The organism is Streptomyces hygroscopicus, from assembly GCF_026168105.1.
Lineage (GTDB): Bacteria > Actinomycetota > Actinomycetes > Streptomycetales > Streptomycetaceae > Streptomyces > Streptomyces hygroscopicus_D.
The window spans coordinates 1-45,405 of sequence record NZ_LBMW01000057.1 but is presented as its reverse complement, the minus strand read 5'-3'; the positions used below and the strand labels follow the sequence as shown (position 1 = coordinate 45,405).

Sequence of the window (45,405 nt, the reverse complement as noted above, 5' to 3'; positions counted from 1 at the left end):
AGGGCACTGGGCCGGGGGGAGGGCACTGGGCGGAGGCGCAGGCGTCGGGCCGGGGGGGGAGGGCACTGGGCCGGGGGGAGGGCACTGGGCGGAGGCGCAGGCGCTGGGCGCAGGCGCTGGGCGGAGGCGCTGGGCGGAGGCGCAAAGACCGAGCGAGGCAGCGCGCACCGGAAGGAGGCGCAGGCACCGAGCGAGGCCGTAAGCGCGGGGCGCAGGCGCCGGACGCCGAGACCAAGCGAGGGCGAGGCTGCCGACGGCGAGCGAGGCCGCTCGCCGGGGTGGAGGGAGCCGCCGGGCTGGAGGGGAGCCAGCGGAGCGGAGGGAACCCGTCAGGCGGAAGGAGCCCCCGGGCCGAAAGGAGACGCCGGAGCCGAGGGAGCCCGTCAGGCCGGAAGGAGCCCCCGGGCCGGAAGGAATCGTCAGGGCGGTCTGGGACGCTCCGGTGCCGCTGCGCGGAGCGGCACGGGGCCGTCCGGGACCGGCGCTCATCCTTCCGCCAGCAGTTCCCTCAGCTCCCCGGCCACCGGACTGTCCGTTCCGTCCAGCGAGGCGAGGGCGGACGTCCACTGCCGCCTGGCCTCCCCCGTGTCGCCCTCCGCCCGGTGGAGCAGACCCCGCTGGTGACGGGCCAGACCCTCGGTGTAGCGATCGCCGCGGCGGGCGGCGAGGGTCAGCAGTTCATCGCACTCGTCCGCGGCCCGCCGGGCGTCCCCCCGCCCGCGCAGGGCCCGCACCAGCCCCAGCCGGGTCTGCGACTCGCCCTGCCAGTGGCCGTGGCCGCCGAGGATGCGCAGGCTCTCCTCGAAGTGCGGTACGGCGGCTTCCGGTTCGCCGAGCGTGAGGTGGGCGAAGCCGATGTTGCAGTGCGCCGAGTGGCGGACGATGACATGGCCGATCCTCTCGCCGATCTCCAGGCTCCTGCGATGGTGGCCGATGGCGGCCCGCGGGTCGGTGTGCTCGTACAGGTTGCCCAGGTTGCTGTAGGTGATGGCTTCCTGCATCGGGTCGTTCAGCACGCGCGTGTACTCCAGGCATTGCCGCAGCGCCTCACCCGTCTCCTCGTACCGGCCGAGCACCTCCAGGAGCAACGCGCGGTTGTTGAGGCCACGGCACAGGCAGGAGACGTACCCGAGCCGCCGCCAGATCTCCAGCGCCTCGTCGAGCAGGGCGAGCGCGTCGTTGCCGCGGCCCTTCATGAAGTGCAGTCCGGCCAGATCCAGCAGCGCGTACCCCTCCGCGGGCGCGTCCGCCAGCCGGCGCGCCCCGCGCAGGGCGGCGCCGCCCAGCACCTCCAACTCGGCACCTCGGCCGCGGCGTTGCAGATGTGTGGCAATCAGGCGGACCAGCAGGGGCACATGGGCGGAGGTGTCCGCGTGGCGCTCCACGAGCGCGACCATGTTCTCCAGTTCGAGGGCGATCCAGTCGGCGGCGGCCTGCGCGGAGCCGAAGGCGGGCTCGGCAGCCACGTCCTCGATGTGCGTACGGGGTTGTGACGGGGTCTTTCGCAGCCGGTCCTCGCGCTCGGCTCCCGGCTCGACGATGGCCTCGTACGCCCGCGCGGCCACGGCGGTGTACCAGCGCAGGGCGAGGTCCGCGGCGCCGTGCCCCGCCCCCGCGGGCTCCTCGCCCGCCGCGGTCTCGCGGGCGAAGTCCCGGACGAGGTCATGCGGTGCGTACCGCCCGTACGCGGTCTCCTCCAGGAGCGCGACGTCGACGAGACGGTCCAGGGCGGCCTCCGCACGGCGTTCGTCCGTGCCGAGGAGGCGGGCGAGCAGTGGCGCCCCATAGCCGGGGAGGTCGAGCGCCCCGATACGGCCGAGGGCACGCGCCGCGTCCCGGTCCGCCTCCCGGTCCGAGGCGCGCAGCGCGTCGTGCGCGACGGCGAGCGAGCTGCGGACGCTCAGGTCGTCGTACTCCAGGTGGTGCAGCCGTCCCTCGGTGGCGGCGAGTTGACCGGCCAGCATGTCAGGGGTGAGAGCGCGGCGGGCGGCGAGCCGCGCGGCGACGACACGCAGGGCGAGCGGCAGCCGGCCGGCCAGTTCCACGAGCGGATGCCCGGCGTCGAGCCCGTCCCGGCCCGAGACCGCGCGGAGCAGGGCCGCGCTGTCCTCACCGGAGAGGGGCCCGAGCGGAACCCGGTGGGCGCCGTCGAGCGCGGCGAGCGGCGAGCGGCTGGTCACGATCACCGCGCAACCGGGACCGCCGGGCAGCAGCGGACGCACCTGGGCGGCGTGCGCGGCGTCGTCCAGCACCATCAGGGTTCGGGTGGGGGCGAGCAGCGACCGGAGCAACGCGGCCGCCGCGTCCCGCTGTTCGGGGATACGACGTGGCTCGGCGCCGAGGTCGCACAGCAGCGCGGCGAGCGCCTGCTCGGCGGTGAGCGGGGTCATGCCGGGTGTGGCGCCGTGCAGATTGACATAGAGCTGACCGTCGGGGAAGCGTTCCCGCAGCCCATGTGCCACATGCAGGGCGAGCGCGCTCTTGCCGACCCCGGCCATGCCGCTGAGCACGGCCACGGCGGGTGCGTCGTGTTCGGCGCCCAGGAATCGGAGGAGTTCCGCGCGCACCGTGTCACGGCCGGTGAAGTGGGCGGGCGGCGACGGGAGCTGGGCCGGGCGGGGTACGGCGGGCGCCACCTGGGGGGTTGGGTGCGGGGTCCCGGATTCCTGTTCGGCACCGGCCGAAGCGGGGACTGCGCCGTCGGGGTCCGTGGCAGCGGCGCCTGGCGAAGCGGGGTCCGTACCGGTGGGGTCCGTACCGGTGGGGTCCGTACCGGTGGGGTCCGTACCGGTGGGGTCCGTATCGGTGGGGTCCGTGTGGGCCGGGTTCGCGCCGACGGAGTCCGCGCCGCTCCTGCCGTCCGTACGGGCCGTGTCGCTCTCGCTGCGCTTACCGCCCCGGGGCGCGTCCTTCCGGATCCCGCCGTGCGGGCCTGCGCCGTGCCGGTCCGCGCCGTGCGGGTACGCAGCATGCGGTTCCGCGGCGCCGGTGCGGGCACCGTCGGCGTATGTGCGGTCGGCGCTCCCCTGCCGGTTGCTGTGCCCCTGCCTGTTGCTGTGCCCCTGCCGGTTGCTGTGCCCCTGCCTGTTGCCCTGCCCCTGCCCCTGCCGGTTGTCGTGCGTGGCCGGATCGTCCCTCAGGATCTCGAGATGGGCCTCACGCACTGCGGCTCCGGGCTCGACGCCGAGTTCGTCGATGAGCCGTTCGCGCAGATCGCGGTGGACCGCCAGCGCCTCGGCCGGGCGGCCGGTGCGGTGCAGGACGAGCATCAGCAGCCGGTGGAACCCCTCCCGCAGCGGGTGCTCGGCGACCAGCGCGGCCAGCTCCGGGGCGAGACCGCCGAGCCGGGTTCCGCCGAGGTGCAGCTCGGCGTCGTACCACCACTCCAGAACCAGCAGCCGCGCCTCCTCGAAGCGCTGCACCAACGCATGTCCCCCGGTCTCCGGCGGCAGACCGCTGAGCGGGGTCCCGCGCCACAGCGCGAGCGCGGCGGACGCCTCGCGGACGGTGCCCTCCCAGTCGCGGCCCGCGTACGCGGCACGGGCGGCGACGACGTGCTCCTCGAAGACCCGGACGTCCAACTCGCCCTCGTCCACACGCAGGAGATAACCAGGCGGTACGGCACGCAGCCGCTCCGGGCCGTCGTCGCCGAGGAGGCGGCGCAGCCGGGTGACGTGGTTCTGCAGGGACGCCTGCGCGGAGGCCGGAGGCGCCCCGCCCCACAGCGCGTCCTTGAGCGCGTCGACCGAGACGACACGGCCCGGCTCCAGCAGCAGCGCGGCCAGCAGGACACGCACCTTGCCGCTGCCGATCGCCCGGACCTCGCCGTCCGCGTCGTACACGACAGGCGGACCCAGCAGTCCGAAGCGCAGCCCGTACCGCATAGCCGCCCGCTGCCCTTCCGCACGGCCCGACCGCCGCGCCTCCCGTCACCGCGCGGCACGACCGCCGCGTTCCGCCGTCGACTTCGCGTCACGGGCGGCGAGTTTCCTACTGTCCGGTTCCCCACCTGTTGCGGAACCGGCCAGCTCACGGCTCAGAAGATAACCGTTGGCCACATGTTAGCGATCTGTTGGCGTGGCCTGATGTGATCCCTTCATCGGATCTGGCCCGACGGTGCGCGCGTGATTGCGTAGCTCGGGGGAGTGTCGCCGCCGTGGCCGGGTCCGGGAAGCGCAGGGCCCGGTCGGCGGAGGTGAACGACCGGGTCCTTCGTCGTTTCGGCGGGGCTTGTCGGCTGGGGGGACGGCCGTGGACATCCCTCACCGGCCCCTTGCCCACGGCCTAGATGACCGGTGGCCGGCCGAGCTTCGTGAGTCGCCACACAGTGCGCCACCGCATGGGCCGCCGCTCGCCGCCCGAGGCGCGCAGCCCCTCCACGAAGCCGCCGAACCAGGCCTTCAGCCCGCCGACCGACCGCGCCCGAAGGAGGGTGACGGCGATCCACACGCCAAGGTGGACGGGGATGAGCGCAAGCGGCAGCCGACGCCGCACGAGCCAGACACGGTTGCGCGCGGTGACCCGGTAGTAGACGGCATGCCGGGCGGGCGAGGTCTTCGGGTGCTGGAGCAGCAACTCGGGCGCATACAGGATGGTCCAGCCGGCGTCGGCCGCCCGCCATGCGAGATCCGTCTCCTCGTGCGCGAAGAAGAACTCCGCGGGCCAGTCGCCGGTCTCGGCGAGCATCGCCATCGAGAGTGCGTGCCCGCCGCCGAGGAAGCCGGTCACGGGCCCGCCGCGCATCGGGTCGGCGGACCCGGCCCGCGGCACGTGCCGCCGCTGGGTCTCACCGTGCTCGTCGGCGATACGGAACCCGACGATGCCGAGCCGGGGGTCGGCGGCGTACAGATCCCGTACGCGCCGGAACACATCCGCGTCGACGAGCAGCCCGTCGTCGTCGAGTTCGATGACCACGTCGACGTCGCCGTACTCCCGCAGCCTGGCGAGGGCCACATTGCGGCCGCCCGGGCAGCCGAGGTTCTCGTCGACCTCGATGCAGGTGACCTCCCCGGGGAGGTCGAGCCGCTCGGCGAATTCGGGCAGGGGACAGCCGTTGCCCACGACGACGATGCGCGACGGGGCGAGGTCCTGCTTGGCCACGGACATGAGCAGGGCGTCGACCTCGGCGGGGCGGGTGCCCATCGTCACCACGGCGACGGCGATACGGGGCCCCGGCTCCTGCTGCGCCTGCGACACGAAACCAACCCCATCCGGCCGACGAACTGTCCACGCGATGCTAGCCGTTCACTAAGAGGACGCTTTGTATCCGCGGGTTCTCCGTGCCCCCGATAATTTTTCGTAGCGAGCGAACGGGCTGAGCGTCGCCCTCACCGGCCAAGCCACCACGCACCTACCAACTGCACGCAACCAACCACACGCTCCCAACCCAGCCCACAGGAGCGCGCCTCCGTGTGCCCGCCGGACTCGTTTTCCGTTCCCGGAACGCTCTCACCATTCGGCCACGCCTTCCGTGAACCCCTGCATTCCCTCCTCCTGCCACTCACCCCACTTATCCCGCTCTTCCCGCTCGTCCGAAATGGGCCTCGTTAATTCCACCTCGAATACGGCATCCACGCGGACTCTCTCACTTCAAGATCGCCCGCGGACGGACCGCGGCGGCGTCCGAAGAATTCACGCTCGGCCGCGCGTCCGGCCGTAGAACCGTGCGCAACGGCCAACCGGTCCGGGCAGGACCCCGGTTGACGGGCGCAGGGAGGCGGCCCGACCGGGGTCGGGTACTCTGACCACGACCGCGCGCAGTGCACAAGAGAAAGGGGGCGGAGGATCGGAGCCGGAAGGCACCGTGATTCCCACCGCCGATGCCGTCCATCCCACGGGTTGGTTCGCCCAAGGAAATCTCCAGCCCGAGCAACCCTCATGTAAAGGAACTCGCCGCCCTCCGCCGCCGGCGGAACCGGCAGAATTCCGGAGTGACCCTCGTGGAGGGTTATGAGGAACTGGATCTCGCCCTGCGGGCCGGTGTTCGTCCCCGCGAGCTGTATTTCTGCCCCGCGCTGACCGGCGACTCGGACCCGAGGAACGTCGTGGCCCGTGCCGCCGAACGCGGCGCCGCCCTCTTCAGTCTCAGTCGGCAGGCCTTCGACAAGGCCGCGTACCGAGAGGGCCCCGACGGCTGGCTCGCCGTCGTGCCGGACATCCAGACCGAACTCTCCCGCATCGAGATCGACGACCGGGCCCTCTTCCTCGTCTGCGAGAGCGTCGAGAAGCCCGGCAACCTGGGATCGATGCTCCGCACGGCGGACGCGGCCGGAGTGACCGCGGTCATCTCGGCCAACCCCGTGACCGACTGGGGCAATCCCAATGTGATCCGGGCCAGCAAGGGCACGGTGTTCGCCGTCCCGATCGCCTCGGCCGACTCCCGGGAGGTCATGCGCTGGCTGGCCGAGCATTCGGTGAACATCGTCGCCGCGACCCCCGACACGGACGTCCTGATGGCGGACGTCGACATGTCCGGTCCCACGGCGATCCTCGTCGGCAGCGAGAAGTACGGCCTCTCGGACCAGTGGCTCGCCGGCAGCCACACCAAGGCGAAGATCCCGATGTTCGGTCAGGTGGACTCGCTCAACGTCGCGGTATCGGCCGCCCTGTTCACCTACGAGGCCGTTCGGCAGCGCATGGCGTCAGCGCGCTGAGCAACCCTTCGTCGGCGCCGGCCACGCACCACGCACCCGGCGCCACCGTCGCTCCCAGAGCCCGCACAGCTCCAGCTCTCCCAGATCCCGAAGAGCAGAAATCCCCAGGCCATAAGCTGCGAGCCCGGGGATTCGGTGGAGCCGCCTTCGGGATTCGAACCCGAGACCTACGCATTACGAGTTGTCCGATCTTGGTCCAGAGGCGTCCACGGGCGTCCGCCGTGAGGCTCGCGCGCCTGGTCAGAGGGACTGCCGGACTTCCGTGGACGCCTGCGGATCGCCCTGGAACCGGCGGGCGTTGAGACCACAGTTGAGACCACGACCTCTTCGCCCCGAACGCGATCACGCACCCTTCTGGCGTGGCAACGATGGCTGTTGGTCTGCGCGTTCACGGCATTCACCGTCCCAGCGCGTCCATGGCGATCCGTCAACGGCTGCTCTGTTTGGCCCCCCGTTTGGCCCCCAACGTAGGCATCACTGAGCGCGGCAACGTCATTGAATCGGAAGCCCCCACTCCACCTCAGTGCGCGTCGAACGTCTTCCGCTCGGTTGCCATGTTGATCTAGCCTCGTCAAGTTGGCTGAGGGGTGGGGGCACTGCCTATGGTCGAGTTAGTCGATGCCGGAGGAGCGAGCGAGCCGCGCAGGAGCAACATCGAACCTGTCGACCCGCTGACGTTCACCGGCATGATGGAGCAGCTCCAAGAGGGGTACGTCGCGAGCGTGGCGGCGACGGCCGGCTGCACGATGGAGACGGTGGACAAGGACTACTGGGGCGCCGATGTCCAGTTGATTCGCCCTCCGCGTTCAGGGCTTGAAGAAGAGTCCATGGTGTTCGCCCAGCTCAAGAGCACCACGACCACGTGTCCGGATGGCAGCAAGGATTTCTTCAGCTACCAGTTCACGAAGCGCAAGTACTTCGATCACATGGTGAAGCCGAGGAAGAACAACAAGGCCATCCTGATCGTTATGACGATGTCGCCGCGGCAAGCCGACTGGACTACGGCAAATCACGATGGGCTGCTGACTAGGCGAAGCTGCTACTGGGCATACCTGGAGGGAGTGCAGGCTCCGTCGCATGTCCAGAAGCCCACGGTGCGTATCCCAACGAAGAACCTTTTAGATGCCAAATCGTTAAATTTGATTCTTGACAGGATTGATCGGGGTGAGTCGCTGCATGAATAACGTCACGATCCCCGCTCACGTCGATCCTGACCGTCTAGGAGTGCTGCTGACAGAAGCTGGCTGGCAACAGGTGGGCGGACGTCGGGGACTCTACAAACGTTTCCTTCCGCCAGGGGGAAGCTCATCGGGTCTCGGGAAGTCGAGCCTCGTCATTCCCCTAGATAACTCCGCCCCCGAGTTCTCGGAACTGTTGCACGCGGCCTTGTTGCAGATCTCGCAAGATCGCGAGCTGTGGGCGCGCTCAATCTACCCACGCCTCGCCGTCGAAGCTTCCGACGAATTTCGGTTTCGTAAGGAATCTTCGGCGCCGAGCGGGCTCATTGAATGGCGAAGCGGGGAGGCACTAATTGAGTCGGCGAGGAAAACGCTGATCGCGGGCGCCAAGTCCTATGTCAGTCCGGGGCGTCACTTCGTGAATCGTAATGGCCGATTTGCTGGAAGGTACCTGGACCAAGTACTGATGGGGCAGACGGCTCCGGGTAGCTATATCGTGACGGCTTACGCTCCGCCAAACGGCTACGTGTCGCTCCGATCCGGTAGCGAAGGCAGTGCAGCAATTATTCCAGAAGTCGGTGCAGCGTCCGTCCGTGCAGTAAATCAAGCAGTGGTTAAGGCCCTCGAAGCCACCGTTGAAGCGTTAGAGCACTACCACACCAGTAGCTCTCTATCTGGTTTTGAGGACGGCGTGAGTCGCGGAGTCTCCTATGAGATGACCAACGCGGTTCTGGGTATGGCCAGCCATGCAGACGCTGCTGATATCTCGATCGAGTGGGACTCCAGCGCTCCAGCTCCTTCTTCGTTGTCTTCACATTTCGAATTCACCAGTGATGACGTGGAGCCGTTAAGTAGGGCTGCCGTCAAACTCGCCGAGGATCAGGGCACCCAGGTCGTTACTATGGTCGGTAGGGTCCACTTGCTGACCAAGAAGAATGTAGGTAGCCCTGGCGTTTTCGGGATCGAATCTCTTCTTCCTGGCTCCCCGCATAAAGTGCGCGTCCGACTCAGGGATGAAGAGGACTATCATGAAGCCATTCGTGCTCACGAGGAAGAGCTTGCACTTCAGGTTAGCGGAACTCTCGAAAAAGAAGGCAATCTGAGCTGGCTTTACCACGCCACAGTGATTCAGACTATGGGGTCCATTGCGGACTATGGGGCCCGGCCGACGCCTAAAGGCATAGACCTGTCAGACGGGCAACTGGATCTATTTGAGCGTGGTGGCAATACCCCCAACTGAGCTGAGCAGCTTTAGTTGCGGAACGCCCCAGCGGCGAAGAAGAACTGATCTTCCCCCTCCAGCCCAGCTAGCGTGTCTATAAGCATAGGGAGTGCGCATTCCCTAGCGATGGCGTCAAACATATACGCTTGTTCTGGTGAAATCTGCAAGTCGAAGACTGACGGCTTGTACCTGACCAGTGAAGATGCGTAATAGGTAATCGCGTACCGGGCGAGAGATGCTGGCATGGACAGCATTTTGCTCTTGTAGAGGCTAGGGCAGATGAAAGCGTCCATGTGCTCCGAAGTGCGCATTCCGAGAATCTCGCGGATCTTGTACGTGAGCCCGAAAGTGCCGTCAATGTCAAGGTTCCCTGAAGCTGATTTCGGACATGTGGCGATTGATTCAAACAACGTCACTTTGTTGAGCCTTCGTCTACTCATGGCGAAGTGGTCGCGCCAGTTTGGGGGGACCTCAACCTCTCGAAAGTGCTTGAGCAGAAACTTCTCTGTTCGGCCGGTTCCGGTGACGGTACCGTCCATCAGTAGTACAGTCCAACTCTTGTCCGCGTCCATAGCGATCATGTGATGAACAGACGCGACTTGACATTCCCCCAGTTTGGCATCGGAGATCTGTGTGGCGATTTCTGGGATCTGGGCAAGAAGTCGCTTAACCGAAATTCTAGTTCCAATGGCGATCTTGTGCCCGGTGCGCGCTTCATAGAGCCAGGGAAACACTCCATCCTTCACCGTTAGGACGTCGCCTGCTACTGACTTCGCGCGACTTGGGCTAAAGCTAAGTCCATGTCCAACGAACTTGCCAGTGATGTTGCCCGGAATGGTACTCAGTAGCTCTGCCTTGGCGAAGTTCAGCATCGCGTAATAATAGAGAAGGCATGCCGATCTGTTTGGTACAGTGATCGCCGCCTCAAAGTTGCTCAGGGCTTGACGGAGGAAGTTCCGGTACTCCTTCCAGAGTGCGTTCTTTTTGTTTAGTGGCCCGGGAAACCTTGATCTCCCTACCGTCTTGATTTCAGCGTGGCGTCGCAAGTTTTCCAGCAGCAATGGAAAACTTGCAGACTCCGACCAGAAATGACATCCCTTGCTCGGGTCGTAGGGAGGAAGAAGCAGCCAGTTAGTGTATGGCCGAGCGCTGGGCAGGGGCATGCGGGGGCCTCCTTGCTCGTGGGAGACTTACAAGAGGTTCTGAGAATACTTCCGCACCGCGTGTTGAGTTGGTGCTTTCGTCAATTTGCACGGGCCCCAGGAGCGTGGGCGTGCTCCGATGCGTTCCCCCCGTAAGGCGCCGGTACCGTGGGCTACGTCTTGTTACTGCGGCAGGAATCCGGGCTTCTCCTGGCCAAGGGTGTGCAGGCGGGCGAGATAGTCCTGTGCCGCTGGTTCCGACGCGTACCGGCGCTTCATCTCGGCAGCCAATTCACGGCTGGTCATGATGAGCGACGGCACCGACTGACGGTCGCCTTCAAGGGCACGGGCCCCCATCGTGAGTGCCAGCTCCAAATCACCCTCACGTGCCGCCGTGACGCCGAGTGTGACGCGCGCCTCCGCGTTACGCATCGGCGAACGTTCGGTGCCGTCGAAGTCCGTTCCCGCCCTCAGTACCTCTTCGGCGAGCGTGCGCGCAAGCTTGTCTTCGCCGACCAGGCGGTAGCAGTCCATCGCGTAGAAGTCGAACTTGGCTGGGTCCACCACGAAGTGGTTGTCCAGGTTCTCGGGGTACGGCATCCCTTCGAGCAACCGCCGCCCCTTGTCCAAGGCCACCTCGACTTGCCGGCGGTCCCCGATCCGCGCCCACGCCTTGGCCTCCTGGGCTGCGAGCTGCACGGCCACGCCGTGGTGCTGCGCCGTCTCGGCTCCGGCCCGCGCCGCTGCGATGACACCTCGATAGTCGCCGGTCGTGAGAGCGAACCACGCCCGCATCTCGTGCGCCCACCCGGCGACCTCCGCATGGTCAGCCTCGGTCGCGAGCGAGAGCGCGGCCTGTCGCGTCGACTCGGCCGCGTGGCGGGCGCCCGTGTCGTACTCGACACAGCCAACCAGTAGCGCAAGCCAGCCGGAAAGGGCGAGAACCTCGCGGTGCTGCGCGAGCGTGAGGCTCTTCGTGTGAAGCTCGACGACACGGCGAAGCCACTGCCGCCCCTCGATGAGGAGCTGTTCGCTCGGCATGAACGGGTACTCCGAGGCGAGCCGATCCGCCGTGATCCGTAGGGCATCAAGCGTGGCGTTGTCGACGTCGGACCGGTTGAGACGGCTCACGATCTCCAGCGTCTCCATACCGGACGCTGCCAGGATCTCCCTGTCTCCGTCCCGCCGTGAGGGCGCCGGGAAGAGCGCGTGTGTCACGGTGCCGAAGAGGGCAGCGATGATCGGTTGGTAGAAGTCGTTCGGCATCTGGCCTGACTCCCAGCGCTTCCACTGGCGAATCATGCTGTCTTCCGCGGGCAACTCCGTGGGAGCGTGCGCCCGCAGCGCCCTTACCGCGTCACGCTGCGACCAGTCACGGGCCGCTCGTTCGGCAGCGATGCGCCGCGCCCATGCGGGCCTGTCGTCGGTCATGTGCCCTCCTCTGAGTGCCTACTCCGAGTCTCACCCGCATGCCAGGGGGACAGGGAAGGGGACAGGGGGGTGTCACTGGACATGTCCCTACCTCCGCTTCGCCGTCCCCTGGCTGTCACTTACCTCACAACTCCCGTTCCTTGCATGCTGGTTGCCGATCACGCACCACCCGGGGCGGAGCGTCCTTCGAGCGCTGCGACCCGTTCAACCAACGCCTGAATCTGGGAGCGGATTTCCTTGATGTCGTCGCGTACGTCGCCGGTGGGGGCCGACCCGTCTCCGACGAAGTTACCGAGGTTCCCGGCCGAGACGATGAGCCCTTCGGCTCGGAGTGCGGCCAATCCGTTTTGGATGGTCTGGCTCGCGAATCCGAAGCGGTCCATCAGCTCTCGCTGCGACGGGAGCTTGTCCCCCGGCTTCATTTTCTTGATGTCGTCGCGTAGCGCGTCCGCGACCTGCACCGCTTTCGGCTTCGGCCCTCCTGTGACAGTCATGCTCTGAGCTTACCCACCACAGCGAACTAGAGCGCATCACTGCACAAGGGTTGTGAACCACAGCAGACTAGTGCAAGCTAGTCAGCAAGCGGTCGCTCCGAACCTTGGGGTGACAGGCGCTTGAGCTGCACGAATGGCTCGGGATTGCCCGTATGGCTGCCGCTTGCGGCAGTCGGAAGGCGGCATCTGCCGCGCGCCGCGGGCCCCGCACCGATCGCACCTTGAGAACTCAATAGTGGACCGAGGATCTACCGCCTGTCCTCAGCGACAAGAAGGCGGCCCGCGCGGAGCACGACCCGCGCACCCTTCGACCTCTCCGCGGCGCTGCGGCGCTGCGGCCGGTTGCCTCCTCCGCTCGTCTCGTACGAGCGGGGCTAAGGGGAGCCGGAACCCCCTTCACTTCCCAGGAGAAGCCATGCGTCGGATCACCAACCGTCGTCACCCGAACGTCGACCAGGTCGGCACGGAGATCCAGTACAAGGGCGAGCCGCACCGGATCACGGATGTCGGCGGTAGTTACTTCGCACTTGTCCGCCTCCGTGACGGATACGCCGAGAACGTCAAGATCCGCGAAGTCAACGGCCGCTAGCACCACCGCCCCGGCATCCCGCCGCGAGGGCACCGGATCGAATCCGGCCCAGGGCACTTCCCCGCCGCAGTCCGCGGCAGGGGCTTCCGGAACAGTCGCCGTCTCACCACACGCCTGCGGCTGCTCCGGCTTCCAGTCCCTCCGACTCAGGAGCTCCCATGCGCACGTACATCGGCGGCCATCAGGCCGTCTCCGTCAACGACTTCATCGAACTGGCCCTTGGAACCCCGCCTGAGCTGTGGCTTGAGGAGGAGGGCGAGACCGAGGAAGAGCGCGCGGCCCGGTTGGACGCCGCGCGCGACATCCTCGCCGACAACCCGGAGCTCCCGGACGACGTGGCCCGCATCGCTGCCGAGGTGATCGAGGCGCACGCCCCAGAGCTGTTCAACGTGGTACCGCTGGCCCGCCCGGTTGGGCGCCGTCGGCCCTCCCGGAAGGGAGCGGCGGCATGACCACCGCCGAGACGACACAGACCGCCGTACGTCCGGCGGTGCCGCCGCTGACGAATCCGGAGATGGGCCTTGCCGGAATCGGCGCCGCTGCCGCGGCCGGAGTCGGCGCACTCGGCCTGATCTCCTCGTTCGACGCCGTGTCGACCGCCGCGGCCCGCTGGGGCTTCGGCGAGCCATGGATGCTGCCGGTCGGGATCGACGTGGCCATTCCCGTGTTCACCGTGGCCAACCTGCTGTTGATCCGCATGGATATGGCGCTCGCATGGGTGCGGTTCGTGCCCTGGGCGCTCACTCTGATCACGTGCGGGCTGAACATCGCGGCCGGACACTCCCTGTCGGCCAAGGTGGCGCACGGCACGATGCCGCTGCTCTGGGTGGTGTTCTCCGAGATCGGCGCGCACATCTACGCCGTGCGGATCGGCGCCGCCACCGGTCGCCGCATGGAGAAGATCCGGTTCTCTCGCTGGCTGCTCGCCTTCCCCTCCACCTTCGCGCTGTGGCGTCGCATGACGTTGTGGGAGGTCACCTCCTACTCCGAAGCGCTGACACGGGAGAAGGAACGGCAGTTGACCCGCGCCGACCTTCGCGAGCGCTACGGCCGCAAGTGGCGCTCGCAGACCCCGCGGCGCGAGCGCGTGATGCTGCGCATGGGCGAACTCGCCCCCGCCACCGAGGAGACGCCCGCGCTACCCCCGGTGGAGAATCCGCCGGCACCCCCGGCTGAGCCCAAGCCGCGTCCGCGTCGGCGCGCCACCGCCACGGCCAAGGGCAAAGCTCAGCGCACCTTCGAGGACGCGCTGACCGAGGCGCGCACGGCGACCGCGGAGTGGACTGAGGCTGAGCTGACCGCGGACCGCCTCCGCACCACGCTGCACGTGTCGCAGGCCAACGCCCGCAAGCTGCGCGACACCCTGAAGGGTGAGCGTGCCGACGGCCGCCCGTTGCACCCCGTGGACACCCCGGAGAGCGACGGCACGACGGCTGAGGCTGCCTGATGTACGCCAAGTGCTTCGACCCGACTGGTGCGAGGCACGGACTGCCCACCTACCCGTGGCGCTGCGCCCCCGACGGACTCGCCACCAAACGGCAGTTACGGGCCCGTGGCTTACGGCCCGGTGCGCAGTCCATCGCTGCGCAGATCATGCGCCCGCGCTACCGGCGCGGCCCGCTGGTCGCCTACCTCTACCGCGTCGACCGCGCCAAGCCCGTCCGGCCGATGACGCCGGGCAAGTGGGCCGCACTCGCCAAGGCGAACCGCGCCCGCCGCACCTGTCCCGCCTGCCGACAGGACGCCGGATACGTCATCCCCACCTCCCTCGGTATGTGCGTGCCCTGCGCCTACCCCGAGGAACAGCGCGCCGCCTAACACCTCGCACCACGATCCGGCGGGGCCCGTCCGCTCACCTCCTACAGCGACGGACCGGCCCCGCCTTTCCTCCCACTGGAAGGGACCCTCAGTGAAGCACCCCGACGACGACAACGAACTCTTCGACCGACTCGAAGCAGAGATGAACGCCGACTCCGGCGGCGAAGTAGTCGACCTCGACAAGGCTCGGTCAGCCCGTACCGAGTCGGCCGACCCGACTATCCGACCCGACACCGACCCGTCGGCCGACTCCGACACCGCACAGTCGGCTGCCGAGTCGGACGACCCGACCGCCCGCGTCATGGTCGACCGGCCGACCGCCAAGGCGACTGTTCCGGGCTACCTCGGTCGGCTCGCCGCCGCGCAGCGCCGCCCGGTCGTCCCGCCGTGGCTGAAGTCCGTGGCAGAACTGAAGACGGCCACGGCGTGGGTGGCCCGCCACTACGCCCACTCGCTCGGCTACCACGCGCTGCGTTCCCCCATCTACGCCGCCCGGCTCACCCTGCAAGCCCCGTCCGGGGCCGCGAAGTTCGTGGGCGGCACGATGCGGTGGATGGCCGACCGCGAGGGGGAACCGGTCCGGCTCGCCGCGGTCCGACGCGAGGATGCAGCCGAGTACCTGAAGCTGTCACGGCAGCGCGACGGTCGGGTCCGACTGCGCACCCTCGTGATGGTGCTCGCCATGTTCATCGGGCTGGGCGCGGCGCTCGCCATCTACGTGCTTGCCCCCGACTGGCTTCAGGCCCTGTCGGTCGGTGCAGTCGTCATGGCGCTCGGCTACGCCGGACGCAAGGCGGATGACCCGGTCATCCACCGCGCGGTGGAACTGCCCACCGCGGTCAAGCTCACCTCGGACATCGTGCTGCGGGCGCTCGGCTCGCTCGGCATCCCCGCCATCAACCAGGCGCAGGCCAAGGGGCGGGACGGGTTCGAGTTCACCGCCCCGATCACCCGCGACGGCCCCGGCTGGCGCGCGCAGGGCAACCTCCCCTACGGCGTCACGGTCACCGACATTATCGAGCGGCGTGACCGGCTCGCGTCCGGCCTGCGCCGCCCGCTCGGCTGCGTGTGGCCGGAGGCGGTCCCGAACGAGCACACCGGGCACCTCGTGCTGTGGGTCGGCGACCAGGACATGAACCGGGCCAAGCAGCCCGCATGGCCGCTGGCCAAGGGCGGGCTGGTCGACCTGTTCAAGTCGGTCGACTTCTCCACTGATCAGCGGGGGCGCTGGGTGGGCCTGACGTTCATGTACATCGCTGCGATCATCGGCGCGATCCCGCGCATGGGCAAGACGTTCCTGTTGCGCCTGTTCGCGCTGATCGCAGCGTTGGACCCGCGGGCTGAGCTGCACACCTACGACCTCAAGGGCACGGGCGACCTTGACCCGGTCGGCGAGCACGTCTCCTACCGGCATCGCGCTGGTGAGGAGGACGAGGACATCGAGTACGCCATCGCGGACATGCGCGAGGTGCGCGGCGAACTGCGGCGCCGGGCGAAGGTGATCCGCTCGCTGCCGCGGGACATCTGCCCCGAGTCCAAGGTGACCAGCGAACTCGCCTCCAAGCCGAGTCTGGGACTGCACCCCATCGTCATCTGCGTAGACGAGTGCCAGGTGTGGTTCGAGCACGACAAGTACGGCAAGGAGTTCGAGGAGATCTGCACCGACCTGGTCAAGCGCGGACCGGCCACCGGGATCGTGCTCATGCTGGCCACCCAGCGCCCCGACGCGAAGTCGCTGCCCACGGGCATCTCCGCGAACGCGGGCGTGCGGCTGTGCATGAAGGTCATGGACCACACCGCCAATGACATGGTGCTGGGCACCTCCGCCCACAAGCGGGGCGTGCGCGCCACCATGTTCGCCTGGGCCGACAAGGGCATCGCCTACTTCGTCGGCGACGGCTCGGACGCCCGGATCATCCGCAGCGTCTACGTGGACGCACCTGCCGCCGAGCGGATTGCGCTGCGGGCCCGCAAGGCACGTGAGGAAGCCGGGACCTTGTCCGGCCACGCGCTCGGGGAGGCTCCCGAGCCGGTCGCGAGCGGCTACGACCTGCTCGCCGACATCCTCGCCGTCATCCCCGCTGATGAGCCCAAGGTGTGGTCCGAAACCGTCGTCGCTCGGCTCGCCGAACTGCGGCCGGACGTCTACGACGGATGGGACCCCGAGGGACTGGCCGCCGCCCTGAAGCCGCACGGCGTTTCCACCATCCAGGTGGGCCGCCGCATCAAGGGCAAGGTCGTCAACCGGCGCGGCATCGACCGCTCTCACATCATCGCCGCGATTGCTGAGCGTGACGGAAAGCGGGACGCGGGCTGAGGCTCCGGGGCCGCTAGCGCTAGCGGCACACCCCGCTAACGTTAGCGGCCCCGCTAGCGCCCCAAACCCACTCCGACCAGGCTGCTAGCGGATAGCGGCCCACCTGCGGAAACCCCTGAAACCCGCCTGGAAGGGCCCGTCATGACCCCTGTCCTACTCGCTATCACCCTCATTCTCGGCGTAACTCTGTGTTACGTCGCCGTGTGCGCTGCCTCGCCGTTCGGCAACTGCCGCAAGTGCAACGGCTGGGGCTTCGCCATGAAGACGGACCGCAAGGGCCGCATGAAGCGCGGCAAGGACTGCCGCCGCTGCAAGGCCACCGGCAAGCGCATACGCGTCGGCCGCTGGCTCTACAACCGCTGGGCGCGCATCTACCGCGCCGGTACCGACACCCCCTGACCGGAAGGCTCCCGATGATCCTGAACCTCTCCGCCGTGCTGCTGTTCGGCGCCGCATCCGCCCTCGCCGTTCGCACCAGGTCCGCGGGGGGCGGCGCCGCCCTGGTGCTGTTCCTGTTCGGGTTCTTCACCGCCGGGACCGGCGCGTACGAGCCCATCCACAACCTCGTGCAGGCGTCCGCCGACGCCCTCTCCGCCCTCGGCCACTGACGGGAGACCCTGTGATGAACGAACACGCCCCCGCGCTGCGGGCGGACGGGCCGTCCGCCCCCGCGTACGACCCGGCATCGCTGGAGCTGTACGCGCCCGCCCCGGCGGCCGTCGAACTGGCCGCCGAACGCGGCCCCGTGGTGTGGGTGCCGGACGCCTACGGCCGCATGGTCCCCATGCCCAAGCACCTCGCCCCGCCGCCCATGCCGATGTCGGAGCCGCGCGACCTGACTCCCCTGCCCCTCCTGGACCCGATCGCTCAGCGCTTCATCGGCGCCGGGATCGGCGGGGGTGCTCTGTCGGCCGGAATCGGCTACGGCGTCGGCGAGCTCGTCAACGCGGTTGCTGGGTTCAGTTCTGGCGCCGCCATGTGGATCGCGCTCGCCGTTCTCGCCTGGCGGACCCCCGTCCGCGCCATCACCAACGGCCGGAGCGGGAGCACGGTCCACATCCGCAAGGCCGTCATCAAGCGCAACCACTTCCACGGCTGAGGGGGAGCGTTGCGCTTCTACCTGACCACCCACAAACGCCACTGGGTCCGGCTGACCAAGGTGCCGCTGTTCCTGAAGTCCGAGCACTTCGTGAACGCGGTCAAGCTGGACCCGGCGCGCGGTCCGTACGCGGTGGACTCCGGCGGCTTCTCGGAGCTCCAGCGCCACGGCCGATGGACGCGCACCCCGCGCCAGTACATCGATGACCTACGCCGCATCTGGGATTGCGTCGGCCCCTACGACTGGGCCGCGCCGCAGGACTGGATGTGCGAAGACCTCATCATCCACGGCGGCAAGGCAGGGCCGAACGTCTTCGTCGGCACTCACCTCAGCGTGCCGGAACACATACGCCGCACCGTCGCCAACTTCCTCGAACTGCGCTCCCTGGCCCCCGAGATGCGCATAGCCCCTGTCCTTCAGGGGCGGACGGTCGCGGACTACGAATGGTGCGCGGAACTGTACGAGCGAGCCGGGGTCGACCTGACCCGCGAACCCACGGTCGGGCTCGGCTCGGTCTGCCGCCTCCAGTCCACCCGCGAAGGCGCCGCGATCGTCACCGCGATGGCCGCACGGGGGCTGAAGCTGCATGGCTTCGGCTTCAAGATTCTCGGCCTGGAACGGGTCGGCCACCTGCTCGCATCGGCCGATTCCGCCGCATGGAGCTATCACGCCCGCCGCAGGCCACCGCTGCCCGGTCACACGCACAAGAACTGTGCCAACTGCATCGACTACGCGCTGAGCTGGCGGACCCGCGTCCTGGCCAGCCTGCCGCCTTGGCAACAGCCCTTCCTCGACGCAGCCTGACGAAAGGAAACCCGTGTTCGAGATCCGCGTAATCTGCGACCCGGCCGACACCGACCGCGTCACCACCGCCCTCAGCGGCGCGTTCGCCACCGGCACCGTACGCACCTACCCCTCCCGCGACAGCGGGCGTCGGCGCCTGTACGTCACGGCCGACCACCGCCCCGAGCCGGGACCGTGGCCAACGCCGGACGAGGCGTACGCCCTCGCCCCGAGCATCGTCCGAGAGATCGGATGGACCGCTCAGACAGCCGCCGACAAGCCGTTCGGCAACGTCTTGGGTCGGGAGTACTGGCTCCGCAAGGCGGCACTGTTGGACCGCATCGCGCTGCGCGACGAAGGGGACGGGGTCCTCAGCGACGCGCCCGAGGTGGCCCCGGAAGCGGCCTGTCGGCTCATCGCGTTCGACCTGGACGGCGAGGGCGACTACCACGGCGCGCCGTACTGGCCGGAGCATCCGGCGACGGCCGCCGACCCGCGCTGCTACGTCCGTCAGGAATACGCCTACTGGGCCAAGAACCACTAGCTACGCCCGAGGCGGGCGCCGTCTCACCACAAGCCTGCGCCCGCCCCGGTTCTCCAGTCCCTCCAAGAGAGCAGGAGACATCCAGCATGACCCAACGAGCGTCATTCGGCGAGGGCCGTCCGGCCAACGCCACCCCATCGAGCGTGACGGGGGTGACGGCATGAACCGTCACCTCCTGTACGCCGCCCTCGACGCCGCGGAGCGCGGATGGGCCGTCCTCCCGCTTCGCCCTGGCGACAAGCGTCCGGCCCTGCACGGCGAGGACGTCTGCCCCGGAATCGGCGACTGCGCGGGCGGTCACCGCAAGTGGGAAGAGCGCGCCACCATCGACCCTGGCCGCATCCGCCGCGCATGGGGCGACCTGCCATTCAACGTTGGCATCGCGACCGGTCCGTCCGGGCTGGTCGTCGTCGACCTCGACATGCCCAAGCGGAAGAGCAGTACGGACACGCCTAACGGCGTGACGACCTTCACGGCGCTCTGCGAGCGCGCCGGACAGACCGTGCCCACCACCCGCACGGTGCGGACCGCGAGCGGCGGCGTCCACCTGTACTTCACCGCCCCGCCCGGCGTCCGGCTCGGCAACACCGCCGGACGTCTCGGCAAGCGCATCGACACCCGCGCATGGGGCGGCTACGTCGTCGCCCCCGGCAGCATCACCCCCACGGGCGCCTACGCCGTCGTCAGCGACGTGCCGCCCGCGCCTCTGCCGGATTGGCTGTGCGCCCGTTTGACGGGCCGCCAGGCTTCGCGGGCACTAATTGCGCCGTCGTCCGTGCGGGCGTCCAGCTACGCCGCAGCGGGTCTGAACGCGGAAACGGCGTCTGTGCGGCAGGCGCCGGAGGGTGAGCGCAACGCCACGCTGCTCCGGGCAGCGCGAGCCCTGGGGCGGTTCATCGCGTGGGGCGACCTTCCCCGGGAGCAGGTTGAGGAGGCTCTTCAGTGGGCGGGGGAGCAGGCCGGTCTGTCGCCGCGGTCGTGTGAGGCGACCATTCGCAGCGGTCTGAACTGGTCGATTGCCCGCAATCAGCAGCGGAGGGCGGCATGAGCGCCCGGCACCGTCCCCCACTGAAGAGCCTCCCCGGCACCCCAACCGGCCCGCGCGCCGCCGCACAAGGCGCGCTCGGTCCGGCCGTGGGCGAGCCAACAGGCGCCGCCCGCAAGGGCGTCCCTTCTGCTCTTCGCCCTGACCTGCACCGCGACGCATGCCCGCTCCTCACCAACCAGGAAGGGAGGCAGGCGGCATGAGCGCCAATCCGCCGGCACCCGCCATGGACGGCTCCGCACTGCTCGATGAGGTGGAGTCCTACCACCGACGCTTCAACATCTTCCCCCTCGATGCCGCGTACGTCGCCGTGACCCTGTGGGACGCGCACGCGCATTTGCTCGACTGCTTCGACTCCACACCGCGGCTCGCCTTCCTGTCGCCGGAGCCGGGCTCAGGTAAGTCCCGCGCGCTGGAGATCGTGGAAACGCTCGTGCCGCAACCGATGGTCGCAGTCAACGCCTCCGCCTCCGCGCTCTTCCGCGCGGTGTCCGGGATGGAGGGACGGCCGACGATCCTCTTCGACGAGATTGACACCGTCTTCGGGCCCAAGGCCGGAGAGAACGAACAGCTCCGAGGGTTCCTGAACGCCGGTCACCGCCGCTCCGGGGTCATGTGGCGCTGCGTGGGCGACGGCTCCAACCAGCAGGTACAGGAGTTCCCCTCGTTCTGCGGCGTCGCGGTCGCCGGGCTCGGCTCGCTGCCGGACACGATCCTGACCCGCTCGGTCATCGTCCGCATGCGGCGCCGCGCTCCGAACGAGCATGTGGAGCCGTTCCGGCAGCGCATCCACGAGAAGGAGGGCCACGCGCTGCGCGACCGGCTCGCCACCTGGGCACAGTCCGTCCGGCATCTGGTCGACGGGGTGTTCCCGGAGCTCCCGGAGGGCATCAGCGACCGGCCCGCGGACGTGTGGGAGCCCCTGCTCGCCGTGGCCGATGCGGCGGGCGGCGCGTGGCCGGAGCGGGCGCGCGTCGCCTGCATCGAGCTGGTGAACGCGGCGAAGACCAGCGACAAGGGCAGCATCGGTATCCGACTGTTGACGGACCTGCGCGACTACGTCTTCAACGGCATCGACCGCCTGCCCACCGTTGCCATCCTCGATCGGCTGCACAGCCTCGAAGAGGCGCCGTGGGCGGACATGAGCGGCAAGCCGCTCGATGCCCGCGGGCTGTCGCGGATGCTGCGGGAGTACATGACCGCCGACAACACACCCATCGCGGCCCGCAACATCAAGGCAGGCGGAAGCGTCATGAAGGGCTACTACGCGAGCGATCTGCACGACGCGTGGCAGCGCTACTGCCCACCCCCCGCGGAAAGTGCGCTACTTCCGCTACCTCCGCTACCGGGCAGTTCAGACGCGGTTTCCGGGTAGCGGCAAGCCGCTCCGCATCCGCTACCGCAACACCCCACCGCTACCCCGCTACCACTGCCCCCATCCGCTACCTCGATCACGCCCCTGACCAGGACGGTAGCGGAGGTAGCGGAAGTAGCGGACCTGACAGGAAGGGGGGCCACCGCCCCCGGAACCCTGCCGAGGAGGCACCGCTGCATGACCACCGCGCTCCCGCCCACCGATCAACTGCTCTACACCCCCAAGGAAGCCGCGGAAGTCCTGCGCTTCGGACGTTCCACGGTCTACGAGCTCATGGCCGCTGGAGCTCTGAAGTACATAAAGCGCGGCCGCTCCCGCCGCATCAAGCGAAGCGACCTGGAGGCGTACGTAGACAGCCTCGAACCGATGCCCAACTGACCCACGCACACCCGAGGCGGCCCCGGACCCAACCATCCGGGGCCGCCTCCCGCATGGAGGAGCACATGAGCCCCCGCAATCCGAATATGGAGTCGTCCGTCTACGAGGGCAGTGACGGCTGGTGGCACGGCCGCGTGACCATGGGCATCAAAGATGACGGCAGCCCAGACCGGCGCCACCGCAGGGCAAAGACGGAGGCTGGAGTACGTCGCAAAGTCCGCGAGTTGGAAGACCTCCGCGATCGTGGCCGCGCCCCCAAGGCTGGTCGCAAGCCGACCGTAGAACAGTGGATGGCTACGTACCTCACCGACATCGCGAGCCTGAAGCTCAAGCCGCGTTCCCTGGATGACTACTGGTCGAAGACCCGGAACGACATCATCCCCGGCATCGGTAAGCACCGGATCGACAAGCTCGCGCCGGAGCACTTGGAGCGGATGTACCGCAAGATGCTCGACGAGGGACACGCACCGTCCCACGTACTCAAAGTCCACCGCATCCTGTCGCGTGCATTGAAAATCGCCCACCGCCGTCGACTCGTCGTCGAGAACGTGGCCACCCTCGTGGACCCGCCGACCGTCGACGAGACCGAGGCGAATCCGTTTACGACCGAAGAGGCCAAGGCGTTCTTGAAAGCCGCCGCCAAGCGCCCCACCTTCATGCGGTGGTGCGTGGGTGTCGGTATGGGCTTCCGGCAGGGTGAGACCCTGGGACTCCGCTGGCCCTACGTGGACCTCGACAACGAGCTGTTCCACCCCCAATGGCAGCTCCAGCGCCTCACATGGCGCCACGGCTGTCAGGACCCTCATGCCTGCGGCGAGCGCCTCCACCGTTTCGAACCGTGCGCGCCGGACTGCAAGACGCACAAGAGCTACAAACGCGGGTGCCCCAAGCCGTGCCCGAAGGGGTGCACGAAGCACGCGAGTGCCTGCCCGGAGCGCAAGGGCGGGGGCCTGGTCTTCACCCGCCCGAAGACCAAGAAGAGCCGGAACGCGGTGCCTATCCCGCCGCCGTTCATCCCCTACCTGCGGGAGCACAAGGCGCAGCAGGAGGCATTACGCGAGAGGGCAGGAGACTCCTGGCAGGAACACAAGCTGGTCTTTACGCGACCGGACGGCCGTCCCCTCGACCCCCGCCAAGACTGGGAGGAGTTCAAGGAGTTGCTGGCGGAAGCCGGGATCGATGATCGGCGCCTGTACGACGGGAGCCGTCACACGGCTGGCACGATCCTGAACGAACTCGGGGTGGACATGCCGACCATCATGGAGATCCTCCGGCACACCCAGATCAGCCAGACCCGGCGATACGTGAAGGGCAGATCTCACCTCTCGAAGGACGCGATGCGCCGCATGGGGGACGCGTTCATGCCCCGCCAGGAACCCGCAACTGAGACCAGAACTGAGACCGGGGACAGCCGCCCGGCACGTGCCCGCCGCCGTCGCCGCATCCGCTGAACGCAAAAACCCCAGCTCAGAGACTGGCTGGGCTGGGGTTCAGTGGAGCCGCCTTCGGGATTCGAACCCGAGACCTACGCATTACGAGTGCGTTGCTCTGGCCATCTGAGCTAAGGCGGCACGCTGTCCGCACTATGGTGCGATCAGCAACGTCGGTAAGTCTACACAGTTTCCGAGGGTGCTCAGACCACCCCCCGGAAGCATTGCCTCCGGGGGTGGTGCGACACCTATGAGCAGCGCTTCCCCTTCGTCGGTGGGGTCCCCGTGAGCAGATACGCGTCGATGGTGGCCTCGATGCACTTGCTGCCGCGACCGTACGCGGTGTGGCCGTCGCCGTCGAAGGTGAGGAGCCTTCCGGAGTCGAGCTGGGAGGCGAGGGACTGCGCCCAGGAGTACGGGGTCGCCGGGTCCCGGGTCGTGCCCACCACCACGATCGGCGCCGCTCCCCCGGCCTCGATGCGATGGGGCTGCCCCGTCGCCCTCACCGGCCAGTACGTGCAGCTCAGGGATGCCCAGGCCAGTCCCCTGCCGAACACCGGCGAGGCCTTCTCGAACGCCGGAAGCGCCTGCTCCACCTGTTCCGGACCCGAGAACGCCGGAGGCAGGTCCAGACAGTTCACCGCCGCGTTCGCGAACATGAGGTTCGAGTAATTCCCGTTGGCGCCGCGCTCGTAGTAGCTGTCCGACAGGGCGAGCAGCCCCGCGCCGTCGTTGTCCCGCATCGCCTGCGTCAGCGCCTCGCGCAACTGGGGCCAGGACGTCTGGCCGTACATCGCGGCGATCACGCCGGTCGTGGCCAGGGCCTCCCCGAGCTTGCGGCCGCTCGCGTCGCCCGTCGGGATCGGGGACGCGTCGAGCTTGCCGAAGAACGCCTTCAGGGCGTCGCCGACCTGAGCCGGCGGGGTGCCCGGGCCGCCCAGCGGGCAGTCCGGCTGTCGCACGCAGTCCTTCGCGAACGACTGGAACGCCGTCTCGAAGCCCGCCGTCTGGTCCTCGCTGAGCCTGCGGGCAGGCAGGGACGGGTCCATTGCGCCGTCCAGCACCATGCGGCCGACCCGCTCCGGGAACAGTCCCGCGTACGTCGCCCCGAGGAATGTCCCGTACGACGCCCCCACATAGGTCAGCTTCCGGTCCCCCAGCACAGCCCGCAGGACATCCATGTCACGGGCCGCCTCGGCCGTGGAGACGTGCCGCAGCAGGTCCGGCGAGCGCTGCTCGCAGCCCTCCGCGAACCGCTTGTACGCCTCGACGAGCCGACGCGTCTCGGCCTGGTCGTCGGGCGTCATGTCGGTCTGTGTGTACGCGTCCATCTGGGGGCCCGTCAGGCATTCGATCGGCTCGCTGCGGGCCACTCCGCGCGGATCGACGGCAACCAAGTCGTAGCGGGCGCGGATCTCCGCCGGGTAGCCGATGCCCGCGTACTGCTGCAGATAGCCCACCGCCGACCCGCCCGGACCGCCGGGGTTCACCAGCAGCGAGCCGAGGGGCTTGCCCCTGCCGGTGGCCTTCTTGCGGGTGACGGCCAGTTTCACGACGCCCGAGGCCGGCTTGGCGTAGTCGCGCGGCGCCTTCATCGTGGCGCACTCGAAGCCGGGGGCTCCGCAGGCTCTCCAGGTCAGGTGCTGCGCGTAGTACGGGGCCAGGGCCGACGGTGTGGACGGGGGCTGCGCGGCCAGTGCCGCGTCCGTCGTCGCCGTGGTCGAACCCCCGGAGGAGCAGGCCGAGACGAGCAGCGCGGCGGCGGCGACCAGCGTTCCGCCCGTCCGCATCAGCTGCAATGGGCGGAGGAACATCAGCTGCAGTGGGCGGGGGAGGGGGAGCGGACGGGACGGGTGAGGACGGCGGAGACGGCAGAGACGGCGGGGGCGACGAGACGGTACGGGAATGCGCCTGATGTGCATCTCGTGAGCGTAACCCTGCGCGATGGCTCGATCGCCCTCAGTGGCAATGGCACGTCGTAAGAGTGAGGGGCACAGTGCGCGGCCGACCCAGCGGCCTCAGGGCAGCCCGCCTGCCCTCTCAAGGCCACCACCTGCCGCCAAGGCCGCAGCCTGCCTCCTCAAGGCCGCCATCTACCCCTCAAGGCCCGCGGACCCAGGCCTCGGGCTCCTGTCGCCTCAAAGGGCGACACTCGTGTCGGGCGCCGTCAGCCGGCCCGCAGCGCCATGGTCATCGCCTCGACCGCCAGCAGGGGGGCCACATTGCGGTCCAGGGCGTCCCGGCAAGCGGCGATCGCCTCGATGCGGCGGAGTGTGGACTCGGGCGTGCCCGCGCGCGCCAGGCGCTCCAGGGCGTCCTCCGCGTCCGTGTTGGCGAGGGCGACGCGGGAGCCGAGCTGAAGGGCCAGGACGTCACGGTAGAAGGCCGTGAGGTCGGTGAGGGCCTGGTCCAGGCTGTCGCGCTGCGAACGCGTTCTCCGGCGCTTCTGCCTGTCCTCCAGCTCCTTCATCACGCCCGCCGTGCCGCGCGGCATCCGGCCGCCCTGCGCCGCGCCCAGCGCCGCCTTCAGCTCCTCGGTCTCCTTGGCGTCGACCTCGTCCGCGAGTTGCTTGGAGTCCTCCGTGGCCGCGTCGACCAGCTCCTGCGCGGCTCTGAGGCAGCCCCCGATGTCATCGATCCGGAGCGGGAGCTTCAGCACGGCGGCCCGGCGGGCCCGGGCGCGCTCGTCCGTGGCCAGGCGGCGGGCGCGGTCCACATGGCCCTGTGTGGCCGATGCGGCGGCGAGCGCGGCGTGGGGCTCGATGCCGTCGCGCCGGACGAGCATGTCCGCGACCGCCTCCACGGAGGGAGTGCGCAGATTCAGATGGCGGCAGCGGGAGCGGATCGTCGGCAGGACGTCCTCCAGGGACGGGGCGCACAGCAGCCAGACCGTGCGCGGAGCGGGCTCCTCCACCGCCTTCAGGACCGCGTTGGCCGACTTCTCGTTGAGCCGCTCGGCGTCCTCGACGAGGATCACCTGCCAGCGGCCGGTCGCCGGCGACGTGAACGACTTGCGGACGGTGTCGCGCATGTCGCCGGCGAGGATCTGGGTGCCCACGGCGGCGACCGTGGTCACGTCCGCGTGCGTGCCGACCAGGGCGGTGTGGCAGCCGTCGCAGAAGCCGCAGCCGGGGGAGCCGCCGAGTGCGCGGTCGGGGCTCACGCACTGGAGTGCCGCCGCGAACGCCCGTGCCGTCTGCGTACGCCCCGCGCCGGGCGGCCCCGTGAACAGCCAGGCATGGGTCATCCTCGACGCCTCGGGCGGCGCGGCGCCGGCGGCGGCCGCGGTGACCAGGGCGTCGGCGTCACGAGCAGCCGCGTCGAGCTGCTCGCTCACCCTCTCCTGACCCACCAGGTCGTCCCACACGGTCACGGGACACCGCCTTTCCCTCGCGCTTGGCCCTGCCGCGATCCATTGTGCGGGGCACCACTGACAACGGGGCGGGGCGGACCGGTGCCGGGGGCGGAAAACCGTCGGCGCGCGACGGAGCGGCCGTGCGGGAGGAGCCCGGTGGCGGCGATCCCGTCAGCGGCCCCGTCCGCGGCCCCGGCCTTCGTCCGAGTCCTCGTCGTCGCGCGGGCCCAGCAGTTCGTCCGCCAGGGTCGGCAGATCGTCCAGCGGGGTCTCCTCCGCCCAGTCTGGTCGGGCCCTGCGCCGCGGGCGGCCCTCGGCGTCCATCTGCGGAAGCTCGCGCGTACGGTCCTCGGCCCCTTCGGGCCGCGGCCCGCGGCGCTCGTCCCGGAAGAAGCCCGGCGGCACCCGGTCCGCCGGATCCCCCGCACCGCCCTCCCGCACGGGCGGCAGCACGGCCGTCTCATCGGCGGCACCAGGCACCACAGGCGGCAGGACCGCCGTCTCGTCGGCCGCGCCCCGCGGCTGCTGCGGCCTCGGCAGCTTGGCCGTGGTCTCCGAGTCGGTCTCCCGCGCCCGCACCGGCGGCAGGACGGCGGTCTCCTCCATCGGCCCGCCCGACGCGTTCGTCGGCGTCACCAGCGGCGTGGGAACGGTGGTCTCGTTGTCCGCCCGGGAGCCGGAGGACGACGCGCCCCTGCCTGCACCAGAACCGGAAGCTCCGACACCTCCCGAACCGACACCTCCCGAACCGGCACCTCCCGAACCGGAAGCCTCAGACCCAGAAGCTCCCGAAGCGGAAACTCCCGAGCCGGAACCCTCCGAACCGGTACCGGCCGCTCCGGAAGCCGCCACGGCAGCCGAAGCCGCCGCCTCGGCCGCGGCCCGGCGGGCCTGCTCCGCCCGCAGCAGGGCCTCCTCGGCCTTCCGCTGCTTCTCCAGGCGGCGCTCCTCGGCCTCGGCCCGCAACCGGGCCTCCTCCTCGGCCTCCCGGCGCCGCCGCTCCTCCTCGGCCTTCCTGCGCGCCTCCTCGGCCGCCCGCGCCTGCTCCTCCGCAAGGAGCCGCGCCCGCTCCTCCTCGGCCCGCCGACGGGCTTCCTCGGCCCGCTGCCGGGCCTCCTCCGCCTGCCGCTCGGCCTCGCGGCGCTGCGCCTCCTCCAGCTCGCGCCGCTTGCGCTCCTCCTCCTCGGCGCGGAGCTTGGCGAGCTGCTCCTGGCGCTCGCGCTCGAGCCGCTCCTCCTCGGCCCTGCGCGCGGCCTCTTCCTCGGCCTTTCGCCGGGCCTCCTCCTCGGCCTTCCTGCGCGCCTCCTCCTGGGCCTTCACCTCGGCCTCGGAGAGCGGAAGCATCTGGTCGAGCCGGTGCCGGATCACGGTCGTGACCGCCTCCGGCTCCTGTCCGGCGTCGACGACCAGATAGCGCCCGGGGTCGGCGGCGGCCAGGGTGAGGAAGCCGGACCGCACGCGCGCGTGGAACTCGGCCGGCTCCGACTCGAGCCGGTCGGGCGCCTCGGTGAACCGCTCACGCGCGGTCTCAGGCGCCACGTCCAGCAGCACGGTCAGATGGGGTACGAGACCGTTGGTCGCCCACCGGTTGATCCGCGCGATCTCGGTCGGGGACAGATCACGGCCCGCCCCCTGGTAGGCCACGGACGAGTCAATGTACCGGTCGGAGATCACGACCGCGCCCCGTTCCAGAGCCGGCCGTACGACCGTGTCCACGTGCTCCGCGCGGTCCGCCGCGTACAGCAGCGCCTCCGCGCGGTGCGAGAGACCGGCGCTGGAGACGTCCAGCAGGATCGACCGCAGCCGCTTGCCGACCGGCGTCGCGCCGGGCTCGCGGGTCAGCACGACCTCATGCCCCTTGGCCCGGATCCACTCGGCGAGCGCCTCGGCCTGCGTGGACTTCCCGGCGCCGTCGCCGCCTTCCAGGGCGATGAAGAATCCGTTCGCCGCGGGTGCCTGTTCCGGGTCGTCGCCGCCGCGCAGTGCGTCGCGCAGGTCATGCCGCAGCGGGACCCCGGAGCGGTCGTCGACCTTGGCGAGGACCAGTGCTGCCACGGGCAGCAGCAGTGCGCCGACCAGCATCAGCGTGAAGGCGGCGCCCCCGTGTGCGAACACGAACCTGCCGTTCTCCAGCCGGTGCGGCCCGATGGCCCCGGCCACCACCGGTGCCACCAGCGCGCTGACGGCCACGCAGACCCGTACCACCGCGTGCAGATGCTCGGCCGTCCGTGCCCGGCGGTGCTCCTCGGCCTCCTGGTCGAGCAATGTGTGCCCGGTGTTGGCGGCGACACCCGCGCCGACACCCGCGAGCGCCAGGACCAGCAGCACGCTGGTGACGTCCGGGACGAGCCCGCCGACGAGCAGCGCGACCCCGGTGAAGGCGATCGCCAGTGCCAGCAGCCGGCGCCGCGACAGCGACGGCAGCACGCGGGGCGCCGTACGGATGCCGACGACCGTGCCGCCGGTCAGAGCGAGGACCAGCAGGCCGTAGGTCACCGGGCCGCCGCCCATGTCCCTGGCCTGCAGTACGGAGACGGCGACGCCGGCCGAGACCGCCGCGGCGACCGCCGCGCAGGCGAGCACCAGATGCAGGACGACGCCCGTGCGGCCCTTGTCGACGCCCGTGCCCGTCCTGGGGCGGCGCAGGCCCTCCAGCGGGGACCGCGCGCGGGGGGTGCGGGTGCCGGGCAGTTCGAGCGAGGTGGCCACCGAGAGGGAGGCGGCGAACAGCCCCGCCGCCACGTACGAGGAGAGGGCGGCCTGGTGCTGGTCGAACCAGGCGATGGCGACGCCCAGGAGGTTGTTCAGCAGCGACGCGACGACGAGCCCCGCGGCGGCCAGCGGAAACGCCACGAACGTGGTGCGCAGCGACAGACGCCGCAGGGCGTCCAGGTGGTCGGGCAGCGGGCGCACGGTCGCGCCCTCCGGGGGCGGCGCGGGCAGCAGCGCGGGCGCCGCGCTCTCCCGGCACACCGTCCAGAAACGCTCGGCGACACCGGTCACGAAGGCGGTGACCAGCAGGATCACGAGCGCGTTGCCCGGAGTCCAGTCGATCCACAGGGGGGCGACGATCAGCAGAACGGCCCGCAGTCCGTCCGCGCCCACCATGGTCCAACGGCGGTCGAGCGGCCCTTCGGGGGACGTGAGAGCCGTGAGCGGACCGAGGAGGACGGCTCCGAAGAGCAGGGTGGCGAGGACGCGCGCGCCGAAGACGGTCGCGATCGCGAACGCCACGCCCCGGTAACCACCGCCGAAGGAGCCCTCCGCGACGGCCGCCTGGAGAGTGAGCACGACCAGGACGAGCAGGGCGAGGGCATCCCCGATACCGCCCACCAGCTGGGCGCTCCACAGCCGTTTCAACTGCGGTCGGCGCAGCAGCGCGCGGACCGCGCGCTCGCGGGAATCGGCGACCAGGGCGTCGTCTGGGGCTGGAGTGTGGGCCGTTGGCTGCTCGGCTCGCGTCATGCTTTCAGCCTATCGGCAGCCACCGACAGCCCGTGGCTGCCGCCCGAACGTGCGCACGCCCTGACACCAAAGTGTTGCCGGCGCGTGCGTTTCGCGAACCGGAAATGTGCGTTTCGCGAACCGGACATGGAGGACTCCGCCCGACCGCCGAGCACTCGGCGGCGCCCCTCTGGCCCGTTCTGACCCTTTCTGGCCGGTCAAACCCCTCCTGGCCGGTCAAACCCCTCCTGGCCGGTCAAACCCCTCCTGGCCGGTCTGGCTTCTTCCGACCGGCCAGGCCTCGGGTCGTCCCTCCCCGGCCACTCACCCTTCGGCAGTGTCCTTGGACGCCGCCGTCTTCGCGGCAGCGGTCTTCTTGGCCGGCGCCTTCTTGGCCGTGGTCTTCTTCGCGGCGGTCTTCTTGGCAGCCGTCGACGCCGTCCTCTTGGCCGGCGCCTTCTTGGCGGGGGCCTTCTTCGCCGTCTTCTTGGCGGGCCCCTTGGCGCGCTTCTCCGCAAGCAGCTCGAAGCCGCGCTCCGGGGTGATCGTCTCGACACTGTCGCCGGAGCGCAGGGTCGCGTTGGTCTCGCCGTCGGTGACGTACGGGCCGAAGCGGCCGTCCTTGACGACGACCGGCTTCCCGCTGACGGGGTCCTCACCCAGCTCCTTCAGCGGCGGCTTGGCGGCCGCACGGCCACGCTGCTTGGGCTGGGCGTAGATCGCCAGCGCCTCCTCCAGCGTGATCGTGAAGAGCTGGTCCTCGGACTGCAGCGAGCGCGAGTCCGTGCCCTTCTTCAGGTACGGACCGTAGCGGCCGTTCTGCGCGGTGATCTCCTGGCCGTCGGCGTCCGAGCCGACGACACGCGGCAGGGACATCAGCTTCAGCGCGTCCTCGAGGGTCACCGTGTCCAGGGACATCGACTTGAACAGCGAGGCCGTCCGCGGCTTGACGGCGTTCTTGCCCGTCTTCGGGGTGCCCTCGGGGAGGACCTCCGTGACGTACGGGCCGTAGCGGCCGTCCTTGGCCACGATCGTGTGGCCGGTCTCCGGGTCGGTGCCCAGCTCGAAGTCGCCGCTCGGCTTGGCGAGGAGTTCCTCGGCCAGCTCGACGCTCAGCTCGTCCGGTGCCAGGTCGGCCGGGATGTCGGCGCGCTGGTGCTGCTCGGAGTCCTTCTCGCCGCGCTCGATGTACGGGCCGTAGCGGCCGACCCGCAGCACGATGTCGTTGCCCACGGGGAACGACGACACCTCGCGCGCGTCGATCGCGCCCAGGTCGGTCACCAGCTCCTTGAGGCCGCCGAGGTGGTCGCCGTCGCCGTTGCCGGCCTCTGCGGCGCCGCCTTCTCCCGTGCCCTCGCCGAAGTAGAACCGCTTCAGCCACGGCACGGCCTGCGCCTCGCCCCGGGCGATGCGGTCGAGGTCGTCCTCCATCTTGGCGGTGAAGCCGTAGTCGACGAGCCGCCCGAAGTGCTTCTCCAGCAGGTTGACCACGGCGAAGGACAGGAAGGACGGCACGAGGGCCGTGCCCTTCTTGAACACGTATCCGCGGTCGAGGATCGTGCCGATGATCGACGCGTACGTCGACGGACGGCCGATCTCGCGCTCTTCCAGCTCCTTGACCAGCGACGCCTCGGTGTAGCGGGCTGGGGGCTTCGTCGCGTGGCCGTCGGCGGTGATCTCCGCGGCGGTCAGCGCGTCACCCTCGTTGACCTGCGGCAGCCGGCGCTCGCGGTCGTCGAGCTCGGCGTTCGGGTCGTCGGCGCCCTCGACGTACGCCTTCAGGAAGCCGTGGAAGGTGATCGTCTTGCCGGACGCGCTGAACTCGGCGTCCCGCCCGTCGGCGGCGGTGCCACCGATCCTCACGGTGACCGAGTTGCCGGTCGCGTCCTTCATCTGGGAAGCGACGGTCCGCTTCCAGATCAGCTCGTAGAGCTTGAACTGGTCGCCGGTCAGACCCGTCTCGGCCGGGGTGCGGAAACGATCACCCGAGGGCCGGATCGCCTCGTGCGCCTCCTGGGCGTTCTTGACCTTGGCCGCATACGTACGCGGCTGCTGCGGCAGGTAGTCGGCGCCGTACAGCTGCGTGACCTGGGCGCGGGCGGCGGAGATCGCCGTGTCCGACAGGGTCGTGGAGTCCGTACGCATGTACGTGATGAAGCCGTTCTCGTACAGCTTCTGCGCGATCTGCATGGTCGCCTTGGCGCCGAAGCCGAGCTTGCGGCTGGCCTCCTGCTGCAGCGTCGTCGTACGGAACGGCGCGTACGGCGAGCGGCGGTACGGCTTGGACTCGACCGAGCGCACCGAGAACCGCGTGTTCTCCAGTGCGGCGGCCAGCGCCCGGGCGTTCTGCTCGTCCAGGTGGAGTGTGTTCGCGCTCTTCAGCCGGCCCAGCGAGTCGAAGTCACGGCCCTGGGCCACGCGCCTGCCGTCGACCGTTGTCAGCCGCGCCACCACCGAGGACGGGTCGGACGGGTCGCCGGCGCGGCCGGTGCCGAAGGTGCCGGTCAGGTCCCAGTACTCGGCGGAGCGGAACGCCATGCGCTCCCGCTCCCGCTCCACGACGAGGCGGGTCGCCACGGACTGCACACGGCCTGCCGACAGCCGCGGCATGACCTTCTTCCACAGGACCGGCGAGACCTCGTAGCCGTAGAGACGGTCGAGGATGCGCCGGGTCTCCTGCGCGTCGACGAGCCTCTGGTTCAGCTCGCGCGGATTGCTCACGGCCTCCTGGATCGCGTCCTTGGTGATCTCGTGGAACACCATCCGCTTGACCGGGACCTTGGGCTTCAGCACCTCCTGGAGGTGCCAGGCGATGGCCTCGCCCTCGCGGTCCTCATCGGTGGCGAGGAAGAGCTCGTCGGATTCACGCAGCAGATCCTTGAGCTTCTTGACCTGCGCCTTTTTGTCGGCGTTGACGACGTAGATCGGCTGGAAGTCGTGTTCGACATCCACGCCGAGGCGTCGCACCTCGCCGGTGTACTTCTCGGGGACCTCCGCGGCCCCGTTGGGAAGGTCGCGGATGTGCCCGACGCTCGCCTCGACGGTGTAGCCGGGGCCGAGATAGCCCTTGATCGTCTTCGCCTTGGCAGGCGACTCGACGATGACGAGTCGGCGGCCGCCCTGTGCGGTCTCGCTGGTCGGGGACAACTTCGCTCTTCTCTCCGGTCGACGCTGGGGCCTCCCCAGGCCTTCGTCCCGGGGTCATTCATTGGTGACGCTGCGGAGTGTGACGGTACATCCCGCCCCCGTGTCAAACGGGAAAAGCCCGCAACGGCCACTCGAACGGTAACCCGACTACCGGTATTCCTGCCGCCCGGAGTGTCCACCGGCACTTTCGGCCCTATCCGGAGCGTGATCTCCCAGTCACGGGCGTGGCTGCCACCGGACGACCGGGAACCGTGATGTCAGAGGCGCATCAAGCACCAGACCCCGGCGGTGATCGCGGCGACTATGGCGAGACCGGCGAGGGCGGCGGATGCGATGTGGCTCACACCCTCGGCGACCGCCTCGCGGCGGTGCAGCCGGGTCGCCGTCCACGTCAGAAGCCCACCGCCGAACAGGGCGAACACCGTGCCCGCGAAGATCGCCGGCCCGCTCTCCATGTCCTGTACCTCCGGCCCCGGGACTGCCCTGGAGACGGCAGGTTGGCACGCGCGCGAAGCGGGAGCGCGAACCGGGGGTGAACGCCCGGCGGGCACTCCGGGATCGCGCGCCCCCTTGATCGCCAGGGCAGGATTCCGGGGGTCACGAGCCGCCAGAGCAGGATTCCGTGGGCCACGACGGCACGCGCGCGTACAAGTCACCCGCCGCGCCCGGCGCCGCAAGGATGTTGGCCGGTTTCCCGTCCTTTGGACGGAACTCCTTGCCGGGGCGCCACGCGCTCCGTTACCGCGCGGGCTCGAGGAATCCCTGTTCGACCAGCAGCCGGATCTGCGCGGGTGTCCGGTCGCGCAGCAACACGGGGTCCTCCCCCACCAATTGGGCAATGGCGTCGAGGATGCGCCCCGCGCTCAGCGTGCCGTCGCAGACACCGGCGAAGCCCGCGCCGACCGTGTCCACCCTGGTGGCACGGCGCATCCCGCGGTTCTGGCGCAGCACGACGTGCTCCGGGTCCTCCGCGCCGGGCAGCCCGACCTGCTCCTGGACGACCTCGGCGGCGAGCCTGAAGTGCCCGGCGAGCAGGGCCGCGTCGTCGTGCGCCCGCAGGTAGTCGATGCGGTCGAAGTGTGCGCGTACCGTGTCGCCGAGCGGCTGTTCGACCGGGTGCGGCCACTCCTCGACCGTGATCGACGGCTCGGCGGCGTCCGTCCTGTGCAGCGCGATCCAGCCGAAGCCGACCGCCCGCACCTTGCGCGCCTCGAACTCGTCCAGCCACGCGTCATACCGCGCCTGGTACTCGGCGGTGTCCCCACGGTGGTCGCCCGCGTCCCGCAGCCACAACTCGGCGTACTGCGTGATGTCCTGGACCTCGCGCTGCACGATCCAGGCGTCGCAGCCGCGCGGCACCCACGAGCGCAGCCGGTCCTGCCAGTCCTCCCCTTCCACGTGCTGCCAGTTGGCGAGGAACTGCGCGAACCCGCCCCCATTCAGCCGCTGCCCCGCCTGCTGAACGAGCGTGCGGCACAGATCGTCCCCGGCCATGCCTCCGTCGCGGTAGGTGAGCCGGGCGCCGGGCGAGATCACGAAGGGCGGGTTCGAGACGATCAGGTCGTACGTCTCGTCGTCCCGGATCGGTTCGAACAGCGAACCCCGGCGCAGGTCGGCGGTCGGAGCGCCGGAAAGCGCCAGCGTGAGCGCGGCGATCTGCAGGGCACGCGGGTTGACGTCGGTCGCGGTCACGCGCGTGGCGTGCTGGGCGGCGTGCAGCGCCTGGATCCCGGAGCCGGTGCCGAGGTCGAGGGCGGAGCCGACGGGCGTCCGTACGGTGATCCCCGCGAGGGTGGTGGAGGCACCGCCGACCCCCAGCACGACCTCGGCGTCCGCCTGACGGCCCCGGCTGTCGATGCCGCCCGCCCCGCCGACCGCGCACCCCAGATCGGACACGATGAACCAGTCCTCGCCGCCCGGTCCTCCGTACGGCCGCACATCCACGGTGGCGGCGACCTCGTCCCCGCCGGTGCGCACCAGCCAACCGGCGTCCGCGCACGCGTCGAGGGGCAGGACGCCCTCCACGCGCGCGTGCGGCACGGGCTGTTGCAACAGGAACAGCCGTACGAGCGTTTCCAGCGGCGTGTCCCCGCGTGTCGCCCGGAGCGCGGGGACGGTCTCGCTCCGCGCGAGCGCCGCGTACGCGGGCGCCCCGAGCAGTTCGAGCAGCCCGTCGGCAGTGAAGTTGGCCGCGAGAAGGGCGTCCCGCAGCCGAGCGGTGACGTCGGCGCGGTCGGTGGGGGGCAGGGTGGCCAGACTGGAGTTACTCACGCCCCCATTGTGGCGCGGGGAACCCGCTCCGCGGCGTTACCTCTGTGGGCGGTCGTTTCGCCGAGGCACTGCGGCCCCATGCCCTTGGAATCGCGCCGCTCAGCCGGACGTGGCCGGAGCCGAAGCCGACGCGGACGCGCTCTTGCAGCTCTCCTGTCGCGTCATCGCCTTCCCCACATCGCCGGCCTCCAGCTGCCGCAGCGCGTCGTTCCCGCTCTTGCTCAGCTTGTCGAGCTGCGTCGCGATGCCCTTGAGCCCGTCGGCGAACTTCCCCTGGTCCTTCGTGTCGAGCCCGTCCACCTGCTTCTTGAGATCGGCGTAGGACGTGGAGATGCCGTTGAGCTCCGTGACCGCGTTCTTCTGCTTCGTCGCGCCGTCGGACACGTTCGGCGCCCCCGCCTTCTCGACGGCCGCCCCGATCGATTTGTAGGCGTCGGACATGTTCTGGAATGCCAGGGAGTCCGTCTTCTGGACCTGCTCCGGCGTGCTGTTGTCCGAGGTCTCCTTCTGGATCGCGGTGCTGGCGTCCGCGATCTTCTTGGCCTGCGGCTGCACCGCGTCGCACACCTGCTTGGCCCAGGAGTTCAGCTTGTCGTCCGTCGCACCGCTCTTGTTGCTGGTGCATGCGGACAGCGCCAGTACCAGTACCGCACCGCCGGACAGTGCGGCCGCGAGCTTCTTGTTCACCGGTTTGGTCCCTTCCATGGCTCTCTCGGCCCCGGAACATACACGCCAATCGGGCGACACCCGCGTGCCGAATGTCGCTTCTGGAGGCTTTTGCAGCCATTTGCACCAAGCGAGAGAAGGCTCACGAAGAGGGGGGTGAACACAGTCAGGGCGGGCGCACGGCAGCAGAGGAGCGCCGTACGCCCGCCCAATGACCCGTACCTGACCAGGTGGAAGAGCGGGTGCCGTTGAACCGGCTATGAAACCACCGCAGGATCGGCCGCCTTGGACACCCTCTCGGCGTTGCCTTCGTCACCCACGGCGATCCCGCGCCGCTTGGAGATGTACACCGCGCCGACGATCACGAGGAATGCCAGCGCAGCAATCAGGATCCTTACGCCGAGACTCTTGTCGCTGCCGTACGAGAACTTGACGACCGCAGGAGCGATGAGCAGTGACACCAGATTCATCACCTTCAGCAGCGGGTTGATCGCCGGCCCGGCGGTGTCCTTGAACGGGTCGCCGACCGTGTCGCCGATCACCGTCGCGGCATGCGCCTCGCTGCCCTTGCCTCCGTGGTGGCCGTCCTCGACCAGCTTCTTGGCGTTGTCCCAGGCACCACCGGAGTTGGCGAGGAACACCGCCATCAGCGTCCCGGTGCCGATCGCACCCGCCAGGTACGCGCCGAGCGCACCGACGCCGAGCGTGAACCCGATGGCGATGGGCGCCATGACCGCGAGCAGACCGGGTGTGGCCAGCTCCCTGAGGGCGTCCTTGGTGCAGATGTCGACGACCTTGCCGTACTCCGGCTTCTCGGTGAAGGTCATGATTCCCGGCCGCTCACGGAACTGACGCCGCACCTCGAAGACCACCGCGCCCGCCGCCCGCGACACCGCGTTGATCGCCAGCCCCGAGAAGAGGAAGACGACCGCCGCGCCCGCGATGAGGCCGACCAGATTGTTCGGCTGCGAGATGTCCATGACCAGGCTCATCGGTCCGCCGTCGCCGACCTTCTGGCCCACGTCCTCCGCGGCCGTGGTGATCGCGTCGCGATACGAGCCGAAGAGTGCGGAGGCCGCGAGGACGGCCGTGGCGATGGCGATGCCCTTGGTGATCGCCTTGGTCGTGTTGCCGACGGCGTCCAGGTCGGTGAGCACCTGCGCGCCCGAACCCTCGACATCGCCCGACATCTCGGCGATGCCCTGTGCGTTGTCGGAGACCGGACCGAACGTGTCCATGGCCACGATCACACCGACCGTGGTGAGCAGCCCGGTACCGGCCAGCGCCACCGCGAACAGCGCGAGCATGATCGACGTACCGCCGAGCAGGAACGCCCCGTACACGCCCAGTCCGATCAGCAGCGCGGTGTAAACGGCCGATTCGAGACCCACTGAGATACCGGCGAGGACCACGGTGGCCGGGCCGGTCAGCGAGGTCTTGCCGATGTCCCGCACCGGACGGCGGGTGGTCTCGGTGAAGTAGCCGGTCAGCTGCTGGATCAGGGCGGCGAGCACGATGCCGATGGCCACTGCGACCAGTGCGAGGATCCGCGGATCACCGCTCCTGGCCCGGATCGCCGCGTCGGTGACGCCCTTGAGATCGGCGTACGACGACGGCAGATAGCTGAAGACGGCAGCGGCGACCAGCGCCAGCGAGATCACCGCGGAGATGAAGAAGCCCCGGTTGATCGCGGACATGCCACTGCGGTCGGCGCGACGCGGAGCCACCGCAAAGATGCCGATCATCGCGGTCACGACCCCGATCGCAGGGACGATCAGCGGGAACGCCAGCCCGGAGTCACCGAACGCCACCTTGCCGAGGATCAGCGCGGCGACGAGCGTCACGGCGTACGACTCGAAGAGGTCGGCCGCCATGCCCGCACAGTCGCCGACGTTGTCGCCCACGTTGTCGGCGATGGTCGCGGCATTGCGTGGATCGTCCTCCGGAATGCCCTGCTCGACCTTGCCGACCAGGTCGGCGCCGACGTCGGCGGCCTTGGTGAAGATGCCGCCGCCGACACGCATGAACATGGCGATCAGCGCGGCGCCCAGGCCGAAGCCCTCCAGGACCTTCGGCGCGTTCGCCGCGTACACCAGCACGACACAGGAGGCGCCCAGCAGACCGAGCCCCACCGTGAACATGCCGACGACGCCACCCGTGCGGAAAGCGATCTTCATCGCCTTGTGCGATACCGCGGTCAGGTCCTTTTTCGGCTCACCCTTCGCCGGGGTCGCCTCGCGCGCCGCCGCGGCAACCCGCACATTGCTCCTTACGGCGAGCCACATGCCGATATAGCCGGTGGCCGCCGAGAACGCCGCGCCGATCAGGAAGAACACCGACCGGCCGGCGCGCTGATTCCAGTCGTCCGCGGGCAGCAGCATGAGCAGGAAGAACACGACCACGGCGAATACGCCGAGCGTGCGCAGCTGCCGGGCCAGATAGGCGTTCGCACCTTCCTGGACCGCCGCCGCGATCTTCTTCATGCTGTCGGTGCCCTCGCCGGCCGCGAGCACCTGACGCACCAGAATCGCGGCGACCGCGAGGGCCGCGAGGGCGACGGCCCCGATGATCACCACGATCAGGCGGTTGCTGTCGGTCAGGACCGCAGCTGCGAGGGTAGTGGGATGGTCAAACTGTTGAGGGGTAGAAAGCCCCGCCATTCGTCCTCCTTGACGCTTGGGCTGAGCTCAAGATGTGGACGGATTGTAGGTACCGGAACCTGATCAAAACAGTGCGCGGTAAACGGAATTAGCCTTCACATGCTCTTCAGCAGAAGATCGCACGCAAGTCATAGAACCCGAAAGGGGTAATGCCCCAAAACCATTGACCAGATGGTCACGTGATCAAAATATCGCGGGATTGATCGTGAAGCAATTCACGAATTCCCGGTACGACTGTACAAAAAGAAGGGCCCTGCACAGGCAGGGCCCTTCGAAACCGTACGAGAGGTACGAGGAAAAAGGGAGGTGTACGAGGCTACGAGGCCGGTCAGGCAGAGAGCGTGGCGGGCGGCGTGGTCGGCCAGCTCATCCTGATCAGTCCGCCGTACTCCCCGGCGGAGACCTCGACGTCGTCGACGAGACCACTGATGACCGCGAGGCCCATCTCGTCCTCCTCGGCCTCCGCGTCCGTGGTGCCGGCGCCGGTGGAACCCGGCGTGCCGTCACCGGACACCATGTGTGGCGCCTCGTCACCGACCTCGATGGAGAACTGCTTCTCCTCCTCGGTCAGCAGCACCCGCACCGGCGCCGAGATGCCGTTGCTCTGGTGCAGTCCGACGGCCCGGGTGCAGGCCTCACCGACGGCGAGCCTGACCTCGTCGAGTACGGCCTCCTCCACTCCGGCCCTGCGCGCCACCGCTGCCGCCACAAGCCGGGCGGTCCTGACGTGCTCGGGCAGCGCGCTGAAGCGGAGTTCAACGGTGGCCATGCATCCCCCTCGGAACTCGGGCGTGCGGTCGGGGGGCCGGGCCGCCGGGGCCCGGTCCCCGTCTTACTCCGGCCTCCGGGCGCTGCGGCCCGGGGGCCGGGTCAGTCGGTGGCCGCCACCGCTTCCTCGACCGAGGTGTGGATGGGGAACACCTTGGTGAGACCGGTGATGCGGAAGATCTTGAGAATGCGCTCCTGGTTGCACACCAGACGCAGGGAGCCCTCATGGGCCCGAACACGCTTCAAGCCGCCCACCAGCACGCCGAGCCCGGTGGAGTCGAGGAAGTCGACGCCCTCCATGTCGACGACGAGGTGGAAATTCCCGTCGTTCACCAGCTCGACCAGCTGCTCGCGCAGCTTGGGCGCGGTATATACGTCGATTTCGCCACCGACCTCGACGACCGTACGATCGCCGACGGTACGGGTCGACAGGGACAGGTCCACGGATCCTCCAGCACCTTGCTATCGAGCGGTCGCCCCTCGGGACACCTCGGCAGAGCCCCGGGACGGTTCGCCAGCCGCGATGGCATTCAATCACTTACCGGCAGGCGTGCACGACGCCTTGGCCCCATTGTCCGTCACGCCAGTGACAGACTCGGTGCCGATGGCCAAGAATCACCGATCCGATCGACCCTCGGCGGGCGTGTCCCGCCTCTCGCCGGGCGCACTCCTTGACCGGCTCGCCTCGGGACCGAGCCGGGCTTCGCGCATCACTCATACGGAGCACTTGCCCCCGCGGGCGGCTCGCCATGCCCTCTGGCCGGACCGGATCCGCGCCGAGGTCATCGCGGCCGTCCAGACCGCCGGTATCGAGCACCCCTGGGCCCACCAGGCACTCGCCGCCGAGCACGCCCTGGACGGCGACTCGGTGGTCGTCGCCACGGGCACGGCTTCGGGCAAGTCGCTCGCCTACCTCGTACCGGTGCTGTCGTGCCTTCTGGACGGTGCCGAGGCCCCGAACGGACGTGGTGCCACGGCTTTGTACCTCGCCCCGACGAAGGCCCTCGCGGCGGATCAGTGCCGCTCCGTGAAGGAACTTTCACAACCTTTGGGCGCGTCGATCCGCCCCGCGGTCTACGACGGCGACACGCCGCCGGAGGAACGCGAATGGGTGCGCCAGTACGCGAACTACGTCCTTACCAACCCCGACATGCTGCACCGCGGCATATTGCCCTCACACCCGCGCTGGTCCTCCTTCCTCCGCGCCCTGAAGTACGTCGTCATCGACGAGTGCCACACCTATCGCGGCGTCTTCGGCTCCCACGTCGCCCAGGTCCTGCGCCGTCTGCGCCGCCTCTGCGCCCGCTACGGGGCCTCGCCCGTCTTCCTGCTGGCCTCGGCGACCGCAGCCGAGCCGTCGGTGGCCGCACGCCGCCTCACCGGGCTCCCGGTCGTCGAGGTGGCGGACGACGCCTCCCCGCGCGGCGAGCTGGTCTTCGCCCTCTGGGAGCCCCCGCTCACCGAGCTGCACGGCGAGAAAGGCGCGCCCGTCCGGCGTACGGCCACCGCCGAGACCGCCGACCTGCTGACCGACCTGACCGTGCAGGGCGTGCGCTCGGTCGCCTTCGTCCGCTCACGCCGCGGCGCCGAGCTGATCTCGGTGATCACCCAGGAGCGCCTGGCCGAGGTCGACCGCTCCCTGGCCCGGCGCGTGGCCGCTTACCGTGGCGGCTACCTCCCCGAGGAGCGCCGCGCCCTCGAACGCGCCCTCCACTCCGGCGAGCTCCTCGGCCTCGCCGCCACCACCGCCCTGGAGCTCGGCGTCGATGTCTCCGGCCTGGACGCCGTACTCATCGCCGGCTACCCGGGGACGCGGGCGTCACTGTGGCAGCAGGCGGGCCGCGCCGGCCGCTCGGGGCAGGGAGCCCTCGCCGTCCTGGTCGCCCGCGACGATCCGCTGGACACGTTCCTCGTCCACCACCCCGAGGCGCTCTTCGACCAGCCGGTGGAATCCACGGTCCTCGACCCGGACAATCCGTACGTACTCGCCCCGCACCTGTGCGCTGCTGCCGCCGAACTCCCGCTGACGGAGGAGGACCTGGACCTGTTCGGTCCCGCCTGTCCGGAGCTGCTGCCGCAACTGGAGGCCGCGAAGCTGCTGCGCCGCCGGACGAAAGCCTGGCACTGGACACGCCGGGAGCGGGCTGCAGACCTCACGGACATCCGCGGGGAGGGCGGTCGCCCCGTCCAGGTCGTCGAGGCCGGCACCGGGCGGCTGCTCGGCACGGTCGACGCGGGCGCGGCGCACACGACGGTGCACGAGGGCGCGGTCCATCTGCATCAGGGCCGCACCTATCTGGTGCGGTCGCTCGACCTGGAGGACTCCGTCGCCCTGGTCGAGGAGGCCGGCCCGTCGTATTCGACGGTGGCCCGTGACACGACCTCCATCTCCGTCCTGGAGACCGACATCGAAGTCCCCTGGGGCGAGGGCCGGCTGTGCTACGGCTCCGTCGAGGTCACCAACCAGGTCGTCTCCTTTCTGCGTCGGCGCCTCATCACCGGTGAAGTGCTGGGCGAGACGAAACTCGACCTCCCTCCTCGTACTCTGCGCACCCGTGCCGTGTGGTGGACGGTCACCGGGGACCAGCTCGATCGGGCCCGGATCAATCCAGAGATCCTCGGCGGCGCCCTGCACGCCGCCGAACACGCCTCGATCGGCATGCTCCCGCTCTTCGCCACCTGTGACCGCTGGGACATCGGAGGCGTCTCCGTCCCGCTCCACCCGGACACGCTCCTGCCCACGGTCTTCGTGTACGACGGCCACCCGGGCGGCGCGGGCTTCGCGGAGCGCGCCTTCCACACGGCCCGTGCCTGGCTGACCGCCACCCGCCAGGCCATCGCCTCCTGCGAGTGCGAGGCGGGCTGCCCCTCCTGCATCCAGTCCCCCAAGTGCGGCAACGGCAACGATCCGCTGCACAAGAGGGGGGCCGTGCGGCTCCTCACGGTGCTGTTGCGCGGGGCGCCGGAGGAGTCGGGGTGCGAGGCGGGGGCCACTTTCCCGTCCGCGGCTCCGCCGGACCGGCTCTCGCCCTGACCTCCACGGTGAAGGGTCCCGCGACCGACGACGCCGTGACATCGGAGACCTCGCCCACCACGGCGCACCGCACGAGCCGACTGCCCTGGGCCACCGCGACGCGGCCCGCCGTGGCGCACGCGACCTCACCGCCCTCCATCCAGTGGTCGGCGGCCGCGAGCGCCGCCAGGTCGGCCGCACCCGCCGCACGATGCCGGACCAGCACGGCCTCCCCCTGGGCCAGCAGCACCCCGAACACGGCACAGACGGCGCCGATCATGCACACGGCCCAGACGGTCGCCGAGCCTCGGTCCGAACAGGCCTCCTCCACACGGGCGTTCAGGGCGCCCGCCAGTGGACAGCGCCGCACCCACGCCCACCTCCCCGCTCGTTGAGGCCACTTCACCGCTCCACCCCCCTTCCTTCTCCAGCGCCACCTCGTCGCCGAACCGCATCTCTTCGCCGAACGCCATTTCTTCGCCTCCTTCGCCGCCCCACACCCTTTCGCTGCCCCACACCCCTTCATCGGTCCACGCCCACGCGCCGGTTCATGTCTCTTCACCGATTCACCCCACCGTGTCCTCAGCCAACGCCACCGCCTCATGGCGCAGTTCGAGAGGCAGCCCGTCCGGACCCGGTGGACGGGCGACGACCAGCACATGCACCAGGTCGCCCTGCCGGCTCACCGTGACCCTCGCGCCGTCCGGCGCCGCCTGCCGCGCCATCTCCTGGACCACACCCGGCGGCTCCTGCCGAGCCGCCGCCCGAGCCCCCGCCCGGGCCGCGTCCACGCATTGGATCTGCGCGGACGCGGCCAGCAGGGCCCAGACGAGGGCCATCGCGAAGAGCACCAGGGCGGGCAGCACGACCGCGGTCTCCGCCGTCACGAACCCGCGGTCCCTTCCGAGACTCCTTCTCCGGCACCCCCGTGACCCGTTACATCCGGGCATCGAGGGCCCGCTTCACGATGTTCTGCAGCTCAGCGCTGACCTGCCCGCTCGTCAGTACCTTGTAGAGGACCGCCGCGAAGGCCACCGCGGCGATGATCCCGACCGCGTACTCGGACGTGACCATGCCCCCGTCCGCGCGCACCGCCGCCCGTACCCGGCGTACCAGCGCACGCATCCGGGCCCGTACTCGTACCGCCCTGCCCATGCCAACCCCCGTGAATTCCCGTTTCGTTGCTCGGTCATGTGTTGTCTTGTCATGTCGCGTTCTGTCCGATCCGTGGGCCCGGCGAGTCCCGTCCGGCTCCCTGCTCCGGCTCTGTGGTCCCGACGCGGCCTTCACCGTGTGCCGTGCACTGTCATCCGCCACCCCCTCCCAGCAGCCCTCCGGCGAGCCCGATGACGACGGGCAGCACCCCGACGGTGATGAATGCGGGCAGGAAGCACAGCCCCACCGGGGCGGTGACCATGACACCGGCGCGGCGCGCCCGGGCCGTGGCCGCGCGGCTCCACTCTGCGCGGGCCTCTGTCGCGAGGCGTCCGACCGGGACGGCCGCCGGCACGCCCGAATCACCCGCCCGTTCCAGGAGGCGCGCCAGTGCTGCGGCGCCGGGAAGGGCGGCGAGCCGCCGCCATGCGTCGGACGGTTCGGCCCCGAGCCTTACCTCGGCCGCACCCTGTGCCAGCCGTCCGCCGACCGGTCCCTCCAGTGCCTCGCCCACCGCCTGAGCCGCCGACACCGGGCCGGCGCCCGCCGCGATACACGCCGCCAGCAGGTCCGCTGCCAACGGGAGCTGCCGCGCCACCGCCACTGGGTCGTACTCCCCGGCGAGCCGGTCGCGCTCCTGCCGGACCCGCCACCGCGCCACGAGGATCCCGGTGGTCAGCCCGACCGCCGCCCCACCGAGCCCCCCGATCACCACCCAGCCGGCGCACAGCGCACCCGCGACCGGCAGCCAGCGCCGCACGGTGCCTCGTGTCCCGGCCTCCCGTCGCGGGGCCTCCCGCCCCCCGCTCCCCGACCCCTTCGGCAAGGCGGCCCGCGTCCTGAGGCCCCACCGTCCAGGCAGCACCGCCAACGGCCGCACCCTCCGCTCCTGGTGCACACCACCCGGCCCCAGCACCGCCTCGAGTCGGAGCCGCACCCTCCGCTCGCGCCGTGCGACGGTGAGCGCCCACGCCGGCCGCCCCAGTGCCAGCACCCCGCACACAACCCCCAGCCTGTGGACAAGGTCCGCGCTCATCCCGCCTCCGCTCCTCGTACGATCCGCAGCGCCCACCACAACCCCGCGCCCTCCAGCACACCGCCGACCGTCAGACAGGCCAGTCCGACGCCGGTGTGCAGCAGCACATGGAGCGGGTGTGCTCCGAGTGCGGTCCCCAGCAACAGCCCGAGCACCGGCAGGCCCGCGAGCAGGACCGCCGTCGACCGGGCACCCGCCAACTGGGCACGCAGATCGGCTCGTTGATCGCGCTCGGCACGCAGAGCCGCCTCCAGCCGATCGAGCCCGGCGGCCAGTCCCGCGCCCCGGTCGACGGCCACCCGCCAGCACGCGGCGAGCCCCGACAGCCCGTCGGCGCCCGGCTGCCGTGCCGCGTCCGCGAGCGCGCCCGGCACATCCCCGCCGAACCGCGC

Annotated in this window: 38 protein-coding genes and 1 tRNA gene; 18 read left to right on the top strand and 21 right to left on the bottom strand. The window is 69.8% G+C overall.

Annotated features, from left to right (window positions below):
* Positions 1-485: 485 nt before the first annotated feature.
* Positions 486-3,884 carry an AfsR/SARP family transcriptional regulator gene (locus AAW14_RS34235; protein WP_265568340.1) on the bottom strand — a complete coding sequence of 1,133 codons (3,399 nt, stop codon included), beginning with the start codon at positions 3,882-3,884 and terminating at the stop codon, positions 486-488.
* 400 nt (positions 3,885-4,284) lie between these two features.
* Positions 4,285-5,196, bottom strand: a complete 912-nt coding sequence (locus AAW14_RS34230) for a glycosyltransferase family 2 protein (protein WP_265568339.1) — start codon at positions 5,194-5,196, stop codon at positions 4,285-4,287.
* Between the two features lie 623 nt (positions 5,197-5,819).
* On the opposite strand from AAW14_RS34230, the gene AAW14_RS34225 reads away from it, so the two are divergent.
* From AAW14_RS34225 to AAW14_RS34215, 3 genes are all read left to right on the top strand, one after another.
* A complete protein-coding gene (locus AAW14_RS34225) occupies positions 5,820-6,653 on the top strand; it encodes a TrmH family RNA methyltransferase (protein ID WP_416223420.1) in 834 nt (277 codons plus the stop codon).
* 602 nt (positions 6,654-7,255) lie between these two features.
* Positions 7,256-7,837: a DUF4365 domain-containing protein gene (locus tag AAW14_RS34220; protein WP_265568337.1), complete on the top strand. Its 582-nt coding sequence runs from the start codon at positions 7,256-7,258 to the stop codon at positions 7,835-7,837.
* Entirely contained in the window at positions 7,830-9,071 is a 1,242-nt protein-coding gene (locus AAW14_RS34215) for a hypothetical protein (protein WP_265568336.1), read from the top strand. Before AAW14_RS34220 ends, AAW14_RS34215 begins: the two co-directional genes overlap by 8 nt.
* Positions 9,072-9,082: 11 nt before the next feature.
* Here AAW14_RS34215 and AAW14_RS34210 read toward each other — a convergent pair whose 3' ends face one another.
* From AAW14_RS34210 to AAW14_RS34200, 3 genes are all read right to left on the bottom strand, one after another.
* Entirely contained in the window at positions 9,083-10,216 is a 1,134-nt protein-coding gene (locus AAW14_RS34210; protein WP_265568335.1) for a YaaC family protein, read from the bottom strand.
* Between the two features lie 162 nt (positions 10,217-10,378).
* Entirely contained in the window at positions 10,379-11,626 is a 1,248-nt protein-coding gene (locus AAW14_RS34205) for an XRE family transcriptional regulator (RefSeq protein WP_265568334.1), read from the bottom strand.
* A gap of 158 nt (positions 11,627-11,784) precedes the next feature.
* A complete protein-coding gene (locus AAW14_RS34200) occupies positions 11,785-12,120 on the bottom strand; it encodes a winged helix-turn-helix domain-containing protein (protein ID WP_265568333.1) in 336 nt (111 codons plus the stop codon).
* 415 nt (positions 12,121-12,535) lie between these two features.
* Here AAW14_RS34200 and AAW14_RS34195 point away from each other — a divergent pair, with 415 nt between their 5' ends.
* From AAW14_RS34195 to AAW14_RS34130, 14 genes are all read left to right on the top strand, one after another.
* A complete protein-coding gene (locus AAW14_RS34195; RefSeq protein WP_265568332.1) occupies positions 12,536-12,709 on the top strand; it encodes a hypothetical protein in 174 nt (57 codons plus the stop codon).
* A 158-nt stretch (positions 12,710-12,867) separates the two neighbouring features.
* Entirely contained in the window at positions 12,868-13,161 is a 294-nt protein-coding gene (locus AAW14_RS34190; RefSeq protein WP_265568331.1) for a hypothetical protein, read from the top strand.
* Entirely contained in the window at positions 13,158-14,156 is a 999-nt protein-coding gene (locus AAW14_RS34185; RefSeq protein ID WP_265568330.1) for a DUF2637 domain-containing protein, read from the top strand. Before AAW14_RS34190 ends, AAW14_RS34185 begins: the two co-directional genes overlap by 4 nt.
* Positions 14,156-14,527: an RRQRL motif-containing zinc-binding protein gene (locus tag AAW14_RS34180; RefSeq protein WP_265568329.1), complete on the top strand. Its 372-nt coding sequence runs from the start codon at positions 14,156-14,158 to the stop codon at positions 14,525-14,527. The genes AAW14_RS34185 and AAW14_RS34180 overlap by 1 nt, the downstream gene beginning before the upstream one ends.
* Positions 14,528-14,618: 91 nt before the next feature.
* The gene (locus AAW14_RS34175; protein ID WP_265568328.1) at positions 14,619-16,844 is read left to right on the top strand and encodes a cell division protein FtsK; all 2,226 of its coding nucleotides are present in this window, start codon (positions 14,619-14,621) and stop codon (positions 16,842-16,844) included.
* Positions 16,845-16,985: 141 nt separating this feature from the next.
* Positions 16,986-17,243 carry a hypothetical protein gene (locus tag AAW14_RS34170; RefSeq protein WP_037760950.1) on the top strand — a complete coding sequence of 86 codons (258 nt, stop codon included), beginning with the start codon at positions 16,986-16,988 and terminating at the stop codon, positions 17,241-17,243.
* A gap of 14 nt (positions 17,244-17,257) precedes the next feature.
* Entirely contained in the window at positions 17,258-17,452 is a 195-nt protein-coding gene (locus AAW14_RS34165) for a hypothetical protein (protein WP_265568327.1), read from the top strand.
* 14 nt (positions 17,453-17,466) lie between these two features.
* Positions 17,467-17,943 (top strand): hypothetical protein, encoded by a 477-nt coding sequence (locus AAW14_RS34160; RefSeq protein ID WP_265568326.1) that lies wholly within the window; start codon positions 17,467-17,469, stop codon positions 17,941-17,943.
* Positions 17,944-17,952: 9 nt separating this feature from the next.
* The gene (locus AAW14_RS34155) at positions 17,953-18,747 is read left to right on the top strand and encodes a hypothetical protein (RefSeq protein WP_265568325.1); all 795 of its coding nucleotides are present in this window, start codon (positions 17,953-17,955) and stop codon (positions 18,745-18,747) included.
* 13 nt (positions 18,748-18,760) lie between these two features.
* The gene (locus AAW14_RS34150; RefSeq protein ID WP_265568324.1) at positions 18,761-19,270 is read left to right on the top strand and encodes a hypothetical protein; all 510 of its coding nucleotides are present in this window, start codon (positions 18,761-18,763) and stop codon (positions 19,268-19,270) included.
* Positions 19,271-19,430: 160 nt separating this feature from the next.
* Positions 19,431-20,318, top strand: coding sequence for a bifunctional DNA primase/polymerase (locus tag AAW14_RS34145; protein WP_265568323.1), 888 nt, complete (start codon positions 19,431-19,433; stop codon positions 20,316-20,318).
* A 196-nt stretch (positions 20,319-20,514) separates the two neighbouring features.
* The gene (locus AAW14_RS34140; protein ID WP_265568322.1) at positions 20,515-21,690 is read left to right on the top strand and encodes a DUF3631 domain-containing protein; all 1,176 of its coding nucleotides are present in this window, start codon (positions 20,515-20,517) and stop codon (positions 21,688-21,690) included.
* A gap of 177 nt (positions 21,691-21,867) precedes the next feature.
* Entirely contained in the window at positions 21,868-22,068 is a 201-nt protein-coding gene (locus AAW14_RS34135; protein ID WP_265568321.1) for a helix-turn-helix domain-containing protein, read from the top strand.
* A gap of 65 nt (positions 22,069-22,133) precedes the next feature.
* The gene (locus tag AAW14_RS34130; RefSeq protein ID WP_265568342.1) at positions 22,134-23,519 is read left to right on the top strand and encodes a tyrosine-type recombinase/integrase; all 1,386 of its coding nucleotides are present in this window, start codon (positions 22,134-22,136) and stop codon (positions 23,517-23,519) included.
* Between the two features lie 43 nt (positions 23,520-23,562).
* On the opposite strand, the gene AAW14_RS34125 is transcribed toward AAW14_RS34130, so the two are convergent.
* The 11 genes from AAW14_RS34125 to bldG form a co-directional block, all read right to left on the bottom strand.
* Positions 23,563-23,639 (bottom strand) — tRNA-Thr (locus AAW14_RS34125).
* Between the two features lie 107 nt (positions 23,640-23,746).
* A complete protein-coding gene (locus AAW14_RS34120; protein WP_265568320.1) occupies positions 23,747-25,312 on the bottom strand; it encodes an alpha/beta hydrolase in 1,566 nt (521 codons plus the stop codon).
* Positions 25,313-25,665: 353 nt separating this feature from the next.
* Positions 25,666-26,871: a DNA polymerase III subunit delta' gene (locus tag AAW14_RS34115; protein ID WP_265568319.1), complete on the bottom strand. Its 1,206-nt coding sequence runs from the start codon at positions 26,869-26,871 to the stop codon at positions 25,666-25,668.
* Between the two features lie 153 nt (positions 26,872-27,024).
* Positions 27,025-30,318 carry a dTMP kinase gene (gene tmk, locus AAW14_RS34110; RefSeq protein ID WP_265568318.1) on the bottom strand — a complete coding sequence of 1,098 codons (3,294 nt, stop codon included), beginning with the start codon at positions 30,316-30,318 and terminating at the stop codon, positions 27,025-27,027.
* Positions 30,319-30,621: 303 nt separating this feature from the next.
* The gene (gene topA / locus AAW14_RS34105; protein ID WP_265568317.1) at positions 30,622-33,444 is read right to left on the bottom strand and encodes a type I DNA topoisomerase; all 2,823 of its coding nucleotides are present in this window, start codon (positions 33,442-33,444) and stop codon (positions 30,622-30,624) included.
* A gap of 257 nt (positions 33,445-33,701) precedes the next feature.
* Positions 33,702-33,899 (bottom strand): hypothetical protein, encoded by a 198-nt coding sequence (locus AAW14_RS34100; RefSeq protein ID WP_265568316.1) that lies wholly within the window; start codon positions 33,897-33,899, stop codon positions 33,702-33,704.
* Between the two features lie 283 nt (positions 33,900-34,182).
* On the bottom strand, positions 34,183-35,715 hold the full coding sequence (locus tag AAW14_RS34095; protein ID WP_265568315.1) for a class I SAM-dependent methyltransferase: 1,533 nt from the start codon (positions 35,713-35,715) through the stop codon (positions 34,183-34,185).
* Between the two features lie 99 nt (positions 35,716-35,814).
* Positions 35,815-36,420, bottom strand: coding sequence for a small secreted protein (locus AAW14_RS34090; RefSeq protein ID WP_265568314.1), 606 nt, complete (start codon positions 36,418-36,420; stop codon positions 35,815-35,817).
* Positions 36,421-36,638: 218 nt separating this feature from the next.
* Positions 36,639-39,041, bottom strand: coding sequence for a sodium-translocating pyrophosphatase (locus AAW14_RS34085; protein WP_265568313.1), 2,403 nt, complete (start codon positions 39,039-39,041; stop codon positions 36,639-36,641).
* A gap of 328 nt (positions 39,042-39,369) precedes the next feature.
* The gene (locus tag AAW14_RS34080) at positions 39,370-39,810 is read right to left on the bottom strand and encodes an ATP-binding protein (protein ID WP_265568312.1); all 441 of its coding nucleotides are present in this window, start codon (positions 39,808-39,810) and stop codon (positions 39,370-39,372) included.
* A 101-nt stretch (positions 39,811-39,911) separates the two neighbouring features.
* Positions 39,912-40,253, bottom strand: a complete 342-nt coding sequence (gene bldG / locus AAW14_RS34075) for an anti-sigma factor antagonist BldG (RefSeq protein ID WP_010986038.1) — start codon at positions 40,251-40,253, stop codon at positions 39,912-39,914.
* Positions 40,254-40,332: 79 nt separating this feature from the next.
* On the opposite strand from bldG, the gene AAW14_RS34070 reads away from it, so the two are divergent.
* The gene (locus AAW14_RS34070; protein ID WP_265568311.1) at positions 40,333-42,843 is read left to right on the top strand and encodes a DEAD/DEAH box helicase; all 2,511 of its coding nucleotides are present in this window, start codon (positions 40,333-40,335) and stop codon (positions 42,841-42,843) included.
* Here AAW14_RS34070 and AAW14_RS34065 read toward each other — a convergent pair.
* The 5 genes from AAW14_RS34065 to AAW14_RS34045 all read right to left on the bottom strand — a co-directional run.
* A complete protein-coding gene (locus tag AAW14_RS34065; protein WP_322741150.1) occupies positions 42,749-43,192 on the bottom strand; it encodes an Rv3654c family TadE-like protein in 444 nt (147 codons plus the stop codon). The two genes, AAW14_RS34070 and AAW14_RS34065, sit on opposite strands and share 95 nt — an antisense overlap.
* Before the next feature lie 196 nt (positions 43,193-43,388).
* On the bottom strand, positions 43,389-43,772 hold the full coding sequence (locus tag AAW14_RS34060) for a TadE family type IV pilus minor pilin (RefSeq protein ID WP_265568310.1): 384 nt from the start codon (positions 43,770-43,772) through the stop codon (positions 43,389-43,391).
* Positions 43,759-43,977 (bottom strand): DUF4244 domain-containing protein, encoded by a 219-nt coding sequence (locus AAW14_RS34055; protein WP_265568309.1) that lies wholly within the window; start codon positions 43,975-43,977, stop codon positions 43,759-43,761. Before AAW14_RS34055 ends, AAW14_RS34060 begins: the two co-directional genes overlap by 14 nt.
* Positions 43,978-44,128: 151 nt before the next feature.
* Positions 44,129-45,013, bottom strand: coding sequence for a type II secretion system F family protein (locus tag AAW14_RS34050; protein WP_265568308.1), 885 nt, complete (start codon positions 45,011-45,013; stop codon positions 44,129-44,131).
* Positions 45,010-45,405 (bottom strand): type II secretion system F family protein (locus AAW14_RS34045; RefSeq protein WP_265568307.1); only part of this gene is annotated, 396 nt, incomplete at its 5' end. The genes AAW14_RS34050 and AAW14_RS34045, both read right to left, overlap by 4 nt.

What these genes read in the sequence shown, in the direction of transcription:
- AAW14_RS34100 (WP_265568316.1), bottom strand. Translation starts at nt 33,899, where the DNA reads ATGGAGAGCGGGCCGGCGATCTTCGCGGGCACGGTGTTCGCCCTGTTC.
- AAW14_RS34060 (WP_265568310.1), bottom strand. Translation starts at nt 43,772, where the DNA reads ATGCCCGGATGTAACGGGTCACGGGGGTGCCGGAGAAGGAGTCTCGGA.
- AAW14_RS34190 (WP_265568331.1), top strand. Translation starts at nt 12,868, where the DNA reads ATGCGCACGTACATCGGCGGCCATCAGGCCGTCTCCGTCAACGACTTC.
- AAW14_RS34080 (WP_265568312.1), bottom strand. Translation starts at nt 39,810, where the DNA reads ATGGCCACCGTTGAACTCCGCTTCAGCGCGCTGCCCGAGCACGTCAGG.
- AAW14_RS34140 (WP_265568322.1), top strand. Translation starts at nt 20,515, where the DNA reads ATGAGCGCCAATCCGCCGGCACCCGCCATGGACGGCTCCGCACTGCTC.
- AAW14_RS34160 (WP_265568326.1), top strand. Translation starts at nt 17,467, where the DNA reads ATGAACGAACACGCCCCCGCGCTGCGGGCGGACGGGCCGTCCGCCCCC.
- AAW14_RS34090 (WP_265568314.1), bottom strand. Translation starts at nt 36,420, where the DNA reads ATGGAAGGGACCAAACCGGTGAACAAGAAGCTCGCGGCCGCACTGTCC.
- AAW14_RS34170 (WP_037760950.1), top strand. Translation starts at nt 16,986, where the DNA reads ATGACCCCTGTCCTACTCGCTATCACCCTCATTCTCGGCGTAACTCTG.
- AAW14_RS34085 (WP_265568313.1), bottom strand. Translation starts at nt 39,041, where the DNA reads ATGGCGGGGCTTTCTACCCCTCAACAGTTTGACCATCCCACTACCCTC.
- AAW14_RS34165 (WP_265568327.1), top strand. Translation starts at nt 17,258, where the DNA reads ATGATCCTGAACCTCTCCGCCGTGCTGCTGTTCGGCGCCGCATCCGCC.
- AAW14_RS34070 (WP_265568311.1), top strand. Translation starts at nt 40,333, where the DNA reads ATGGCATTCAATCACTTACCGGCAGGCGTGCACGACGCCTTGGCCCCA.
- AAW14_RS34210 (WP_265568335.1), bottom strand. Translation starts at nt 10,216, where the DNA reads ATGCCCCTGCCCAGCGCTCGGCCATACACTAACTGGCTGCTTCTTCCT.
- AAW14_RS34130 (WP_265568342.1), top strand. Translation starts at nt 22,134, where the DNA reads ATGAGCCCCCGCAATCCGAATATGGAGTCGTCCGTCTACGAGGGCAGT.
- AAW14_RS34195 (WP_265568332.1), top strand. Translation starts at nt 12,536, where the DNA reads ATGCGTCGGATCACCAACCGTCGTCACCCGAACGTCGACCAGGTCGGC.
- tmk (WP_265568318.1), bottom strand. Translation starts at nt 30,318, where the DNA reads ATGACGCGAGCCGAGCAGCCAACGGCCCACACTCCAGCCCCAGACGAC.
- AAW14_RS34180 (WP_265568329.1), top strand. Translation starts at nt 14,156, where the DNA reads ATGTACGCCAAGTGCTTCGACCCGACTGGTGCGAGGCACGGACTGCCC.
- AAW14_RS34235 (WP_265568340.1), bottom strand. Translation starts at nt 3,884, where the DNA reads ATGCGGTACGGGCTGCGCTTCGGACTGCTGGGTCCGCCTGTCGTGTAC.
- AAW14_RS34215 (WP_265568336.1), top strand. Translation starts at nt 7,830, where the DNA reads ATGAATAACGTCACGATCCCCGCTCACGTCGATCCTGACCGTCTAGGA.
- AAW14_RS34055 (WP_265568309.1), bottom strand. Translation starts at nt 43,977, where the DNA reads ATGGGCAGGGCGGTACGAGTACGGGCCCGGATGCGTGCGCTGGTACGC.
- AAW14_RS34120 (WP_265568320.1), bottom strand. Translation starts at nt 25,312, where the DNA reads ATGTTCCTCCGCCCATTGCAGCTGATGCGGACGGGCGGAACGCTGGTC.
- AAW14_RS34225 (WP_416223420.1), top strand. Translation starts at nt 5,820, where the DNA reads ATGCCGTCCATCCCACGGGTTGGTTCGCCCAAGGAAATCTCCAGCCCG.
- AAW14_RS34205 (WP_265568334.1), bottom strand. Translation starts at nt 11,626, where the DNA reads ATGACCGACGACAGGCCCGCATGGGCGCGGCGCATCGCTGCCGAACGA.
- AAW14_RS34135 (WP_265568321.1), top strand. Translation starts at nt 21,868, where the DNA reads ATGACCACCGCGCTCCCGCCCACCGATCAACTGCTCTACACCCCCAAG.
- AAW14_RS34185 (WP_265568330.1), top strand. Translation starts at nt 13,158, where the DNA reads ATGACCACCGCCGAGACGACACAGACCGCCGTACGTCCGGCGGTGCCG.
- AAW14_RS34050 (WP_265568308.1), bottom strand. Translation starts at nt 45,013, where the DNA reads ATGAGCGCGGACCTTGTCCACAGGCTGGGGGTTGTGTGCGGGGTGCTG.
- AAW14_RS34220 (WP_265568337.1), top strand. Translation starts at nt 7,256, where the DNA reads ATGGTCGAGTTAGTCGATGCCGGAGGAGCGAGCGAGCCGCGCAGGAGC.
- AAW14_RS34200 (WP_265568333.1), bottom strand. Translation starts at nt 12,120, where the DNA reads ATGACTGTCACAGGAGGGCCGAAGCCGAAAGCGGTGCAGGTCGCGGAC.
- AAW14_RS34145 (WP_265568323.1), top strand. Translation starts at nt 19,431, where the DNA reads ATGAACCGTCACCTCCTGTACGCCGCCCTCGACGCCGCGGAGCGCGGA.